The organism is Flavobacterium tructae (assembly GCF_002217475.1).
Lineage (GTDB): Bacteria > Bacteroidota > Bacteroidia > Flavobacteriales > Flavobacteriaceae > Flavobacterium > Flavobacterium tructae.
In genome coordinates this window covers 1-57,671 of record NZ_MUHH01000046.1, presented here as the reverse complement: position 1 = coordinate 57,671, position 57,671 = coordinate 1, and the positions used below count along the sequence as shown (strand labels likewise).

At 36.7% G+C, this 57,671-nt stretch carries 42 protein-coding genes and 1 tRNA gene (1 of these 43 running past the window's edge); 15 read left to right on the top strand and 28 right to left on the bottom strand.

The window, feature by feature from the left end; all coding sequences use genetic code 11:
- A protein-coding gene (locus B0A80_RS18475; RefSeq protein ID WP_089078259.1) for a winged helix-turn-helix domain-containing protein crosses the window boundary here: on the bottom strand, window positions 1-445 show its 5' end (the start). Its footprint begins 446 nt before the window's first position; only the first 445 of its 891 coding nucleotides appear in the window; the start codon lies at window positions 443-445; the stop codon falls past the left edge of the window.
- A gap of 137 nt (window positions 446-582) precedes the next feature.
- On the opposite strand from B0A80_RS18475, the gene B0A80_RS18470 reads away from it, so the two are divergent.
- On the top strand, window positions 583-1,131 hold the full coding sequence (locus B0A80_RS18470) for a hypothetical protein (RefSeq protein ID WP_089078258.1): 549 nt from the start codon (window positions 583-585) through the stop codon (window positions 1,129-1,131).
- Window positions 1,132-1,270: 139 nt separating this feature from the next.
- On the opposite strand, the gene B0A80_RS18465 is transcribed toward B0A80_RS18470, so the two are convergent.
- The 4 genes from B0A80_RS18465 to B0A80_RS18450 all read right to left on the bottom strand — a co-directional run bounded on the left by B0A80_RS18465 (window position 1,271) and on the right by B0A80_RS18450 (window position 4,182).
- Window positions 1,271-1,801: an endonuclease V gene (locus B0A80_RS18465; protein ID WP_089078257.1), complete on the bottom strand. Its 531-nt coding sequence runs from the start codon at window positions 1,799-1,801 to the stop codon at window positions 1,271-1,273.
- Between the two features lie 134 nt (window positions 1,802-1,935).
- Window positions 1,936-2,008 (bottom strand) — tRNA-Met (locus tag B0A80_RS18460).
- Between the two features lie 126 nt (window positions 2,009-2,134).
- A complete protein-coding gene (locus B0A80_RS18455; RefSeq protein WP_089078256.1) occupies window positions 2,135-2,659 on the bottom strand; it encodes a DUF4269 domain-containing protein in 525 nt (174 codons plus the stop codon).
- The gene (locus B0A80_RS18450; protein ID WP_089078255.1) at window positions 2,656-4,182 is read right to left on the bottom strand and encodes an ArnT family glycosyltransferase; all 1,527 of its coding nucleotides are present in this window, start codon (window positions 4,180-4,182) and stop codon (window positions 2,656-2,658) included. The genes B0A80_RS18455 and B0A80_RS18450 overlap by 4 nt, the downstream gene beginning before the upstream one ends.
- Window positions 4,183-4,388: 206 nt before the next feature.
- Here B0A80_RS18450 and B0A80_RS18445 point away from each other — a divergent pair, with 206 nt between their 5' ends.
- The 5 genes from B0A80_RS18445 (at window position 4,389) to gwsS (ending at window position 8,685) form a co-directional block, all read left to right on the top strand.
- Window positions 4,389-4,646 (top strand): hypothetical protein, encoded by a 258-nt coding sequence (locus tag B0A80_RS18445; RefSeq protein ID WP_083342621.1) that lies wholly within the window; start codon window positions 4,389-4,391, stop codon window positions 4,644-4,646.
- Window positions 4,647-4,755: 109 nt separating this feature from the next.
- Window positions 4,756-6,519 carry a hypothetical protein gene (locus tag B0A80_RS18440; RefSeq protein ID WP_233430779.1) on the top strand — a complete coding sequence of 588 codons (1,764 nt, stop codon included), beginning with the start codon at window positions 4,756-4,758 and terminating at the stop codon, window positions 6,517-6,519.
- A 7-nt stretch (window positions 6,520-6,526) separates the two neighbouring features.
- Window positions 6,527-7,453 carry an ATP-grasp domain-containing protein gene (locus B0A80_RS18435; protein ID WP_089078254.1) on the top strand — a complete coding sequence of 309 codons (927 nt, stop codon included), beginning with the start codon at window positions 6,527-6,529 and terminating at the stop codon, window positions 7,451-7,453.
- The gene (locus B0A80_RS20860) at window positions 7,443-7,610 is read left to right on the top strand and encodes a hypothetical protein (RefSeq protein WP_165769283.1); all 168 of its coding nucleotides are present in this window, start codon (window positions 7,443-7,445) and stop codon (window positions 7,608-7,610) included. Before B0A80_RS18435 ends, B0A80_RS20860 begins: the two co-directional genes overlap by 11 nt.
- A gap of 1 nt (window position 7,611) precedes the next feature.
- Entirely contained in the window at window positions 7,612-8,685 is a 1,074-nt protein-coding gene (gwsS, locus tag B0A80_RS18430) for a grasp-with-spasm system SPASM domain peptide maturase (RefSeq protein WP_089078253.1), read from the top strand.
- 88 nt (window positions 8,686-8,773) lie between these two features.
- Here gwsS and B0A80_RS18425 read toward each other — a convergent pair whose 3' ends face one another.
- Window positions 8,774-11,164 carry an outer membrane beta-barrel family protein gene (locus tag B0A80_RS18425; RefSeq protein ID WP_089078252.1) on the bottom strand — a complete coding sequence of 797 codons (2,391 nt, stop codon included), beginning with the start codon at window positions 11,162-11,164 and terminating at the stop codon, window positions 8,774-8,776.
- Between the two features lie 138 nt (window positions 11,165-11,302).
- On the opposite strand from B0A80_RS18425, the gene B0A80_RS18420 reads away from it, so the two are divergent.
- The 7 genes from B0A80_RS18420 (at window position 11,303) to B0A80_RS18395 (ending at window position 20,461) form a co-directional block, all read left to right on the top strand.
- A complete protein-coding gene (locus tag B0A80_RS18420) occupies window positions 11,303-12,325 on the top strand; it encodes a sensor histidine kinase (protein ID WP_089078264.1) in 1,023 nt (340 codons plus the stop codon).
- Window positions 12,322-13,011, top strand: coding sequence for a LytR/AlgR family response regulator transcription factor (locus B0A80_RS18415; RefSeq protein ID WP_017497840.1), 690 nt, complete (start codon window positions 12,322-12,324; stop codon window positions 13,009-13,011). Before B0A80_RS18420 ends, B0A80_RS18415 begins: the two co-directional genes overlap by 4 nt.
- A gap of 500 nt (window positions 13,012-13,511) precedes the next feature.
- Complete coding sequence (locus B0A80_RS18410) at window positions 13,512-16,601, top strand: SusC/RagA family TonB-linked outer membrane protein (RefSeq protein WP_233430778.1); 3,090 nt, start codon at window positions 13,512-13,514, stop codon at window positions 16,599-16,601.
- A 98-nt stretch (window positions 16,602-16,699) separates the two neighbouring features.
- Window positions 16,700-18,100 carry a RagB/SusD family nutrient uptake outer membrane protein gene (locus tag B0A80_RS18405; RefSeq protein WP_233430777.1) on the top strand — a complete coding sequence of 467 codons (1,401 nt, stop codon included), beginning with the start codon at window positions 16,700-16,702 and terminating at the stop codon, window positions 18,098-18,100.
- Window positions 18,101-18,131: 31 nt separating this feature from the next.
- Window positions 18,132-18,887, top strand: a complete 756-nt coding sequence (locus tag B0A80_RS21050) for an amidohydrolase family protein (RefSeq protein ID WP_233430776.1) — start codon at window positions 18,132-18,134, stop codon at window positions 18,885-18,887.
- On the top strand, window positions 18,871-19,374 hold the full coding sequence (locus tag B0A80_RS21045) for an amidohydrolase family protein (protein ID WP_233430775.1): 504 nt from the start codon (window positions 18,871-18,873) through the stop codon (window positions 19,372-19,374). Before B0A80_RS21050 ends, B0A80_RS21045 begins: the two co-directional genes overlap by 17 nt.
- 55 nt (window positions 19,375-19,429) lie before the next feature.
- Window positions 19,430-20,461, top strand: coding sequence for a redoxin domain-containing protein (locus B0A80_RS18395; RefSeq protein ID WP_089078249.1), 1,032 nt, complete (start codon window positions 19,430-19,432; stop codon window positions 20,459-20,461).
- A gap of 27 nt (window positions 20,462-20,488) precedes the next feature.
- Here the strand turns inward: B0A80_RS18395 and B0A80_RS18390 are convergent, their stop codons facing one another.
- The 22 genes from B0A80_RS18390 to B0A80_RS18290 all read right to left on the bottom strand — a co-directional run bounded on the left by B0A80_RS18390 (window position 20,489) and on the right by B0A80_RS18290 (window position 53,014).
- On the bottom strand, window positions 20,489-21,793 hold the full coding sequence (locus B0A80_RS18390) for an ATP-binding protein (protein WP_089078248.1): 1,305 nt from the start codon (window positions 21,791-21,793) through the stop codon (window positions 20,489-20,491).
- A 53-nt stretch (window positions 21,794-21,846) separates the two neighbouring features.
- The gene (locus B0A80_RS18385; RefSeq protein ID WP_089078247.1) at window positions 21,847-23,073 is read right to left on the bottom strand and encodes a hypothetical protein; all 1,227 of its coding nucleotides are present in this window, start codon (window positions 23,071-23,073) and stop codon (window positions 21,847-21,849) included.
- A 2-nt stretch (window positions 23,074-23,075) separates the two neighbouring features.
- Entirely contained in the window at window positions 23,076-27,296 is a 4,221-nt protein-coding gene (locus tag B0A80_RS21040) for an eCIS core domain-containing protein (protein ID WP_233430774.1), read from the bottom strand.
- 18 nt (window positions 27,297-27,314) lie between these two features.
- Window positions 27,315-28,481: a hypothetical protein gene (locus B0A80_RS18375; RefSeq protein WP_124020588.1), complete on the bottom strand. Its 1,167-nt coding sequence runs from the start codon at window positions 28,479-28,481 to the stop codon at window positions 27,315-27,317.
- Window positions 28,482-28,503: 22 nt separating this feature from the next.
- Window positions 28,504-30,750: an eCIS core domain-containing protein gene (locus tag B0A80_RS18370; RefSeq protein WP_089078245.1), complete on the bottom strand. Its 2,247-nt coding sequence runs from the start codon at window positions 30,748-30,750 to the stop codon at window positions 28,504-28,506.
- A 25-nt stretch (window positions 30,751-30,775) separates the two neighbouring features.
- The gene (locus B0A80_RS18365) at window positions 30,776-32,323 is read right to left on the bottom strand and encodes an eCIS core domain-containing protein (protein WP_089078244.1); all 1,548 of its coding nucleotides are present in this window, start codon (window positions 32,321-32,323) and stop codon (window positions 30,776-30,778) included.
- A 78-nt stretch (window positions 32,324-32,401) separates the two neighbouring features.
- Window positions 32,402-33,277: a DUF6734 family protein gene (locus B0A80_RS18360; protein WP_089078243.1), complete on the bottom strand. Its 876-nt coding sequence runs from the start codon at window positions 33,275-33,277 to the stop codon at window positions 32,402-32,404.
- Entirely contained in the window at window positions 33,259-33,846 is a 588-nt protein-coding gene (locus tag B0A80_RS18355) for a hypothetical protein (protein ID WP_017497857.1), read from the bottom strand. The genes B0A80_RS18360 and B0A80_RS18355 overlap by 19 nt, the downstream gene beginning before the upstream one ends.
- A gap of 13 nt (window positions 33,847-33,859) precedes the next feature.
- Complete coding sequence (locus tag B0A80_RS18350; protein ID WP_089078242.1) at window positions 33,860-35,677, bottom strand: contractile injection system tape measure protein; 1,818 nt, start codon at window positions 35,675-35,677, stop codon at window positions 33,860-33,862.
- Complete coding sequence (locus B0A80_RS18345; protein ID WP_089078241.1) at window positions 35,678-39,136, bottom strand: PKD domain-containing protein; 3,459 nt, start codon at window positions 39,134-39,136, stop codon at window positions 35,678-35,680. It abuts the gene before it with no gap.
- Between the two features lie 12 nt (window positions 39,137-39,148).
- On the bottom strand, window positions 39,149-41,851 hold the full coding sequence (locus B0A80_RS18340; RefSeq protein ID WP_089078240.1) for a hypothetical protein: 2,703 nt from the start codon (window positions 41,849-41,851) through the stop codon (window positions 39,149-39,151).
- Window positions 41,839-45,177: a baseplate J/gp47 family protein gene (locus B0A80_RS18335; RefSeq protein WP_089078239.1), complete on the bottom strand. Its 3,339-nt coding sequence runs from the start codon at window positions 45,175-45,177 to the stop codon at window positions 41,839-41,841. Before B0A80_RS18335 ends, B0A80_RS18340 begins: the two co-directional genes overlap by 13 nt.
- A 72-nt stretch (window positions 45,178-45,249) precedes the next feature.
- On the bottom strand, window positions 45,250-45,660 hold the full coding sequence (locus tag B0A80_RS18330) for a GPW/gp25 family protein (protein ID WP_070908779.1): 411 nt from the start codon (window positions 45,658-45,660) through the stop codon (window positions 45,250-45,252).
- 2 nt (window positions 45,661-45,662) lie between these two features.
- Window positions 45,663-45,953 carry a PAAR domain-containing protein gene (locus B0A80_RS18325; protein WP_017497863.1) on the bottom strand — a complete coding sequence of 97 codons (291 nt, stop codon included), beginning with the start codon at window positions 45,951-45,953 and terminating at the stop codon, window positions 45,663-45,665.
- 4 nt (window positions 45,954-45,957) lie between these two features.
- A complete protein-coding gene (vgrG, locus tag B0A80_RS18320; protein WP_017497864.1) occupies window positions 45,958-47,703 on the bottom strand; it encodes a type VI secretion system tip protein VgrG in 1,746 nt (581 codons plus the stop codon).
- Window positions 47,703-48,386 carry a CIS tube protein gene (locus B0A80_RS18315; protein ID WP_208861497.1) on the bottom strand — a complete coding sequence of 228 codons (684 nt, stop codon included), beginning with the start codon at window positions 48,384-48,386 and terminating at the stop codon, window positions 47,703-47,705. Before B0A80_RS18315 ends, vgrG begins: the two co-directional genes overlap by 1 nt.
- Before the next feature lie 2 nt (window positions 48,387-48,388).
- On the bottom strand, window positions 48,389-48,547 hold the full coding sequence (locus tag B0A80_RS20855; protein ID WP_165607941.1) for a DUF5908 family protein: 159 nt from the start codon (window positions 48,545-48,547) through the stop codon (window positions 48,389-48,391).
- A gap of 2 nt (window positions 48,548-48,549) precedes the next feature.
- Window positions 48,550-48,996: a phage tail protein gene (locus B0A80_RS18310; protein WP_017497867.1), complete on the bottom strand. Its 447-nt coding sequence runs from the start codon at window positions 48,994-48,996 to the stop codon at window positions 48,550-48,552.
- Window positions 48,997-48,998: 2 nt separating this feature from the next.
- The gene (locus B0A80_RS18305) at window positions 48,999-49,427 is read right to left on the bottom strand and encodes a phage tail protein (RefSeq protein WP_017497868.1); all 429 of its coding nucleotides are present in this window, start codon (window positions 49,425-49,427) and stop codon (window positions 48,999-49,001) included.
- Between the two features lie 29 nt (window positions 49,428-49,456).
- Window positions 49,457-51,553, bottom strand: a complete 2,097-nt coding sequence (locus B0A80_RS18300) for a phage tail sheath C-terminal domain-containing protein (protein WP_089078237.1) — start codon at window positions 51,551-51,553, stop codon at window positions 49,457-49,459.
- 19 nt (window positions 51,554-51,572) lie between these two features.
- Window positions 51,573-52,415 (bottom strand): hypothetical protein, encoded by an 843-nt coding sequence (locus B0A80_RS18295; RefSeq protein ID WP_089078236.1) that lies wholly within the window; start codon window positions 52,413-52,415, stop codon window positions 51,573-51,575.
- The gene (locus B0A80_RS18290) at window positions 52,412-53,014 is read right to left on the bottom strand and encodes a DUF4255 domain-containing protein (RefSeq protein WP_026110130.1); all 603 of its coding nucleotides are present in this window, start codon (window positions 53,012-53,014) and stop codon (window positions 52,412-52,414) included. Before B0A80_RS18290 ends, B0A80_RS18295 begins: the two co-directional genes overlap by 4 nt.
- 747 nt (window positions 53,015-53,761) lie before the next feature.
- On the opposite strand from B0A80_RS18290, the gene B0A80_RS18285 reads away from it, so the two are divergent.
- The gene (locus tag B0A80_RS18285; protein WP_089078235.1) at window positions 53,762-55,480 is read left to right on the top strand and encodes an alpha-keto acid decarboxylase family protein; all 1,719 of its coding nucleotides are present in this window, start codon (window positions 53,762-53,764) and stop codon (window positions 55,478-55,480) included.
- A 43-nt stretch (window positions 55,481-55,523) separates the two neighbouring features.
- The gene (locus B0A80_RS18280; protein WP_089078234.1) at window positions 55,524-57,518 is read left to right on the top strand and encodes a flavin monoamine oxidase family protein; all 1,995 of its coding nucleotides are present in this window, start codon (window positions 55,524-55,526) and stop codon (window positions 57,516-57,518) included.
- Window positions 57,519-57,671 lie beyond the last annotated feature (153 nt).

Genomic DNA, 57,671 nt, shown 5'->3' with positions numbered 1-57,671 from the left:
TGTAACATGTTTTGGGCTGTTTTCTCCCAATACAAGCTACAATATCATCTTTCTTGTTTTTTGAGATAGCGTATCCGTAAGTTACGCTACCATTGTCACAATTAAGAACATTAACAATATAATTACTTGCGCCGGGAGCTTTGTCCAAAAAACGGCTGGTAATATTTAGCAGAGAATCTGGCTGAAAAGTAAAGTCATTCTCAAAATTGATTTGATATTCATTTTCGGCAATCTTTTTTACAGGAAGTACCCTTGATGTACTGTCACCCGACTGTAAAAGTAGTTCGTGTCCGATCCTGCGGAGTAAAACTTCTCTTCTCGAAATATCAAAATCATTATCATCTCCCATATCCAAAGCCACACAGATTACAGAGATAGACAAGAATACTATTAGTGTAAACAGGTATCTGCGTTTTCCATAAAGAAGTTTTTGGCTATTAAGCATATTGTCAATGTTTTATTTACAAAGTTTACATTTTTATTTACAATTTAAATCTATTAAACCGAAAAATGTCAAAGTAATTTTGCCGTATAAACTTTAAAGAGAGATATAAGTATGTTATTAATTAAACCGAAAAGAACATGAAAAAAATCATTTATGCGCTGATCTTATCGCTGGTTGCGGTAAGCGGACTGGTATTTGCGAATCGTGAAATCAAAACTGAAACCCCTAAAAAATTAACTCAAAAACCAATCTCTATTGCTGAGAGGAAAATTGCATTGAATAAATGGAAGGCTACGCCAGATGGTATTGTATTCAAAAAATGGGAAGAGTCTTCGGCAGGTAAAAAAGTGTATGCCAGTGAAGCAAAAATAAGGAAGTCCATTTATGATTATACCAAAATGGATGGAATTATAACCTCACTTTCTCTTCCACCGGACTCAAAATTAGGTTTCGGGATAATGGTAAGGATTAAAGGGGATGATTATATACTTAGTTTTGGGCCAGAAAACTTTAATGACGATGGATTTTGGCAATTACATGGTCTAAAAGTTAACGACAGAATAATTATAAAAAGCCATAGCGTATCGCATTCTCCCAAGTATTCCTACTCAATACTATCGGGTGATTATGTAGAACGAGATGGTAAGGTAATTTATAAACGTGTAATTCCTAAAGACGGTTGCTAGTAAATTAATTAGGAAATATATTCAAAATTTACGCTTTGTTGTGAGTGTCAATTTGAAAAATAAAAGCTTCAGAGAAATCTGAAGCTTTTGTCTTAGTGCTTAGGAGCATTCAAATAATTAGCCTGCTTATAAGTGATTTTTATAGAGTTGTTTGTATTTCTTTTGTAAGTCTGTCTAGTTCTTTTAATAAGGTAGGGAATCTAAATTCTCCCGCCATACTTTCGACTTTTGTAAATGCATCGTCCAAATCAATACCGATTGAAGTAATAAAAAGAGGTTTTTTACTATCGCCTCTAAACAAGCTTTTTTTGTCTTTATTTAGTGAGGCAAAGTTAGTTTTGGCAACACCAATTATTGGAATTTTCTCGTTTAGTTTTTCATATAGATATCCTCCTAAACCATATTTTTTATCATCATCCAGATAAATATACCCATCGACAATAATAGCGTCAATATTTTTCAGATCCATCTTTTGTAAAAGACTTAAGATACAAGGTAATTCTCTTCGATAAAATTCTCCTGGGATATAGTCTTCGATGTTATCAATTATTTCTGAATGTACTTTATAATCTTTGTCTTGATTCCATTGATTAAATTCAATACAAACGGTTTTAGCTTTTCCGTCAAAATAATAAGTGTCAAATGCTAAAAGCACAAAATTTTCTATCATAATTCTATTGGTTTTATTATATCCTCCGCTGGTGCGAATGTTTCGCTCGTGAACACAACTAAATGTTCACAAAGAAGGCTTTAAGTGTAGTTAAAATAAAAAAAGCTTCAGATTTCTCTGAAGCTTTTTTTTAGTAGCGGGAACAGGACTCGAACCTGTGACCTTCGGGTTATGAGCCCGACGAGCTGCCTACTGCTCTATCCCGCGATGTTTCGGGTGCAAAGATACACAGTAAATACGGTTATGCAAGCAAAAAATGAAAATATTTTTAAATATCTTGTTATTTAGTGTAAATTATTGGTTTGTAATTGGTTATGTTTCGTTTGTAAAAGTTTAAATTTTATATTTCAGTAATTCAGCATATGGATCTCCATTTAGACCTAATAAAAAAGCAAAAGCAGGCTCGGTTTTGTAACCCTTTTGTTTCAGTTTGATGATCTCAGATCGGAAAGTTTCACCTTTCGATTGCAGAATTTCATGTTCTATGAGCATGTGCAGATAGGCATTCTGTTGTTGAGTTGGAATGTTCTGCCCGAAAATTTCAAATTCAAAAGGGCCTATTCTAAAATTTGCAATAATCGATTCTCTGTTATCAATTACTGTTTCCCGAATGGTATAATTGTCTTTGTCTCCGAAAGTGACATGGAGTTTCGTGATAAATTCAGTTTTGTTTTTCCAGTAACAAATAATGTCCAGATCACTATTTTCAATATCGATCGCAATGGGGATGGTGCCTGCTAAAATAGGTTCGAATTCGGCAATATCAGACAAAATATGATGCTGAGTCAGGATTTCATAAGCCTGAATTTGTCTGTTATTTCCATTTTTTAGATAATCAATAGTGGTAAAATCGATCATTTACTATAGTTCTTTTCTTCTTTAATTTCATCTTTGAGTCTTTTGTTGATGTCGATTTTGGCATTGATAAAAACAAAAATGGTAGCTCCGTATTCTCTTGCATATTTGTTGGTGATCTCACCTGCAATACGGGAAGATTGAAAGAAAGGACTGGTTTCCTCAAGTTCAGCAGTTCTTTCCCAAGAGTTTTTAACTCTGATGACATTTTTGTAGGGTACATCAAGAACAAACCAATTGAGATAATCGGCATTAAAGGACACCGCTTTGATTCCTTTTTTAGAGTAATAGTTTATGGCTCCGGCTTGTCCGTAATTATCACAGAGTACCAGAGTTGTTTTAGGATTTGGAATTAGGGCATAAACAGAATCTGTTTTTCGGGCGAGTTCTTTCCAGCCCAGCATATCGGCAAAATCCTGTGGCAGTTCGTGGTCTTTTCCATCTTCCCAACGCAGCATTCCCAGTTTTTTATAGGCCTCCGGATTTTTTACGATGTATTCCGGACTTTTATTAGGAAAGGCTAAGTTGTACATGGGAATAAAAAACAATAATGGAAGGATGATGAAAATAGGTTTTAGATAACGTTTCCACCCTGTTTGCAGTACCTGAGAAAGAAAAACAGCTCCAAAAGCAATATAGACAGGGTACAAACCGATGGCATAATAAGCTTTGGCTTTGAAATACAGAAACACTGCCAGTGTAAAAACCATCGAAGCAAAAAAGAATCTGTATTTTTCGAATGGTTTGTAAAACAACAATGCATATAAAGCGGAAAGAATAACAAAGAGCGAACCGATAAAAAATAACAATTGCTTTTTTAAAAATTCCATTCGATCTACATTAACGAGCTGCGTTTCGGCCAATTCTTTCATGTGATGTACAATTGGGAAATGATTGTTGTATTGCCATAAAATATTTGGTAAAATCAGAACTAGCCCTAAAAGGAGACCCCAATAGAGTTTTTTTTCTGTAAATATCTTCCTTTGACTGGATAGGAGAAGAGAAGGCAGGAGCCCAATGATTAGAAAAAGAATGTTGTATTTGTTCAGAAAACCAAAAGCAAAGACAACAGCGCCAATGTAAAACCATTTTTTATTTTCGGTGGTCATGTACTGAACAATCACATAATAAAAAGAAGTCCAGCATAAGATGTCCAACGAGTTGGGCTGGTACAAGATATTGATTCGTAACAAGGTCGAAAATAAGATGCAGGTTGCACCTAAAATTAGGGCGTATAAGTTTCCTTTTAAAGCTTCAATCGTTTTCCAAACCATCAAGAGCGTTAAGACTCCAAAAAGGGCTGGGAAAAACTTTACCCAGAAAACGGAATTTCCAAGTAAAAGTATAAGGTAAGAAATCCATGAAGTAACCGGAGGGACCGATAAATATCCCCATGCCAAATGATGCGCCTGATCCAGATGCAGGTATTCGTCGCGCTGTAAATCATATTCGGGGCTTATTAAAAGGTATTGCAGTATAAATTTTAAAGCGATAAAACCGAGTAGAATGGCAGTTTTTTTGGTCATGGTGGTTTTTGGTTTTGGAGCAGTCGTGTTCTGTAATAGTTTAAAATTAAAGCTAATATAAGCTTATTTTGGGTTTTGTGGTAAGATTTGTTCTATTAGAATTCTTCTAAAATAGAACATAATTAACCGATAATAGGTTAAGATTATGCTTACAAATTGATTAGCTTGCATCAATCAATTATTTATAAACTAAAATGCTATTAATTATGGAACTGGAAAGTTTGAAATTAGACAAGTTTAAAGACAGAGCTTTAAAAAGAGAACAATTGTTTGTATTAAATGGTGATGGCGTTAAAAGCCCTGCAGGAACTATTTGTGACTGGCATGGAGGTAAGCTACAAAAATTCGATTATGGTTATGATAGTGAGAGAGGGGGACGTCTTACGTTTCATGACAGATGTAATGTGCGTCCATGTGATCCTGTTCTTACAAAGACCGGAGAGGATTTTGATGTATTACCATGATTTTTTTTCAGCAAAATGAATTCTGTATCTGAATGAGCCTGAATCTTCAAAGTACAGTTCAGGCTCATTTTGACACGTGCAAAATGGTTTAATTTAGTAAAATATTATTTTGAGAAAAGTAGTTTTAACACCCTTAATTATTCTAATAAATATTGTTTTTATCAATGTGGCGTTGGGACAAAACCAGATAAAATATAAAACGTATAATCAAGGCAATTTTGAAAAAAATAAAGTATTTGAGGAAGTCTATAATTTATGTAATTATAAAGATTATAGATGTTTTTCAAGCGTAAAAGATACTTTGACTTATTTTGTAGATGACCGAAATTATAAAGGGATTATCAATTATGGAGTAACCTTTCGCAGCAAGAATTATAGAAATTTTAATTTTGTAGAACATTTATCCATGTGTTTTTTAAAGGTGGAGGTGACGAAGTGTGATTATAATCCAAAAGATAATGTATTAAGTATTGAAGGTTTTGTCAGTGGGAATGACGATTGGGGTTGGAATGTACTCCTAAAAGGTAAAAAAGAAAAAAAGTATGTCGATATATTTCTTGGAGAAAAAACAGATACGATAAATACTCGTTATTTGGGAAAACTGGTTAATAAGGACTCTATAGAAGTAAAACTGAATAACAAAGAAACAAATGAATTTACAGTTCTGGACAAGTTTCCTGCTTTTTATTTTAAAAAATATTCACATTATCGAACGATTCTCGGAAACAGATTTCCTTTTAAAATAAGTGGGAAAGTTACATCCAAGACACTGCTCGTTTTTGGTTCAGGTGAAACTTATTCTGAGATTTTTGACTTGGGAGCTATGATTTTTGATCTGAAAAAGAATGATCTGAAAAAGAATGATCGGAGAAAAATATTAAAAAAAGAAGAATTGGATTGCAGACCTTTAATTCATGCTAATAAATTGATAGCTGACATTGAGAGGGAAAAAGTCCAAAAGCAAGAAATTAACTATTATACTTATACGCAGAATGCGGAGAATTTTATTTTGGCTAGGCAGTATGGTAGAGCTAAAGAACAGTACAATTTGCTCGCTCAAAAATATCCCGTACTATTTGCGAGAGATATTCATAATGCTATTCGTTGTGCCATACTATCAAGAGATTATAAAAATGCCTTTTGGTGGGGTGAAAAACTGGCTTTGAAAGGTATTGAGTTTCCGTATTTTAATTCTAAAATTTTTGCTGTTATGAGGAAAAATCCGGAATGGAAAAGTTTTAGTGTCAAATACGATTCCGTTTCTAAAAATACACAGCATAAATGGAACTTAAATCTAAAAAAGGAATTAACAAATTTACTTAACGAGGATCAGGCGGAGTATGGCTTGGAGAACCGAAAAAGTGCAAGAATATTGCATGAAACCACTGAAAGGGTTACCGGTAAGTTGATCGATTTATTAAAAAAAGAGGGCTACCCTTCCGAAGAAAAGATTGGCAGTCTTGTAGTAAGGGATACTGTTTTAGTCCCTTTTCCTTCTTTTAATGTTTTGATTATACATGCTTTACAACAAAAACCGGATAATCTTTCCATCTTAAATGAACTCCTTGATAAAAGCAGTAATGCTCTTGAATATGATGTTAAGAGACGTGTTAAGAATATGCTTGGAGAGGGTTCTTGCCTTCGTATCTACAAAGGCAATCTTTATAATTCGAAATCATGTGGAGGTAATGAGTTGGAAATTAGGAAAATAAGTTTCATGTTTAGTAACCCAAAGGGTTTTATCATGGATTATGGAAATTTTGTAATTGAAGCACACGATTCCAAATATCCAGAGGAAGTAGATGATTATTACAAACAGAATTACAATTTAATCATGAAACTTACGGATGACTGGGAGTTCTACGAAAAATAGTTTTTTCATGATTTTAATATACAGTAAAGATGTAGATGACTTTGTAAACAATGTGGTGGACTGTTTAGATCAGGATTTTGTAAGAATAGGAGAATCTGATAAAGCTGTAATTGAGAGCATGAATTTTAGTAATGAAAAAAGTTCTTATACTTTAAAAACGTCTTATTTAGAAAATATAGAATTAGAAGAGGTTCAAAGTATCTGGTTTAATGGTGGGGGCATTAATTCAGGGGAGAGCAACTACGAAAATAAATGTTATGAAGTTCTCAATGATGCTTTTGTGTTACAAAAGCCGGTGAGAAAAATTGGAAAAAGAATAGCTGATTTTGAAACCAATCGCCTTGATATGATGCTCGAAGCAAAAGCACAAGGGCTCAAAATCCCGCATACGTTAATTAGCGGGAGCAAAGAAAAACTAAAAGATTTTTATGCTGTATTTGATACTAAAAATGGTATAATTTCAAAAAGAATCCTGGATATACTTTATTATCAGGACGAAGAGTTTTTGTATAATTTTAATGTAACTTTTCAAATAACAGCTGAAATTCTGGACAAAACGCCTGATGAATTTGCGATCTCATTTTTTCAGGAAAGGATTATAGCCGATTTCGAAATTCGAGTTATTTACATAGATGGTAACTTTTATTCTACCGCAATTCACAATTTTGACCATGCCATAGACATCAGAACTAAATTTGTAGAAATGCATAATATTAGAATGGTTCCATTTAAATTGCCTGCCGACACTGAAGAAAAACTTGCAAAGGTTTTTGAAAAATTTAATCTAAATTATGGTTCGGCAGATCTGATGTATTGTAAAGACGAATACTACTTTCTTGAAATAAACCCAACAGGCCAGATAAGTTTTATCAATAATGCCTGTAACTATTACTTAGAGAACAAACTAGCAGATATTTTGAAGAATGAAAAATAAAAAGCCTATCAATATTTTTAACGGTTTAAAAACGAAAGTGGAGAGAGAAACTCAACCTCAAACGGAGCCTAAAAACAATCTGATTACTATTCAGGCTTACCAAAACTCCAAAAATATCTCTAAACCTTTCGTCAAACCTATCTCTAAAATAATCTAATTTGAAACCCACTAATTTTGTTCTTTTTGCAGATTGTATTCCTGTTAAAGGAAGTAGCAGAAGCATTATTTGTGACACTAAGAATAACATTTTTTATTTTATTCCAAATGGTTTATATGATATTTTGGAAGTCTATAATGGTAAAACGATTGAAGAGATAAAAAACGATTTTAAACATCAATATGATGAAATAATTGACGACTATTTTGATTTTTTGATTGCTAACAAACTTATCTTTTTTAGCTCAAATCCGGACTTATTTCCTAAAATGAGTACCCATTGGGATTCTCCTTCTCTTATAACCAATATCATTATAGATTATGATGACATTATTCATGACTTTAATACTCTGGTTCCTCAATTTGAAACCTTAAAATGTTCTTATATTCAGCTGCGATTTTATAAACATGTGAGTCTTGCCTGTATAAAAAGTATCGTTGAAACCTTAAGGAAGGAAAAATCCCGAATTGTTTCAATTGACTTTATAGTACCCTATAGTGAAAGTTTTGATTTCGATGAAGTAAACAGAATACTTTTAGATAATAGAAGAATACATTCTATTATCATTTTTAATTCACCATATGACAAAAGTTACAATTCCCTGAATCAAAAAATGGGTTATTTAACGCTGGTAAAAAGAAATGTAATGAATGAAAAACATTGCGGAATAATAAATAACGAATATTTCTATTCAAACATTAAACTTTTTAGCGAATCACAGCACTATAACACCTGCTTAAACAAAAAACTCTCTATCGATAAAGAGGGTAATATAAAAAATTGTCCCTCAATGTCATTAAACTTTGGTAGTATAAAAGACACAACGTTAGAGAAAGCATTGCATCACAAAAACTTTAAAAAATACTGGAATATTACCAAAGACCAAATAGCGGTTTGCAAAGATTGTGAGTTTAGACATATTTGTACAGATTGTCGTGCCTATATCGAAGAGCCTGATGATATGTACTCAAAACCTTTAAAGTGCGGTTATGATCCTTACAACAATAAATGGTCGGAGTGGAGTACTAATCCTTTAAAACAAAAAGGTATTGAATTTTATGGTATGAAAGTATAGTCTGTTAAGCGGAATATTTTTTTAGTTTAAAAACTAACATACAAAGCTTCAGAGAAATCTGAAGCTTTGTATTCAATTAGAATGACGATTAGTTTGCTCTGCTTCTTTCTTCTTCATTACCAAAATCACGTTGTTTTGATTTGATACTTTGGTTTCCGAATTTATAACTCAATGAAATTCTGAAACCTCTTGTGTCTGAATAGCTTTTTACATTGGTTTTAATCTGGTTGGAATCGTAAGAAATCAATGGTTTTTGTGCGTTCAGTAAATCTTCGCCAATGATGGTAACCGAAAGATTTTTATTGAACGTTAACAGCTTAACAGAGATGTCAAGAATATTCAAAGTCGAGATATTAAAGATCTGATAACGGCCAGGCAGCTGTAAACCATAATTTAAGCCAAGAAATAAGGTTTTGTTGCTGTTGATGGTAAAATCATTATTGCTGTAAAGGTATCCGTTATAACCATCGATTGACTGAATAAAAGCGGTTTTTGATTTTACATTCTGATAGTTTAAATTGAATCCGGTAAAGCTGTTCCACCACGACCATTTGTTGAAATTATAAGAAGTCGAAAGTCCAATTTGGTAAGTATTAGCATAGTTTAAAGGCGTGTTTCTCGTAACATTTGTACTCGGATCGATGATCGATAATTCCTGTCCAAAATCGGAAACCTGAGAGAAATAAACGGAACTTACCCATTTTTGATTTCGGATAAACGAAAACTCAAAATTATCAATTAATGAAGGCTTTAAATATGGATTGCCTTCGGAGTAATAATACGGACTTGTTTTAATGACAAAAGGATTCAAATAATCAAAATCAGGTCTGCGGATTCTTCGGCTGTAGTTTAAGGAAAAAGAATTGTTTTCGTTTGGAACATAAGTCAGGTAAGCTGTTGGGAATAATTTGATGTAATTGTTAGTGTTCGTTTGATTCAAATTTTCAGAATACCCTTTGGTTTGAGTTGCTTCGATTCGTAAACCAATTTGAGTTTCCCATTTTGAATTTATTTTTTTACTTCCGGAGAAATACAAAGCCTGATTGTACTCTTTATAATTGAAAACATTGGACTGATTGGTGTTGAAAACGGGAGTTCCGGTTTCGTTATCGTACACGATCAGATTGTTGTTTGTATTCGTATGGAACGTTTTCGCTCCAAAACTAAGATTTGCCCAGTCGTACGGTAAAGAAATATCAATATTGGCCGAATAATTTTTGATGGCATTGACATTTGAATTTGTCGAAGAAAAGAAACCTCCGGGGATATTATTTTGATTGCGGTCCAATTCATTTCCTGAAAAGAAACGATAATCTTTTTTGTTGTAATCAAAATAATCCAAATCCATCGAAATGTTTTTTCCTAAACTGTCTAATGCAATCGAATTATGAAAGTTAACGGCATTCATTTTCGGGTTATTTTTAGCATTGGCATTCGAAGCGATATAGGAATCCGTCATTCCGTTTGCATTATCATAAATAGTGGTAAAAGGATTGTTTGCATTTACTTTATCCGTAAAACTGCCAAGGTATTTAAGTCCGGTGCTCCATTTTTCGGTTACTTTATAATCAAAACCAAGGCCTAAGCTTAAAACATCTGCTGTCGATTTGTTTTGAATTTCCTGTTTCCAGGTTTCGTCTTTGTAAAAAATAGTACTTTCAGAAGTTGTCAGTAATTTTTGTTTTCCTTTGCTTACCGAAGCCTGAGCAGAGAGTTTATCATGATTGTACGTAAACAACCCGTTTACGTTTCCGCCTGCGTATGTTTTTTGGGTGTAAGAAGTTCCAAGATTAGCATTCCATGAGTTTGCTTTTGCCGTTTTCAGTTTAATATTAATAAGACCGCTATTGCCTTCCGCATCATATTTTGCAGACGGAGTTGTAATTACTTCAATACTTTTAATATTATCAGACGGAATTGATTTCAGAAATGCCGCCAGATCTTCCTGAGGCATTCTTTGCAAACGATCGTCAACCATTACTAAAATTTCTCCTTTACCTACAATCGAAACAACCTCGTTTTGAACCCTTACGGTAGGTGTCGCTTTTAAAGCATCTAAAGCGGTTCCTCCGGTAGCTGTTACAGAATTTTCGACGTTAAAAACAAGTCGGTCCACTTTTTGTTCGATTAGTTTTTTTCTTGATTTCAGCGTTACACCTTCCAGCTGTACTGATTCTTTAATTTCAATGATACCCAGATCCGTATTGTGATCAATTGTAATTTCGCGGTTCATATATTCTGTGCCAAATTGTTCCAATATCAAACGGTAATTTCCCTTTGGAATTTTCAGAACAAAACTCCCCAAACTGTCGGTTGAAGCCTGAGCGGTTAAAGTTTTTTGAGGATTGAATAAACTGCCGATGATGAATTCAACAGCTGCTTTATTTTGATTGATCACTTTTCCCTTAAGTTCATATTGCTGAGCAAAAGAATACGTTTGAAATAAAAAGGCAAGTATTAAAAGACTACTATTTTTCATGGTTTTTAGATTAATTACGCTGCAAAACTGCGCTGAAAAAATGCCTAAAACTACTTTTATCGACAAACCCCCGCGATTAATCTACAAACCCTGTTTTGGACTTTTTTATGAATGCATATCTTTGAAAAAAACAAAAAGATGTATAAAGGAACATTGTCAAAAAAAGTAGAAGTATTCACTCACATCATATATTGGCTTTTGATGGGGTATTTCACCTTTGTTAAAAATCTAATCCAGGCCAAAAATTACACTCCGGATCTGTTCCTGTGTACGTATATGATTGTGTTTGTACTAACCTTTTATTTTCATTATTTCGTGGTGATGAGACTGGTTTTTAAATCCTTTCAATGGAAAAGATTTTTTGCCGGAGTATTGGTTTCGTACTTGTTTTTTACAGCCTTACGATGGCTGTTGGAGCAGGAGATAAGTCAAGTTTTATTTCATAGAATCAATTACATTAATCCAACTTTTTTTAATTATATGGAAGATAATCTGCATTACAGCAGCATGACTGTTATTCTTAGTTCATTGCTTTGGTTTGTAATTTATTTTATTCGTTTGCTGGAGTATAATCAGGTTATTCTGGAAGAAAGTAAAAACACCGAAATCAAATTTTTGAAAGCACAGATCAATCCGCATTTTATCTTTAATACCCTGAATAATATCTATTCGATGGTGTATTTTCAATCCGATAAATCGTTGATGGCAATTGAAAAATTAAGCCAGATCATGCGTTTTACCACCTATGAATCTCAAAAAGAAAAGATAAAACTGGCAGATGAAATAGATTATATAAAAGCCTACATCGAACTCGAACAATTAAGACATCAGGACAGTGCTTTTATTGATTTCAGAATTGAAACTCAAAATAGTTCCGAAGAAATTCCGCCTTATATCCTGTCGCCTTTAATTGAAAATGCTTTAAAACATGGCGTAACATCCAACGAAAAACCAATTTTAATCGAGTTACGCTTAGAAGATAGGAAGCTTAATTTTAAAGTAGTCAACGATATTGCTGTGCAAAAGAAAGACAAGTTAGGAGGTATTGGATTAAATAATTTGAGAAAGAGGCTGGAAATTCATTATCCGCAGAAACATCAAATAAAAGTAGTCAATCAAAACAACCAGTTTACAGCTGAACTTGAAATAGAATTAAAATGAAAAAAATAAATTGTATTATATTAGACGACGAACCTTTTGCAGTAAAACTAATGGCCGACTATGCTTCTAAGGTCCCGAGATTAAATGTTTTATATGCTGATTCAGATGTTTTTAAAGCCATTGAAATCTTAAATAATGAAGTTGTTGATCTGGTGTTTATCGACATTCAGATGCCACAATTAACCGGAATAGAATTGATGCAGATGTTCAATCAGAAGCACAATTTCATCATCACCTCTGCGTATCCGGATTATGCTTTAGATGTTTTTCAGTTTCATGTTATAGATTATTTACTCAAACCAATCGTTTTTAATCGTTTTTATCAGAGTGTTGAGAAATTTATCCGCTGGCAGGAAACCATGCAAAATCAGCAAACCGATGATTTTCTGTTTGTAAAAGCTGATAGAAAGCATCATAAAATAGCCACCGAAAATATTCTTTATATTGAAGGACTTAAAGACTACATCAGGATTCACACCAAAGGCGAAAAAATTATGGTTTTGGAAAACATGAAAGATATACTCGAAAAACTTCCCCTAAATCAATTTGTTCGTATTCATCGATCGTACATTATTCCAAAAAGTAAAATAAAAGTAATCGAAGGCAATCAGATACAATTGACCAGTGGGGAACAGCTTCCTATTGGGGAAACTTATCGGAAACTGGTGAGTGACTGGCTGAGTTAATGGTCTGAAAACTACAATTGAGGCACTTTATATAAACGAACAACAATTAATCTTAAAACCTGTGAACCAAATTCACAGGTTTTTTTATGCTTTTATTTGTAAGAATACACCGATTGTTTCTTGGGGGATACCAGTTGTTTCTTTTGAAATTAATCTCGGGATTTTATCCTATACATTTGGTACAATTACGAAGAGAAAAAGTCATAAAAACAAAATTTTTGTACGCCATCAATTTTTTTTCTTTGTGAAGAATAGTAATTGTTGCCACAACACCCTGAAAATACCACTTTAGCAGGAAACTATACCCCAATTTTTTGTTGATACATTAAGAAACCAAAATGCAATTTATTTACAGTATTTGTTCGAATTGTATAATGGCATTTGCTATTTAAATACCACAACTTTTGTTTTAAGATAATAAGAAGAAAGAACTTAAAAGATTCTTTTATTCTTATACGATCAATTTCCCTGACTAACCAAAACCATTAATTGTATATAGTATGAAGAAAATGACTATAATGAAAGCCCGAACGGCATCTCTATTTTATTTAAAACAAACTTTGAAGGTTAAACTAACCGCATTTTTAATTATTGCTTCAATATGCGATGCTCAATCCGGAAACTATGATCGGAATATTAAAATTTCAAAAAAGCTTCCCCTTTATGGCCTTATTGGAAAAAGTGCAGACCAGAAGAAGATTCAGGGTGTCGTAAAAGACAATAAAGGCATGCCTTTGACCGGAGTAACAGTTTCAGTAAACGGCAGTAAACAGGGAACAGTTACTAATTTTGATGGTAAATATGAAATTGCTGTAAATGAAGGTGATGTAGTAAGTTTTAGTTTTGTAGGTTTTGAAACTAAAACGATTAAGATTACCAATCAGGTTTTACTTAATGTTATTCTTGAACCCAGTACCAATAAACTGGATGAGCTTGTTCTGGTAGGTTATGGCAAGATGTCTCGCGACAAAATTACAGGAGCTGTAACAAAATTGGATACCAAAGTATTAAAGAATACGCAAAATGTATCTTTTGCAGATGCTCTTATTGGAGTCGTTCCGGGCTTGTTTGTTCAGGAGAGCTTTATGTCGCCGGATGCACCACCTTCGATTTTGCTAAGAGGTATTGGTTCGATAAGCGCCAGCACAGACCCTCTGATAGTTGTAGATGGTGTGCAGATGCCCAGATCAGGATTAGGTGCTTTTGCCTTAAATGCTGCAGGCATACAGGAGATTAGTGTTTTAAAAGATGCGGCATCAACCTCTATTTACGGATCTAAAGGAACCAATGGAGTGATAATGATAACTACAAAAAGAGGAAATAGAAACAGCAAATTACAGGTGACTTTTAACACAAGACTTGGTATTAAAACAGCTGATCAATCCTTTACGAACAGTTTAATGAATGGATCCCAAAAATTAGATTTTGAAGAGTCAATGGGTTATTACAAAGCAAATCCGGCATTACTTCAAAGCAGAAGAGCATTAGGTAATAACGTAAATTGGGCAGATTTGCTTTTAAAGAATGAAATAAATAGGGAAAATGATATCTCTTTTTCCGGAGGTTCAGATAAAGCCAATTATTATACTTCTGTAACGTATAATAATGTCAATAATATTTTTGGCGGTCATTATAAGAGATATACCGCATCAACTCGTGTTGACCTTGATTTGGGAAAGAAATTAAAAGTAGGATTTTCAGGAAACTTTAGTAATGTAAATGAGCAGGACGGACGCACCGTTGGATCTCCTTTTTCAAATTCATTCTTACTAAATCCTTGGTTAACTGTCCGTGATGATAAAGGAAATCCGTTAAGACTTCTGGATATTGCCAGTTCTTCCGGAGTTTCATACAATCCATTATTTATCAGAGAGAATACAAATACAAATGCCATTCGAAAAAATATTGGAGGAAGCGTAAATTTAACTTATACACCTTTCAAATGGCTGATTCTGAATGGGGTTTTAGGGGCTAACTATAACAACTCAAAGAACAGTAATTATGAAAATGTAATTGTAAAAGGGGGAACATTAAGTATTACTAATGGTGATAATAATAATTATACGGGAACAGTAACGGCTACTATAGCAAAGAAGTTTCTAAAACATAGTTTTGATTTGGTACTGGGCAATGAAGTTAATGAATACGAAACCAATAGTCTTAATATTTTGGCTAATACTTTTAACTCCGATGCCATACAAATAGTGAGTGCGGCAAAAAACGTCACTTCAGTTACACAACAAAAATCACAAGCGGGTTCGTTGTCCTATTTTTCACGACTAAATTATAACTTTGATAACACTTATAACCTGTCATTATCTTTTAGAAGAGATGGTTCTTCCCGTTTTGGAGCGAACAACAAATATGCAAATTTCTGGTCTTTAGGTACTTCATGGAATGCTCATAAAGATTTATTTCAAGATAATAAAACGATTAGTTCTTTAAAATTACGAGCCAGTATTGGTACTTCCGGAAATGACTTTATTGGAGATTTTGCTTCCCAATCCTTATATAGTTACTCTAGTCAAAACATTTATGCAGGTAGTACCGTGCCATATCTGTCACGGGGAGAAAATCCAAATTTAACTTGGGAAAAGAATTATAATAAGAACTTTGGTATCGATTACGGATTGTTTAATAATCGTATTTCCGGAACTGTTGATTATTATATTAGAGATACCAGAGATCTATTAAATAATAAGCCAATTCCGTTAACTTCAGGTTTTAAAGAGTTGATCTCTAATATCGGAAATTTTAGAAATGAAGGCGTTGAGATTAGTCTTCACACGGTAAATTTAAAAGGCAAAGATTTTAACTGGACTACTGATTTTAATATTGCATTGAACAAGGGAACCGTTTTGGCCTTGTCAGACAAAAAGGATATTCTTTCTAATTCGGGATCTACCGTATTCCAGGAAGGAAGTGCTATACGATCTTTTTATATTGCAGATTGGGCTGGTGTAAATCCGGTCACGGGTTTTAATCAGTACAGAACTCAGGATGGAACGCTAGTGGATTACAATACCAATAAAACAACAAGCAACCTAACAGCAATTACTACTATGAGACAAGTTAGCAACAAAACTGCTATGCCTAAATATTATGGAGGTTTAACCAATACGTTCAGATACAAACAACTTGACCTTTCAGTTTTGATCTCTTATGCAGGAGGTCATTATGTTTTGAATGAAGGAATCTATAACTTATATAACAATCCGGGGTATAATCAAAGTACAGCTGTGCTTAATGCGTGGAAAAATCCGGGAGATCAGTCAAATATAGCTGTAAGACAGGTGAATACAGCCAATCCTAATGCATTACTGGAATCAGATTACAGATATTCTACTCAGTTTTTAGAGAATGCCAGTTATATTAAATTGAAAAACGTTGCTCTGGGATATACACTTCAGAAAAGTGTTTTAGAGAAAACGGGGATTGAAAATCTTAGAATTTATGTTCAGGGACAAAATCTTTTTACCAAAACGGCTGTAACCTATATTGATCCGGAATATGCCACTGCGGCTGGAGGCATTGGACTTTCTTCATCCATTGTGAGAGCATATTCTCTGGGACTTAATGCTAGTTTCTAATAAAAACAACACACAAAATATATTGTTATAAAAGCTTATCCGCTAACAATAATGATAAAAGAATATTTATTCAACAGAAAAAAAATGAAGAACAACATATGAAGACAAATATAAAATTATTTTTTTCGGCAGTGATAGTTACTTTTTTTAGCAGCTGCTCTAATGATATTATCAACAAAGAACCTCTGGATCAATTGGCTCCGGAAACACTTTTTCAGACAGAAGGCGGTTTTAGAAGTGCCTTAGACGGCGTTTACGCCGTTATGAAACAAGATTTCTACGGGTATTATTTTGGAATTTATACTATTCCGGAAGCTATTAGTGACGATCTTTTAGGTTCTTCAAATTCAAAAGACTTCAGTTTTGATAACAGTTCAGGGAACATCTATCCACTGGCATACAATAGTACAACCGGTAATGTGGAGGGATTTTGGAGAATTTCCTATCAGGCCATTAATAGTGTGAATACGATTATAAAAATGGCAAGAGCCAGTTCGCTACCTAATAAAAATGCTTTCTTGGGAGAAGCGTTAGGTATTAGAGCCCTATTGTATTACAATTTATACCGCTTTTATTCTCCTGCTTATACTATTGATAAAAAGGCTTTGTCAGTACCTTATCGATTTGAAACAGATAAATTATTAGATGTAAAACCCAGAAACACTACAGCTGAAGTAATTCAGTTTATTCAGGCCGACTTGAATGAAGCGGCAGCTTTAACTACCAATACAGTTAACTCCTATAGAATTTCTAAGACGGCTATTTATGCATTAGCCGCCCGCGTATGTCATGAGACAGCTGATTACAAAAATGCAATTGTATACAGTAATCTGGCATTAACAGATGCCAGATATAAATTAGATAACACACTGGCTGCTTTGCAAAAGGAATGGGATAAGGATGATTCCGGTGAAATTATTTTCAGAATACGTTTTGAAAATACTGAAATGGGACAAAATGCGGCACTTTTTGCCATACCGGTTCTTTCAAGTTATCCTTATTTAGTATCGACCGATTTAATCAATCTTTACGATAAAACTAAAGATTTACGATTTACAGTATATTTTAAAAATCATCCTACTATCGCAAACAGTTATTATCCTAAAAAACAAGCAGGAACCCGAACAACAAATGCCTCGGCATCAGATCCCGGTAATATAGATTTAAAACTAATGAGAGTACCAGAACTATACTTAATATTGGCAGAATCGTACTTACGGGGTAGTGACAATGCATCAGCATTAATTAACCTCAATAAATTGAGAAATGCCAGAGGGTTAGGAGATTACTCTGGAGCTGATCTGGGTAAAGAAGTTTTAAACGAGAGAAGAAGAGAATTAGCCTTTGAAGGCTTTAGATTTACCGATCTTAAAAGACTTGGATTAGGCTTTAAAAGAGCAGATGGTACCGGTTTATCAGCGAATGCTAATCGATTTGCATTGCCTATCCCGCAGACTGAAATTGATCGTTCCGGCATTGCACAAAATCCGGGGTATTAATCTATTATCAATATTATAAAAACTCTCTTGTATGCAAAAAAAACTGGTTCTAATCTTTTTGTTTTCGGCATTTAACCTAATAATCGGGTACTCACAAAAGGAGGTAAACATAAAAGTAACAATACTGAAGAACGGATTTGTTTTTGACGATAAATTTGACTTAAAGACAGGCAGTATCATTATTAAAGGGAATCAAATTGCTGATATCTTGTATACTGATAATTTTAGCGAGTATCCCGGAGCAACAATAATTGATATCACCGGAAAATATGTTATGCCCGGATTAATAGATGCACACGTTCATCTGGCAACAGCTCCTAATCTCACTAGAGAAAAGAGTACTAAATACATGGAGGATCAGCTTTCTAAAATGATTTATGCCGGTATAACAACGGTTAGGGATATGACAGGAAATGCAATTATTCTTGCGGATTACAAACAAGTGAGTACCCTGAATCAACTGCCGGCGCCTTCCATTTTTTATGCAGCTCAGTTTGCAGGACCAGATTATTTTAATTCGATGAGAAAGTATACTACAGAAAAAGATACCCCATGGCAACGTACTATTACTGATACCACAAATATTAAAATGGTCGTGGCAGAAGCAAAAGGGGCAGGTGTAACCGGAATAAAGATATATAATGATTTAAGTGCCCGCATGATTAGAAAGATTGTAAAAAAAGCAAAAAAAACAGGGATTACAGAGTTGGAGCCATGCAGCAGTATTCCCTGCCACACCAACAGATGTTGCTGCTGCCAAAGTAAATTCGATGTCGCATGCCTTTGATATACCCTATGGATTTTCTTCAGGGAAAATGGATCACTCGAAAAAAATACCAGCCATCGATACTACAAAAATGGACAAGTTGTTACTCCTGATGAAAGCAAACAATGTGATACTGGATGCAACCAATTACATGGGAAACAACAATAAACTTTTTGATGGGATGAAAATAACTAAAAGAGCTCATGAACTTGGAGTTAAGGTTTCTACAGGAACAGATTGGCCTTATTTATTCGAAAAAGATAATATTGTTCCGTTATTCAAAGAGATAAAGATATTGACAGACAGCTGTGGTTTTACCAACAAAGATGTTCTGATAAGTGCTACTAAAATTGGAGCAGAGAGCATTGGGGTAGAAGACAGAGGTGTCATAGCTGTGGGTAAACGCGCAGATCTTTATATAACCAATTCTGATCCTGTACAAAATATTGAAAATCTAAAAGACGGTTTTATGACCGTGAAGTCCGGAATTATTTATAAGAAAGAATAATTTTCCGGAACTCCTTAAAAAAGAAATGTATAATAAAGTTTAAAAGAAAAATCTAATGAAGAAATGGTATTGTTTAAGAATTATAATTCTTATTCTTAGTTTAAATTGTTTTGCACAGAAAAGCACAAAAGACTATGTGACTTTGTCCGGAAAAATTACAGATAAAAATTCAGATTCTTTGCTTGTTTTTAAGAACAGAACTCCACTTAAAAAAATTAACGTTAAGAAAGACGGGACTTTTTCTGATACACTTAGCGTAAAAGAAGGTTACTATGGACTATTTGATGGTAAAGAGCAAGGTTTCTTTTATCTTAAAAATGGTTACAATTTGAAAATTACTTTTGACACCAAACAATGGGATGAAACAATGACGTGCAAAGGGGAGGGAGCTATACCTAACAACTATTTATTTAAGAAAGCCTTGTATACTGAAAAAGCGACTGCTGATAAATCTATTTTTAAATTAGAGAAAGATGAATTTATCACCAAAATAGATGAAATTGTGGCGGGTTATCAAAAACTTATTGCGGAGACCAAAGGACTGGATGCTTCTTTCATTGCGTTTGAAAAAAAGGATTCCGAAGAATTCAGAAAAAGTTGTGTCGCCAGATATAACAAAACTACCAACCTAAAAAAACACCAGGAGGAAATTCTTCCAAAAGGAAAAGTTTCGCCAAAATTCTTCAATTATGAGAATTTTGACGGCTCCAAAACTTCTCTGGACGATTTTAAAGGTAAGTTTGTTTATATTGATCTATGGGCCACCTGGTGTGGGCCGTGTAAAAAAGAAATTCCTTTTCTTAAAACTGTTGAAAAAGAATTTCATAATCAGAATATTGTATTTGTCAGTATTTCGACTGATCGCGTAAAAGATCATGATAAATGGAAAAAAATGGTGGGAGATCTTCAATTAACGGGTGTACAATTGTTTGCTAATGGTGATACTTCTTTTGAGGCTGCCTATGAAGTAAGTGGCATCCCAAGATTCATCCTGATAGATCCGCAAGGCAATATTGTAGATCCAAATGCCCCAAGACCATCAGATGAAGGATTAAAAAACTGGTTAAAAGAAGCTGGTGTTCGCTAGTTTATTTCGTAAGTAGAGAAGGTTAGCTTACATCATTTTGCCTTCTTTGACATATTCTTTTTTAATCCCTTGAAGAAGATGATGTAGATTAATATTTTCGTTTTGATCTTCTAATGTTCGCAGACAGGCATATTGAATAATGTTTACAATATTAGCACCGGTAATCTCGTATTTTTTTGAAATCTCACTAAGGTTTACATCTTCAGCAATTTTGATTCCTTTAGGCAGGTTGTTCTCCCAAAGTTGTAAACGTTCACGGGAAGAAGGTACCTCGAATTCGATTATGGATTGAAATCTTCGGGTAAAGGCTGTGTCAATATTGGTCTTAAAATTAGAAGCCAGAATAACTAAACCCGGATGATTCTCGATACGCTGCAGCAGGTACGACACTTCCTGATTGGCGTATTTATCATGAGCATCTCTTACATTAGTTCTTTTTCCGAAAACGGCATCGGCTTCGTCAAAAAAGAGAATCCAGTCTTTATCGGCTGCTTTGTCAAAAAGGGAGGACAGATTTTTTTCGGTTTCGCCAATGTATTTCGAAATCACCATAGACAAGTCAATTCGGTAGACATCTCTCTGTGTATATTTTCCAAGAAGTGAGGCCGTAAGAGTTTTCCCGGTTCCCGGTGCACCATAAAACATGACTCTGAAACCTGGTTTAATTGTGGCTTTCATGTTCCATTCGTGGAGCAGAATCTCATTAAATTTAAGCCAGGTTTCTATTTCTTTAATTTGATTTAAAGTCGAAGAATTGAGGACAAGATCACCCCAGTCTAATGCGGTTTCAATTAGCTGAGCAGGGAAAATGCTGCTAAGCTGAGGTTTTAGGATTTTTCCGGTGATGAATTTTTCGATGTATTCGTCTTCAAGAATCAGTAAACCACTCAGTTTAGGTTCTCCATTTGGAACAGATTCTATTTTAATAATTCTTTTTTGATAAAGAAAGGATTGATTGTGCAGGTAATTATAGAAAGAAATTCGGGCGTCAAGATCATTTCCCGCTATCAGAAACTGAGCGGTTTCGCCTGTTGGTAAAATACCACGGTGGTTTTTTGATTTTACACCTCCAAATTCGGGTAGTTCTCCTCCGTTGGGTAAATATTCCGCAATAATCGAACTTAAAAAGTCAGGTTTGATATGGTGTACAAGAGCTAATCCCAATAAGAGAGTATCTGTTTGGGTGAGGTTATTTTCAATGATAAATTCGTTGATAAACCCGTTGGAATCCAGTTGAATTAAAACAGGTTTTGCAGTTGGGTTTTCGGCTTGAAAAAGTGTATCAAGCTGAAATTGAAATTGGGTTTTAAGAAACTGAAGTATAAGTTCCATGATCTTTTTGTTTTGACTATTGTTATTGAATTTATAATCGGGACTTTATTTTTTTAATTTTTAAGAAAATCGATTAGATTAAGAGCAGGAAAACAGTGTTCAATTCCCTTTAAAATATCTTTATACAAGGGATTTTTTTCAGTGTATTCATCAATAAACAGGTTTTGCCATCCGCTAATTCCTCCACAACTATATAGTTTTTCTATGAATATCTCGAAAGAAAGGTTTATTTTTTGAGGTTCAAAAGAGGAAGAAATAATATAAAGACTAATTTTTTCATTTTCAATAGAAAAAACAGTATCTCCGGACTCTTCAATTATTAAAGGATAAAACTTACTCAGTTTTTTTTCAAAACTTTTATCCGCATTAATGAACTTAAAGTAGTTATTATCCCAAATTCTTTCTTGAGCATGAAGAACTCCTCCAAAAATGGTTTCAATTGGCAGCATTTGAAAATTAGCGAAGTAGGTTTCTGATTTCCAGTTGATTTCCAGTCCATTTCTTCGATAATGATACAAAACAAAATTGGTGTTTAGTTTGCCTTTTATTGCGATTTCGGCTCTTCTAATTTCAATGTTGGAGCACCCAAGGTTTTCTTTATGTACTGTAATTTTATGATTTTCCGGTATTTTAAATTTAGCACCTCCAATAGAAGGGAATGATTTTGTTTTGGTGTCTGAATCACTAAAGAACGACTCAAGTATTTCAGGTCTCAACTTTGTGTTGACTAAGTAGTAAAAGAAATCGTTATTGTATTTGGTGAAGTGATTGAAAACCTCCTCTGAGATATAATTCTGCCAATGGTAAAGTCCACCTGTCTTAATTCCTAAATTCAAGTAAGATTCTAAAGTACAGTTTAATGTAACTTCGTTAAAATCGGGGCTCATTCTTATGATTTCGTAATTTTCCTTTATTGGCTTTATGAAAGTTACAAATTTGTTAATGATGTCGACATCAAAAGGGATGTATCCTTTTTGTATGAAGGCTGAATATTCTTTAAGGTCTGTTTTCTCTACTTTTGTCAAATAATCTGACAATGTTTCTAATTTGGGAATATTAAGTTTACCAAAACACAAAATATCAACATCAGAAAACCATGATATAAAAAGTCCATTTGTAGTTTTATAAAATGATAATAAAGAGTCGTTTAAATTTAATTCAGCAGCTAGTTTTTTTAATTTACTGCCGGCCACAGGAGGACTTAGTTTTACAGTATGAGAGTGATCCTTCTTTAGCATTAAATCTGAAAGTTCTTTTATTTCAAGAAGTATATTTTCCATAGTTAGAATTTTAATACGTTAGCATTGACCATAATTGGGATGATGTTTTTTACTTCATTTAATCTGGTTATGGTTTCTGGTGTTCTGCGGCCTGACGGAGTTGATGGAGCACTTACTTCAGCTGTTATAGCATTTCTAAAATCAGTAACATTACTGTATGTTCTACTTCTTATGATATCCATTACGGTATCAGTTAGAATACTTTCAAATGATGAGCTAAGCTGTGAGTCAACCCTATATTTATCTCTTGGTTGAAGCGAGTTGTAGGCTCGTACAATTTCACTTCTGGTACCCACTCCAATTACAGGAGGATTAACCGAATTCCAGTCAGGCAAATCAATATCCAAACCGGCATCCACAAATTTATTTCCTAATTCCCAGCTTCTATTGACGTAATTGTACTCCCAGGCTTCAAATTTTATATGCTGAGCGTAGTTATCTCTTGTGACTCTGTTAGTAGGATCCTTGACGTCTAAAGGTCCTCCTAAGGGAGCACTAACATTAGCCGGGAAAGGTCCGCTGTAATAACTGTCTACTTCAGCAACAATTTTCACTACACCTTGTTTTGTTGGATCATTGGGGCGACTTCCAATTAAGTTTTTTACAGGATCATCAAACCTGTTATCATAAGAAGAATTGTTTGATGTTGTTCCCGGTGTTAGATTTTCAGGAACTCCAAATCCTCCAAAACCCTGATTGATAAGATGGAGTCTTTTCCAATGACCGGCACCCCTTGTCAGACCTCCCGTTTGAATGGCTTCCCAGCCTTGTACAAATGAACCTCCGGGCTCCGTACCACCCGATCTGTTTGCCGATAGTAAAGTTACCTCTGCCTTATGTGCTTTGTTGCCTTGTGGCTGATAATTATATACCGGATTTGCAGGTAAATATCGTCTGAGATTACCTCTGATATGACTCATCATCTCACTGAGTTCTCTCATTTTTGAGTTTAAATTAGGGATGACCCCGCTGGTATTTGCAGCATTATTAGCCATAGTTCTTATTTCTGTAGCCAACCTTATCGCATCTCTTACGGTACTATCGTTTTGGTCGACTTCATCGGAATGCAAATATTCAAAGATGTCTTTAGGATCACTATGAACCATAAGCTGAATCGCATTATGATTATCTCTAAAGCGTAAAGTATGTCTGTCTCCATCCGTCTCATCAAAAGGTCTTTCTATTTGTAGTATCTCACCTTTTACAGCATTAGTTTCTCCATTCACCTCTCCATTTTCTTCTTCGCCAACTCCTCTTACTCCTTTTACTAAAATTGGAGTGTTGTGATTGTTGATATTTGGCATTTCCGCATCAATATTCCAATTTTCACCGTTTCTTCTTGCTGTTAAATGAGTGAAATGATGTCTGGTTCTGATTGGGTTTAATTCGGCTGTAACTTGAGCTTGTGTTAAAGGGTGGTTTTCGGATGTTGTAGCCAAGGCTCGTAATGCTTGTAATCCATCACCCCAATGTGCCAGAACTTCGGGTGTTGGTGGGTTTGGCGGAGCATCTGCACCTGGTGGTGTTCCGGTTGTTCCGGCATTAGGATTTCCAGTTGAGTCTGTGACCTGAGGAGTCGCACTTCCTTCTCCTCCGGCTGCTCCTTCCTGAAATTCTGCCGGGTGCTCTGCATCTGTAGATTGGGCAGGAGGGACGTGGTCATTCATTAAATCGGTCATGAATTTATCTGAGTTAAAATCAACAGGTGCAAATTCAACTTCAGGTAATTCGTCAGAACCTAAAACGTAATCTACATCAGCGCCAATACCAAATTCTCCCGGCAAAGGATATTCTAATTCACCTAAAGGCCAGGTCCATTTATCATCTGGTGCAGGAGACCACCACGGACTGTCCAGTTCAACAAACAAATCACCACCTAATGCTAAGAAAGGCTGTGCAGCCATTTCGGCATGCCCGTGTATGTAAAACTCTCCTTGTCTTCCGGCTTCAGGAGATGCAGTTTCTCTGTAACCTATCGTTGGGGTGGCATCAACATATCCTCTAATTCCGGCTAATGCATTAACACCAACACCTACTTTTATATCATGACCCAGTAATTCAACCCCTAGTCCTCCTTCTGCTCGCAGTCGCAGTCCTGCAAACATTGACATATTGAAAGAGGCGGAAAGACTAAAATCATTAAATACTGCCGGATCTGTAGAATAAGTTCCCACTGCCCTGATGTTATAAATTTTCGCCGGACCTATTTTCGCCAGAGCTTCTAAGCCAATATTAGCAAATAAGAAAACGTTACCGACCAATGGAACTCCATACATGGTACGGACCTCAACAGTAAAAAATTCTCTTATATAATCTCGTTGAGCAAATAATTCTACTTCTGCAGGTGGCGTTATTTCTCCATGAATAGTGACATGGCCTTCATTATCAATAATAACCATCGCTCTGCCTGTCATCCATTCGGTAAAGCTAAAATCGACTTCACCCCAGCCTGCCATAGCTCTGGGGCCTGGCGTTGGTCCACTGTTTGCTTCAGGAATTCCATTTGTTTCCCTCGCACTTTCATCAATTTGAGTAGGATCGAGCTGGCTTAAAGCAGCATTTCTGGCTGTTGCAGCATCGGTCACCAACAAAGTTACCTGACCACTTATTTTTTCGGTTTGATAGCCTACAGTACCCCTGATATCAAAAGTTCCATTTAAAAAAGCAGCATGAATGCTACCGTTAAAATTAGCCATATTGACAGCCAAATCAATTTCGCCGGTTACGTTTCCTTCGGCATTACGCTCAATTGTAATTTGAGTAGGACTTAAGTTAGGAACTTCAATACTTCCACTGGCTCTGAATGTGATAGCCTCACCCTGAATTCCAAAGTCAAGAGTTGCATTTACAAATCCTCCCAATTGAACAGGAATTCCATTTGCTGTTAAGGTCAGATTTCCGCCTTCAATGCTGTTTTGCACGTTTGGAACACTTGTAACGTCAATTCCAATCCAACCGAAAGTTTCGCTATTGTCTTTAATGGCATTAATAAGTCCGGCCGGATTTCCAACTAACCGATCTCCTGTTTTTACTGTAATATAACCATTTATATTATTGTTTTCTATTTGAATGGCTAAAACCGGGGTAATATTTATACTTGTAAGCGGACTTAAATAACTAATATTAAGATTTATGCTTTGTCTATTGTCTTTTGTATTGTAGGTACCGTCTGTATTTTTTTTCATTTTGATTACACCTGATGCCCATTGACCAAAGGTTACATTAACCTCAGCGCCTCTGTTTCCCGCTGCCTCAATCTGAGTGGCAATTGCTTCCGGTGGCGTAAATGTTGGTGTCTGTAAAGAAATACGTTCACTACTGGCTGATGCTGTAGTAACAGGAGTTGCAGCAGTTGGCGTTTTCTGAATCATTTTAGGCTGGACGGCACTGGCGCCTTGCTGTAAGGTGTGTGTCAATTCGTGTGCTAAAAGATGCTTTCCGGCTGTTGAATTTGTATTGTATTTGCCTTCGTTAAAGTAAATGTCATTTCCGTTCGCAAATGCCTGTGATCCTAATTCTTTGTTCATTTGAACGGCATTTGAATCGTTGTGGACTTTTACCTTGCCGAAGTCAGCCCCGAAACCGGATTCCATCTCTGTTCTGGTGTTTCCAGAAAGTGGTGAACCACTGCCTTTACTACGATTTAAATTGTTTTCGAGATTAGAATCATCGGAAGGACTTGCATCGGTACCGGCGCTCATTTGAAGCTCTTTTTCGTCTTCTTTGGATTGAATTTCCTCTTCTTCTTTAGTTTGAACCTCTTCTTCGGCTTTCTTTTGCTGAACAATTGGTTTTGGAACAGAAATGGTTTCGGTAGTTTTAGCCGTTTCGTTTTGAGGAACTTCGGTTTTATGCTGAGGGGTTTCTTCGACAGTTGCTTTTTCAGGAACAACGGTTTCCTTTTCTTCTTTTTCTGATTTTAACTGAACAACGGGAGAGAGGTTTTCGGCTATTGATTTTTGAGGAGTGGTTTCCTCCTTTTTCTGTACCTCATCTGATTTATTTTGAACTATGGGTGATGGGCTGAAAAACGGTTCAGGATTATTTTTAGTCGTTTTAGAGACTATCTGATCTGCTACTTTATCGGCTTCCGCTTCATATTTATCATTTGATTTGCCGATGCTGAGTTTTGCCTGTACACCAAAAAATGCATCATTACCTTTCTCATTTACTGAAGCAGCATGATTCTGGGAATGAGCAGATTTTTTAGTAAAAGCAGTCATAATTATTGAGATGTTTAACTATTTCAAAACAGCATTGTCAATTTCAATCAGAACAATTTCTTTGGGACCCGTTAAGGATACCCGCAATGTATTGTAATCAGGAATGTTAAAATAACGGCTCTGCCCAATTTTCCATCGATAAGGCAATATGGTTTTTTCATAGACCTTTTCATCAATATGGTTTGTTTCTTGTGCCTTTTTATCTTTTTTACTGAATTCACCACAGCTGTTCAAATGATAACCGAAGTAGGAATCTCCTTTTTCGAAAACAATGGGAAGAATGTAACTTTTAGAATCTTCGGGAACCTCCCATTCTTTAGATATGGTATTGGTTTTTAAGTAGGTTTTTTTGTTTTCGGTATAAGAAATAAATACTTCACCATTATTTAAAATACCGGCAGACTGAAGGGCTATTTTTCTTTTCAGAACAGCTTCTTCATACCATCTGAAAGTAGTACCTTCAAGGGTAATATATTTATTGTCCCAGAAGCCGGCGAGCTTTTCAAAGGGCCCGAAGTTTTGTACTGTTTTCTCATTGGTAACCATACCTTTTGTATCTAAAGAAACAATTGTGCTTTTAGAATTATCGATGCAATAGAGCGCATTTTGATAAGAAACGGTATGAATACCGCCGAACCATTCAAGGACTTTGACTTTTGTATAATCACCTTCAATCAGCCACACATTACTGATCCCAATTACCCAAATGTCTTTGTTTTCTGAGAGGATGATTTTCATTCCTTTTAAAGGATGCTGAATTTTGACATTATCTTTTTTTACGATATACAGGAAGTCAGAAGTTAACTTTAGAAAATCTCCATTTGCAGTAATAGCTACATCAATAACATCAGAATCGGAATGGTAGTTAAAAGAATCATTGAGGACAGAGAAAAAATGATTGTCCCGTGTACCATTCTCAGAAACATATCGACCAATTAATGCCTCTGAAGTTCCATACAATTCCATATATTTTCTGGGAAATGAAAGTTCAGGGTTTGGGATGTCTATGCGAGAATATTCGTGTCCGTTTTTACCGATTGTAGGATATTTTGATAAAGCGGGTACGGAATCTATCGATTGTTTATAGACAATTTTAAAAGTAAGGTCATGTTTGTTTTCCGGATTCATTTTAGAAACGTTTTGACAATTGGTAAATACTAAAATTAATAATAAAGATAAAGCCATTTTCATAATTTGATTAAACAATTTACCAAGGTGGATTAGAAATTTGAATTACTCCTGAAAATACGGTAATGTCGACCCGTTGTATAAAATAATTATTATGAGGCTCTGACCATAAACTGATGACGTGGGTTCCGTCGATTGCCATTGCCACGTGTCCCGGGTAAGGGTCGCCGGATGTAGTATAAAAAATTAATTGCCCGACAGTTGGCGTCGTACCCGGATAGGTAGGCAGACCGCTGTTCCAACCTAATTGACTCCATATCAAAACATTTGGATCTCCGCCGGAACTAAATGCATTATTATAGAAGGTCTGAATCCAGGAAGCATTAATTCGGTTAGACAGATAAGCAGCATACATGATGCTTTCCCAACAGTTCATAGTGGCAGCAGCCGGAAGTGTTCCTGAACCGCCATTAGTCACAAAATAGGCAAAGAAATCATTATTAGGAGGGTTTCTCCAATACATTGAACCCAATAACAGATGAGAGAAAACGGCAACAGAAACCGGAGCTGTCAGTCTTGAATTGATTAAGCTTCTGATGCTGGCATCTGCCAATGCAGCCTGTCTGTCGCCGGGAGAGGCATTTAATATTTCATTTCTAATGACATCATAATCGGTACTGTGATTAAGAAGCCAGGTAAGTTTCGGAATGAAATCGGAACCTTCGAAGTTAATCCAGTCTAATTGTGTTACAATGTCAAAATTGAGATCGGTTACAGCTTCAACCATTGTGGTATTATCACAAACGGCGCTAAAAAAATCTTTCCAAAGAGGTGTTTTTAAAGCGTCTTTTTGTGCCTGGTCTGTACTGGAATGTATGATCCATGGTTTTATAGTAGTATAATTGAGTTCGAATCTCGTTATGAACATTTCGGCGTTCAGCCAGGTCAGTTTGGTAACCAGGTCATATTGCAAATCGTTTAAGGCTTCAATCATAGTGACATTGTCGCAAACGTCTACAAAGAAATTCATACCCACATCGGTATGTGTTTTTAAGGCATCTCTTTCGGTTTGGTTAGTCGTGGTACTGGTGACCCAAGGTTTTATGTTTGAATAGTCGATGGACCAACTGGCTGAAAAGACCTCCGCTTTAAGCCATACTAATTTTGTTATTAAATCAAATTGTAAGTCATCGAGAGCTTCTATCATATTGGCATTAGTACAAACGCCAACAAAAAAGCTTTTCCAGACATCGGTTTTTAAAACATCTCTTTGCGGTTGATCGGCAGCGGTTACCATTCCTTTGATTTCACTGTAGTCCATAAAAAATGTTCCAAAGGTAGCGGCGGCATTTACCCATTCCAGTTTTGTATTCAGAGGAGCTCCTAAATTATTAACTGCTCTGATCATTTGGGCTACATCAAGTGCTGCAGCCATTCTGGTTTTGTAACTACTATTGCCTAATACAGTTGCTTTTTCGGTATCGTTAAGTTGAGAACACATTGTAATAACGTCATCTTCAGGAACATTGAAGCTGTCCAGCATTTCGTTTAGACTGTCTAAATTGCTTGGAGGATTCTGTTTTTGAATGTTGGGTTTATTGCCTTGCTGTATCGTGTGCGTAAGCTCGTGTGCTAACAGGTGCTTCCCTTCCTGAGAATCGGGGTTGTATTTTCCTTCGTTAAAATAAACATCGTTTCCGTTGGCAAAAGCCTGCGAACCTAATTCCTTGTTCATTTGAACAGCATTTGAATCGTTGTGGATTCTCACCTTGCTGAAATTGGCTCCAAAGCCGGATTCCATTTGGTTTTGAGTGGTATTGGCCATGGGAGAACCACCGCCTTTACTACTCTGAAGTTTGCTTTCCAGCGATGCCGTATTTGTTGGACTTGTTTCAGTTTCTGCACTTTTCTGAATTTCCTGTTCCTCTTCTTTGGTCTGAACTTCCTCTTCTGTTTTTTTCTGCTGAATCAGTGGTTTTGAAATCGGATTTTTTTCGACTTCCTTAGGAGCTTCAATGGCAGCCGTTTCCGTTTTATTTTGAAGTGTTTCTTCCTGTTCCGTTTTTAATTGCGTAACAGGTGTACATTGTTCTGCTAAGGATTTTTTTTGAACTAGAGGAGATGAACTAAAAAAGGTTTCCGGCTTCGTATTTTGTTTTTTGGAGACAATTTGATCGGCAGCTTTGTCGGCTTCAACTTCATATTTGTCATTCGATTTTCCGATACTGAGCTTGGTCTGTACACCAAAAAAATCCTCACCCTGCCTTGAATTAAAGGCGGATGGTCCGGAAGGACTGGATTTTGATTTTTGGTTAAAAGCTCCCATGTGTCGTTAACGGTACTTGATTTTATTAATGTCTGTGTTTTGATCCCACACCTTTAAAAGCATTCTCTCCACAGGAAGCAGGAGTTCCAATGATCATGCTGAACTTGCCTGCTGTTGGGGCGGTGAAATTAATCGGAACTGTACCGCCAATTTTGAATGAGGTTGGTTTCATTAAACTTTTCCCTGTGGAATCAATAATTTCGACGCTGTAACTTGAACAGGGGTTCTCACTTTTATTTCTTGTCGTTGTTAATGAGATAGAAAATGATTTACAATCACCATCTGTTTGTAATGTTTCAATATGAACCGGATCTGAGGAGAAGTGAAATATATTCGTTATATCGCAGGTCTTTTTGTCTTTTTTCTTTGGTGGTTTTTTCTTTTTGTCTTTGCCCGGGCCTGAGCCTTTTCCAACATAAATATCATCTAAACGGCCAATGGTTTGTACGCCAACAACTCCATCGTAGCTCAGTCCATTATCGGATTGAAATTGGAATACAGCTGCTCGTGTTTCACTGCCAAAATCACCATCAGCACCGAATTTAGGAAGCTGATAACCTAAATCCATTAAACCCGATTGTACTTTTTGTACAGGTTCTCCCTTACATCCGGTAGCGAGATAATCTAAATCATCGTGTGTTTGCTCTAACTTGTAATCTCCTTTAAAACGAGGAGATTCTAAATCTTCAGCTGCAGTTGCAGAAGGTTCGACGGATTTTTGTACAGCTCCGGTTTGCTGAATGGTATGGGTTAATTCATGTGCCAGCAAATGTTTTCCCTCCCGGGAATCGGGGTTGTATTTTCCTTTGTTAAAATAGACATCGTTACCATTGGTGAAAGCTTGTGCTCCCAATTCCTGACTCATTTGGACAGCATTAGTATCAGTGTGAATTTTTACATCGCTGAAATCTGCACCAAAACCCGATTCCATTTCTTTTTTGGTTTTTTTGTCTAAGCCATTTCCACCGCCTTTTGAGTGGTCCAGTTTTCCTTCAAGTTCGTTATTCTCGATTTCGGCATCGGGATTTTGCTCTTTCTTTTGTACAGCCTTGTCTTCTTCTTTTTGCTCTTTAGACTGTACTTTTTCTTCGTTTTCACAATCGGCACATTTTTTTTGTACCGGTTTTTCTTCTTCCTTCTTGTCGGATTTCTTCTGTACCGGCTTTTCCTCTTCTTTTTTATCTGATTTTTTTTGTACCGGTTTTTCTTCTTCTTTTTTGTCGGATTTTTTCTGTACAGGTTTCTCTTCCTCTTTCTTATCCGATTTCTTTTGTACTGGTTTTTCTTCTTCTTTCTTATCGGATTTTTTCTGTACAGGTTCCTCTTGTTTGATTTCCTTACTCTGAACAGAAGAGATGGTCTCTGCAATTGGTTTTTGCTGTACGTTTTCTTTCGACTGCAGAAGACTTCCTCCGGACGAATTATTATTCACTACTTTATCGGCAACCCGGTCTGCCTCAACCTCAAACTGGTCACCGACTGTTCCGGTTTTCAGTTTTTTCTGGATTTTAGGCCCAAAAAAAGCAGAAGAGGAGGATTGAGCAATTGGCTTTTTATTTTCTAGCGTTCTCATCACTTCATTGTTTTGTTATTTGAAATAAAAAAATATTTCTTTACCCTTTGCGGGATCAATTTTCCGGAATAAAGGGTGCTACGATGCGAGCATCGTTGGAGAGCTGATTTCTTCTTTTGGTATGATCTGATGTTTTTCCAGTTCGATCTTTATTTGTGCGTACCAGTATGGAAATATTTTAAACAATCGATATTCAATTTCTTCTGTAATGTCTTTTTTGTACTTTTTAATACCAAAGAGGTGACTGTAGCTTATTTCACTGGCATATTTACTCTGTTCGGTTATATTTCTTCCTTTAAGAAGCAGGGTAGGCGTAATATTGTTATAGTCTAATACAGAAGCCAGATTGTATTGTTCTATAACAATACAAGGCTCAAAACCTTGTTGCTTTAATGGTTCAAATTCCTTACGGTTTGCGGTATAGATTTTTTCCAGATCATAATAGGCATTTATAAATTTATCGCGCAGTGTAAGGTCATTAAATCCCAGTATGCCACAGCTGTAGGAAAGTCCTAAATCAGGATGCCAGTAAGGTAAATTTTGTGTGTATTGGTTAAAAAAATCGATTTGCTTTTTATAGTGCGCTTCATAACCGCATTCTCTGCGTTCGAGAATAATGGAGTCGAAATTGAAATTGATTTTCTTTTTTATAAATACATCCGTATCGAGGTGAACAAACGGTTTGGTTTGCTTTTCGATGGCATGAATTTTTGATTTCATCCACAATTCTTTATTGTGTTCCTTATCCATTTTTGTGATTCTGCAGGGCAACATATACAAAAAATTATAGGCAGTTTCGTCTGCATAAAGCTCAATGTCCTTGTACCAAAGATGACTGTACAAAATACTCAGAGCAGTCATGTAAACGGTTTCCTTAAGTTTATTGCCCATTTGCCAACGATTATTGATCAGAGGAAAAGCGTTCAGGCTGTATATTATTCTTGGTTCTTCCATAAAATATCGCTTAAGGTTTGCAGCTGTTGTTTTTCATCCAGATAGCAGACGTTGTTGTATAACGAAGCTTTTTTACTATGTTTATAGAGTCTTTTCCATTCGTATTTTTCACCCGTTGCTTCTGAGGTCAATTTCGGAATCTGGTCATTATGAAATGTTTTCATTTCATCAAAGGTGGCATGCCATACCATTTCGCCTAATAAATAGGACTGTGTCAAGCCTATTTTAGAGAAATCTCTTTTGTAATAATCCGTATGGACATTTTTATCGTTGATCTGGTATTCTGAAACCAAAACTTCTCCCTGCAGATCATAAAAGCGGTTGAAAAAACGGGTGATCACTTCACTTTCTTTAATGAGTGATAAATCGTCTTCATTTTCATAAATAATATCAATATCATTTATGGGCATATCATAATAAGCACGGAGGTTAATGTAATCCGCAATTCCGCCTACAAAGGCAATCTTTGTAATATCGAGATTTTTGAAAATATTTTTGAGAGCTTGTTTTTGCTCGTAGAAAATATTTTGTTCATCCTCTTTTAGAAATGTGTTTTTTTCGGTTTCCATGTTTTATATCGTATTACCAGTCCACAAAAATGATCTTATCTTTCCATGCGAGTTTTACAATTCCCAGATTCCAGTTAATTTTATCTAACAAAATGTCCTGTGTTTTTCTTTCGACAATGACTTTGGGGTTGTCTTCGCTAAGAATTATTTTGCCGGGTCTTTGTAAATACTCATTTTGTAATAGGGCTATAGAAGAATTTTTCATAATCTGCCAGTTGTCTAAAACGGCTTGCAGCATTTCTTTGCCTTGATCTTTTAACTCTTCCGATAGTATAATGTTTCGGTTTATAGGTCGGTTTATGGGGATGTTGCACAACACTTTTTCGAACAGCATTTGAGATTCATAATCCTGCTCCCGGTCTGTCGCAATATAGTGTAGCAGATGGGCGGCAGTTTCGGGATCGTTTATCGTATTGTCTTTACGGAGTAAACCGCAATTTCCGAAAAGATGTTTCAAAAAAGGATGCACCAGTATTAGTCCCGCATTGTTTACATAGTGTGAAGAAGGAACATCCGAAGTTGCTCCGTCAGCAGGGAATAATGCCGAATGCCAGTCTTCCAGATCTTTGGTTTTTTCATTTTTATCTTCGATTTCCTTGTTACGATTCAAAAGAGCATTGATCTCTGCCGTTTCTTTAGCATCGGTTTCCGGGGATTTTGAAGAAGGATTTCGATTTTCTTCGGTTTTCTTCTTTTTATCAGGATCACCAACTTTATGAATTTTTTCCTTTTCCTTATTTCCAGATTCTAAATCTCGAGCTTCCCTATTTTGAGCTTCCATTTTAGTATCAGGTTGAGGTTCGTTAGCAACTTCAGGAGATCTGTCAGTTTCTGAAAATTTTAATTTTAAGAATTCTTCTTTAGCGCTTTCCGGAAGAATTTCGGAAGCGATTTGTTCAGAAAGAGTTTTTATAGCGGCTATTTCGGGAGCAAGATTGCTTAGTACGGAGAGTACTGATTTATCGGATACATTTTGCCTGATTTGTTCCAATATGATTTTCAGGTTTTCCTGAGTTATAGAAACAAAAGAAGCAATTAGCTGCACTAATTTTTCTTTTGTCAGAGCCTCATCATGCTGTAATAATTCCGAAAATACTATTTCCCAAATTAAATTGCGCTGATTTAAGCCCTGTTTCGATTTCGAAACAAGTTTGCGCATATTGCGATGGATCTTCTCAATTATTTTGGTAGCTGTTTCTTTATCATCGGCGGCTAAAAGAAGTGTTTTTTTAAGGATATCATAAATCTGTGCGTCTGATAATTGTTTGATGAAACGGGTTCTGATTTGGGAGTTTTTCAATGCATTTCGCAATTTTGAACCGAAAGTTTTGTCTCCAATATTTTTTTGTAATTGAGGGTCCTCTTCCGGACCAAGGGGAGTATTACCCTTAACATTGCTCTTGCCATTGCCGCTACCATAGTTATTGTCACTGGTAATCACCCACCAGGGACTGGTTCCCGTTTCGAGAAAAATGAAGAATTCATCACTATTTTTTTCTTCGCGGTTCATTAATTTGTAACGCTCTGTATCGGGAAAACCTTTTTGAATCTGATCGTCAATTTGTTTTTGAATCTGATTTAAAATTTCCAGTTTTAGGGCATTAAAATTAAGTTCAGTAGCGACAGAAAGGTTCAGGTCTAATTTTTCGATCTGAATACTGTACAGCGGTATTTGGGTATGGAGCGTATCAAAATAGGCTTCTAAAAGAGGAAGGAGTTCTTCTTTTAGAAACGTATCCAGATGATCTTTGAGGTAATACGCCTTCTCTTTAGATTGGGTATTGACCTCCAGAAACAGCTTGTTGATGATATGGCTTCCAAGGTGCTGCACTTAGTTTAAACTTTTTAGTTGTGATTCGATGGCTTCCAGAATAAATTTGATGTCCTTAAACGGAATCTTCTGATCGGTTAAGAAAGCTTTTAAAGTTCCTTTAGGATCGGTCTTATACTGATTTTTTACAAAACCTTGTAACAAGCTGTCTATACGTGCCGTAATGGTTGTAAATGGTTTTTCGAATTTGTTTATGAGTTCTGCGGGCTGACATTTTATGATGGTATAGAAAAGCGAGATATGACTTTCGGTAAGGAAACTCAGTACCGTTTTTTCCTCTTCCATTCTTGCATTTCTTGCGGCCAGTAATAAATTGTGATATACAAGCTCATTATACATCTCAGGTAATGTAGTATTAAAATCTCCATTGATATAAGCACTGGTTTCTTTTTCAACACTTGCAAATTGTTTCTGAATTTCAGTAATCAGCGAAAGAGTCTCTTTACTGAATTTTTGTAATTCAGGCTGTTGGTTGATTTTTTCAAAAGTCAGGTTCGTTTTTTTGACGAATTCTACTGCATTAGTCAGACAGGGGTTTTCAGTCGGTTTTTCACGAATTCGGATATCTCTTGGACCGTCTATTGATTCGCCGCATCTTTTGTTAAGTGCAGAAAGCGACACTTTGATCACGTCGTTTTTGTATAGCGAAGTTGGTCGTATGATGGCTTCTGTAGCATCGGTTTCGATTACCTCTTCTTCGATGTTCCAGATGTATTTTAGAGCATCCGTAGATTTATTGCTAAAGGCAATCTGATTATTTCTGATTGCATAGCTAAACAAAGCTACAGGCGGATTCTGCATTATAATGGTAAGGTTCGAAGGTTTACCGTTTATTAGTATAACCACCTGATCTACACCTTTAGGAACATTATTGCCGATAAAAATGTATTGACCGGCATCATTCTGGGAAACTCCGGGACCAGATAAGACCGTTTTTTTGCTATTTGGTTCAATAGTTAAAACATGTGGTTTAAGATCATTTCTGCAGATGTTTCTGGTGTCGATACCTACAACTACAGGCACTTCAAAAGTCACCGGATGCTGTGCCTGAGCATTACAGTTTCCGTTTTCACCTGTAACTTTTACCTGAAAACTATAGCTTTCTTTAGCGGGTACTTCATAGGCATAAATATGTTGAATTTTTGTTTCTGTAGTGGCAACAGGCTCACTGCCATCGCCAAAATCCCAAACATATTTCATGTCTTTCTGATTCTCACCGCTAATACTAAAATCAACCACAACTCCATCCTTATTAAGCGATTTCGGGAAGACAAAAGTGAAATCAAATTTTGGTTTTCTGAAAATGGTTATTTGGCAGTTGGTTTCAAAATTATTCACCGTAAAAGTTATCGGTTTTCCGATGAGTTCTTCACTGACCAATTTTGGATCAAAAACAAATTCTCCATACTGATTTTTGGTCACTCCGCCATTCAAATCTTCGTCTACATCGGCTTTTACAAAACCTCCGGTCGGCGTTACGTGAAAGGGAAAGTAAGGTGTGGTTTCATCAAAGCAGATATGGTTCATAGGTAAGGACAGCGTAATGAAATTATCATCGCAGCATAAATATGGCAAGGTAAAATCGGCTATTACCGGATTTAACACGATAGATTCTCCGGGTTCTTTTTTATCGCCTTCTTTTTCAAAATCACCTGCGAGAGAATTTCCACGCGGATATTCGTACGGATAACCATAGCCGTAATAATAAGGATATTGACTGTACTCTCCTTCAATATAAATCATGACAAATGTGCCGCCGGGTGCTACACCTGATTTGTGCTCGTATCCGTGATTTTTGTTGAGATAGTAAGAGGTATAATTTTCAACTATTTTTTTGGCTTCAGAGGCTTTTACTCCAAGTACAACAACATTGAATCCTAAACCATACTGACGTCTGATGGCCTGAATCGTTTTTAGTGCTTTTTTGTAGTCTGTACCCTGATGGCCTTCAATTCTGTAGAAGTTGTGATCTGAGACCATTTCGTTAGGCCATTTTGTATTCAATAAGTTATCGTGATAACTTCTGTTATTGCGTTGTTGTCCGATAGTGGTTTTTTCGTAATCCCAAAGTTCAATAAGATGATCACCCACGTTATTGTAAAATGGAATTGCTTTTTTACCAAGCGAACCCAATTCAAAACTAGGAGTGATTTTTATATAAGTATAGTTTACATTGTAATTCGCTAATAATTGTACGCAGCGTTTTATCAGACTGTACAATTGCTGTAAATCTGTATTTTTTCCATAACAGATTGTAATTTCTTTACCTTCTAAATCGACAATAAATTCGTTAATGGTGTCTTTCTTGCCAGGTTCGTTAAGCGTGTCAAAAGGCAGACAATCGTTACAGGTACTAAGGTTCTGTCCCGTGAGCAGCGGTGATTTGTAAAAAGAATGTCGGTATTCAAAACAAGGGCCGCTTTTTTGCACTTCTCCCAGCATTAAGTGTTTGGGGAATGATTTGATGTCGGGAAAGCAAAAATCATAGTCCATATTGGACAATAAAAGTCTGATCTCATTGTAAGTATCAATTAAATCGTTGAGCAGATCGTATCGATACTGAAAATCAGGTGGGACATTTTTTTCATCAAAACTGTACAGAGAAGCCAGATTCTTTTTTATAGAATCCAATATAGTTGGCATTTTTAATGGTGTCAAAAGGATCTCAAAACCGTCTAGTAATCTGGCCACTACATTGTTTCGGAACAGACCATTGGTGAATTTTCTTTTGATTTCATAATAACTGCTAAAATCTTCGGGTTGTAATACAATGCGGTTAGAGACCAGTTCCGGAAGTTTGTAATACAGGTTAGAGAATTTGATTTTGCTAATGATCTTATCATGAGTGTTTATCTGCGCCGCAACGGTTTTGTTTACCAATAAGGCTTTGTGATTGCCTATAATTTCCAGTCCCTGATTGTCGCAGGAGAGACTGACACAGAGATCAGAATCTTTTTCATATGATTCGATATACAAAAGAACGACAGCATCCGTTACCTCTAATCCGGTATTTTTTTTAAGATAATGTATCGGATAAGTATTGGCACTTTCGGTAAGCTGCTGTTCGGCAGTTAAAAGTTCGAAGATCTCAAGCTGTTTTGAACCGTCGTAAAAATAAGGTTTGTAAGCCGCTTTTTTGTTGTCGTATACTTTATAATGCGTGTATTGTTTACTTTCAAAATCAATAATTTTTCCGCCGTTTGGAGTAGACTTGTACAACTGTATAAGATCGCCGTCGGTTGTGATACCGCTGCCTTGTGTTATGGTAATGTCTTTTGAAACGGGGCTGTACGAAACCTTAAATCCGCAAATGATGCCGACACCACTAAGACCAATTCTGGAAATACGATCCTGATCATCAAAATAATCTACAATCTCGTTAAGATGTCCTTCTGTTAGTACCTGATTTTTAGTGAATCTTCGGTACAGCGTTGTTATGGTTGAAAGTTTTACTAACATTTTGAATGGTATTTATAGTGATCCTAAATTTGTTTTTCCCAGTATTATTTTCTCGAATTGATTTTCGTTTTCGTCGTTGCAGTCAAATAATCTTCCTGTAGGATATAAATTGCTGAGGTTCGATAGAGACGTGATAAGCTTTATGAGTTCTGTCTCCGGCTGATCCTGGTTCAATAGGGTTTTGGCAAATAAATAATCCTTGTAAGAGTTCTCAAACCGCAAAAGTTCGTTTTCTGCCGGATTTTGAATTTCATTTTTCCGATGTCCGATCCAGCAGATTTTTGCCAGAACATGCGCCGGTAATTCTTCCTTAATTACTTTTTCGATATAATTTCTGAAATCGATGTTGGCAAAACGCAAAGTATATCCGGGCAGAATAATACTTACGCGATAGGAGTAAGGGTCCAGAGGCTCACAGCTCTTGCACTCATCAGTACAGATCGGTAAAAATGTTGCCGAATCCACAATAGTCTGGTTCACATCGGGACGAAGCATCATGTGTTCTACAATAAACAACCCTTCCTCTGTAAACACTTCTTTCATAAAATGAATCAAATCGAGAATAGACTGCTTTACTTTAGCCAAAGAACTGTAGTAAGTGTACCTTTTGGCAATGATACGGTCCTTATTGTTCACATCCGTAATTAACGGATTAATGATGTCATACGAATACTTTCCGGAAGGAGACTGATGTATCTGGATGTTATCGATGACCTGTGGATCTGTGATGCCTTTTTTAAAGGCTTCTTCGACATTGTATTCTCGGGTTTGAATGATTTGTAAAATAGCAAAGTACATTTCCCGATTGGCAATAGAGGTGTCATAATACTCTGTTGTGGCAGAGAGCACGATTTTGTTTTTATCATCCCTGATTCTCCATCGGTATACCAGTTGATTGTCTGAATCAATAAAATGATAGAGATCAACAAAGGAATCCGAAAGATGTCTTCTGTTGTAGTTTTTAATCCCCAAAAGCCTTGCAATTCTCTTTTTTACCCCCGAGACATTATCCGTATCCCACAGATTGCTGTTGGGCTGTCGGTAATAGTTAAAAGAACTGCCGCGGTTTTTGCTTACGATCTTATAATCTTTCAAAAAGTCTTCTTTATTTTTCAGCACCACTTCATCCGTAGCACTGCCATAGATACTTTTGTTAATGAAAACATACTCAGAGAAACGTTCTGCAAAGCGCCCTAAAAGATGGTCCAGAATAGAATTTCGTCTTTCAATATTGTTGTCCAGCTCTTTAAAAAGAATTTCGGTCAGATAATCATCATTGTTTTCAGGATAGTCCTTTACCAGTTCGCTAAAGCCTTTAATGTCTTTTACCGCTTGGGTAAAAAATGTTTTAGTGAGATTGCCGCTTACCGAAAGTATCTCGTTGACTTTTCCCAAATGTTTAAAATAACTGGCCAGAATTTGGTCGAAGAATAAAAGATAGGCTTTAAGCTGTTTGGCCTGCGATTGTCGGGCGACTGTGGCTCCTGACGGTAAACCAACTTCTCCGATACCATACGTATCCGGAAAATCGTTTTGTATGGTGGTATAACTGTTTGGGTTTAAATAAGTGCCTTTTGGTATTTTCAGTTCTTTGTGTTTGCTGGAATAATCGGTAGCTTTATCTTTTACGTCATTAATTTCTTTTAAATAAAGATCCACCTGAGTTTTATTGATGTTCAGAGGTAGTACGCCTTTATTGTAGTTGAAAACACTTTTATTACAGATTACCGGTTTTTGGTATTCTTTAAGGCAAAGCAGCCACTGATTGGCCACCGCTTCATCATCGCCGCAATTTCCAAGAGAAATATCTTTGATGGTCAGCACTCCGGGCACATTCATGATCAGTTTGATAATATCCGATAATCGCACCTCACTGGTCAGTTCGGCTTCGATTAATTCTTTAGTATCAATAAAACCATGTTCCAAAACTGGCCCGTCAAAAATTTCTAAGGAGGTGTATCCCTTATCGAGCATTTGCTTAACCGAATAAAAATTAACGGTGGTCGATAAATAACCATCCAATGCGGTTAACACCAGGGCATGAACCATTTCTTCGTCGGCCTGAGTATCAATCTCAATACTGGCGCATATTTTTATAGGATATTCATCGACTTTTATAATGTTAATCAGGTCTTCGCACAGATTTCTGTTGGCATGGAATTTTTTTCTGATGAGGTCTTTGACGTTATTAATGTCAGAAAGTTTATTGCTCTCAAAATCGACATAAAGATCGTATAAACCTTTGAGCTGAAATTGCTTTTTAAGGCGGCTTGGGAGTTCGTTAAAATCCTGATAATTATAAGATAATTGCTCGTCTTTACAATTCACGTAAACGGTTTTGTAGTGTTTGGCCGGCCAGCAGTTTTTAACGCCGTCAATATCGATAAACAGTTTTCTGTAATCCAGTGCAGTTACGGGACTTGTAGTCAATACTTCCGAAGCCTTAAAAAACTGGTTGGGAATATCTTTTTCTTTTACGTCAGAAGCAAGGAGGTTTTCGATCGGCAAATCGGTTCTCATGCCAAGATCGGTTATAGCATAACAAAGCATCTCCAGCATCGTGATACCGGGATCATGCGAATTAAAATCAGTCCATAATTTGCCACCCAGCTGTTCGATATACTCAATGCCTTTTTTTCTGAGATAGAAAAAATCCAGGTCATCTTCGGTCGCAACCTTTTTAGGAATTGTATTATGTGGATTTAGTATTGACATGACTCTTCGGATTGGAAATTAGGTTCTTTACAACTGTTGATTTTTGTAGAAATGATATGATTTTTTACCGACACCAGTATGCGTTTTGGATTAGACGGTGACAGTACCGGCAAGAAATCCAGTGTTGCCTGATAAGTAATATCGCTCGGATTTTCTGATTCGGTATTGTCTTTGAGTTTCGCCATTTCTAACTCTGCTAAATAATCGACATAGTATAATTTTTCGATATAGTCAATGATGGTGCTTCTGTGTAATTCAATCCCAAAAAGGATGTCCTGAGTGGTGTCAAATGCCCACGGCGACAAGAATTTGGTGATATCTTCATTGAGCTGTTTTTTATAAAAGTTCTCATCGTACTGGGCATAAAACCGCACATTGAGTTTGATGATCACTTTCTCGTATTCCGGATTAATTACAGCGACTTCGACATGCATACTGTTGAGATTGCTGATGTAATTTCGAATTTTATTTAAGGTAGCCGTATTTACTCTCGGCTCATAAAGATCAAATACATTTTTGTTTATAATATCCGGGACCACTATAAGAGTAATATCTCCGGGTGAAAGAAAGGATTCCTTTTCATTATTGGTATGGTTCAGGCATTTTACTCTGAAAACTTCCGGAAATTCCTGAAGGATAAGATGCTCGTAATCCCATAGCGTTATCGCTCTGTTTTTGTGACGAAGACGTTCACTTACCCGTTTGTAATAGGTCTCGTCTGATTCCTGTGCTTTTCCGTTAAAAGAATTAAAAGGCTGCGCGACACTTTTAACCTGCGTGATGCGGGTAATGAGCTTAGAAATCGTTTCAGCAGGCAATCCTTTTTCTAAATGAGACAATTCGTTATTGTGGTTGTAAAATTCGGCTGTAACGACTTGTGTTTTAATATCGATTACTTTGCAGACGGCATCATAAGCTTTATGCATTTTTCCTCTTACCCAGATCAGGTTGTCCGGAAATAAAGTATTTGTCTTGGTAGCCTGTTTTGGAATCGCAAATTTCAGAATCCCCGATTTTAAAAAATTATCGGTAGAATTGGCTAAAATTTCATTCTCGATATTTTTCCATTGATTATCACAAAGAATAAACCATTCTATTTTTTGTCTACCGACAAAAGAGTCCACCTGTGGATTTTCGCTTCCTTCGAGTATCTGAACCAATAAAGCAACCTGCTGTAAAGTTTCAGCTTCCTCAAGACCGATGTAAAATTCGCCTCCTTTGCAATAATCAGGAACGAGACGGCTTGTAAGCGTGCTATTAGCATCCAAAACCCCTTTTTGTCTGGCAACATTTTTCAAATAAGAATGTTCTTCACTCTGTCCAAATGGAGCTTCATGAAATAATCGGATTCGTTCTGCCTGGTATTCGACTTCGGTTTGATGGGTAAAATTGACCGTTTCCTCCGCCGTATAATCTAAACTAATGGTTTCGACAAATGGCGTATAAGCTTCATTCGGAATCAGGGTATCCGCAATTTTACTCATAATGGCGAGCGTATATATTTTTGGGTACAAAGAGTGCAGCAACGATTGGTTTAGCGTCAATCGGATCGGGCCGCTCTTGTCAATGTCGTAACCGTCTCCTGTTAAAGGAAATTCAGTTACATAAACCCCGTCTTTTAGCGTAAACAAAGTAGTGTCTGTAATTTTGGTTTCCCAGTTTTCTTTATTTAAGAGGGACACATTTCCTTTAAAATAAGCATCGGAGTCTACAATAAGATCGGTGTCGACTGTGTTAAGAATTAATTTGCTTTTTTCCGGAATATTTATGGCAACAGCATCTGTTTTAGGCTGAGGGTCTTCGGGCTGATTTACGGCTTTGTCCTTTATAATTTCTTTCAGAAACATTCCATTAAAGAAAAGAGTCTGGCTTATCGTCGTATCCTGATATTTCTTTTTGTAGGCCTGATAATGCGTTTTAAAAGATTTGGGGGTGTTTTTCCATTTTATAGAGACGTTGATATTCTTCCATTTTTTTGAAAACATTTCCGGATAATCAATAAGAAATGACGAACCGCTGGTAGGCTGCGTGGTAAAAGGATAGAAAGGTTTTTCGGCATTTAGTAAACCGGTATCGCTTTCCAGTACTAGTGACTTTACATCTTTTACGTCTACTTTAACACCGATGCTGCTGATGGTTTTGGTCACCAGATTTCTAAATAAATAATGTCCTTTTTTGTCTTCTGTACGAATTAAGAATCGGATAACAGGTTCTGTTGTAGAGAAATGTTCTCCTAATTTCTTTTGATTATAGTTTACAATAGAGGGGGTATCTTTTGAAATTTGAAACACCAATCGCAATTGCTTTTCCACAATACCGGAAGTGGCAGCTGTTCCTATAAGTTTAAAAGGACCAAGCCATTCTTTTTCGCCACTGCAGAAAATGCTGATATTATCAACAAGATCATTGACGGTAATGGGTTCCTTAAATGGTTCGGTATCAAAAGTAAAAGCTTCATTGAAAGTAATAGTAATATCAATATTTCTTTCGCCTTCTTTTAATTGCAATAGGGGCGAAGCAATGGTAAAGCCAAGTCGGGCAGCTTCCAGTTCAGTATATTTTTCTTCATTAGAAGTATATCCAAATGGCAACCAGTACTTTGATCCTTCCTTAAGACTTTCTCCCTTTCCATCAAGAGAGTTGGCCACCTGACTGCATTTTATCTCCCCTAGGGTAGTATCATTATAAACACTCTTAAGCGCCGTAATTTGAGCTTTGTTGGCAACTAATTCTTCGGTTGTTTTATAGATAAGTTTGTTGCCTAAAGCATCTTTTCCTGCATCCAATTGTGTTTGCGCTTCGATTCGTTCTTCGGTACTTTTTTTAGCCAGCTCGAAAATAACATGTACCTGATCCGGTTTTGCAGCGAGTTTTTCGATTTGTAAAATATCCTTATAAAAGAAATCGAGATGTTTTTTGGTAATTTTATTAAAGCGCTCTTTAGACAGTTCCAATAATTTCAGGAAACAGATAAAAAGGGTCATGTGAGGCGTTAACGTGCCTTCGAATTCAATATCCCGAAGTGTTTCCGAAATACTTTGTTTCAGAAGCGTATAATCTTTGTCTTTTCTGTTTGGAATGTCTTTTTTCGAATAGCCAAAATGATCAAAAATTTCCTGCCAGTTTCCGGAAGCTTTTTTGCTGTTGGTGGTGTCAAAAAAGTTAACCTGTTTGGCAAAATTATAGGTAAAAAGAAACCAGTCTTCCTTATCAAAGTCATGGAGTTCCAAATTGTGGGGATCGAGAATACTATTCACGCGGTCGCCCTGATCGGTGCCATTTCTTTTAAATAAGGTATCGTTGGTATGGTCGCTGTTGTTACACATAATGCTTTTTATATCAATTTTACTTATCTTTTAGTCCAATGCAATTGGACTATATTGAATATACAATCGGTATTAAATATTAGTTCCTTCTTGTTTGTAGAAAGGATATACCATATTAGTTCTGGAATTGGTAGCTCTTATTCTGTAATCTAAAGCCACTAACAATTCCCCATTTAAATCATCTCCCTGACTGATGTCGATTTTCTCCACATCAATTCGTGGTTCATGGTATAAAATGGCGGTTCTGATGAGTTCAGACACATACGTTTTTAAGGTTGTGGTTAACGGTTCAAAAAGAAGTTCGTCTACATTACAGCCGTATTTAGGGACCATAATACGTTCTCCTATTTTGGTTGACAATAGAATCTCCAGACTGCTTTTAATGTCTTCTTCATCAGAAATCATTACAGTAGCTCTGGTTGTTTTCTTAAATTCGGGAGGAAAACTCCATCCGGTTCCTAAAAAAGCTTGATCTGTTTCCATAATTAACCAATTAAAACGGTTGCTAATCCGGCTACTATTGTGCCTCCATGTGCGGTGGAATCCCCCATACGTGCTGCGGGTTTTCCTCCAATTAAAACGGTTGCCGAACCTGCGGCGATGGTATCAGGAGGTCCTGTGCAGGTAGCCATATCTCCAACACATGCGGCTGGAACTCCGCCAATTAATACGGTTGGCGAACCGGCAGGTAAAATTGGCCCTCCCACATGCGGAACGGTTCCGGTAACCATTGGACAAACATGCATATCTGTAATTCTGGCGGCTGGTGCTCCCATAATTTTAATTTATTTGTACGATACTTCCTTTTACAATAGCCACTGCGCTTGAGGACATTTCTGCTCCCGCACTTCCTTCGGCTTTAAACTGTGCTTTGGCTTTTAAGGAAACGTTAGTTCCTTCAATTTTAACGTCACCTGATGCGACTATCTCAATGTTTCCGGCACTTTCCATTTTTATACCATTACTGTCTATGGTAATGACATTCGAATTTTCATCTTCAATAACAATTACCCCCTGGTCTTCGTCGAGTGTTATTTTTTTGCCCGCCGGAGTTTCAATTCCTATCGATTTTTTCTCGTCATCAAACATGACCTTCATTTCACTTCGGGTTACAATCCCTTTTTGGTGATTATCGTCTGAAGCTGTAATCGGAGAAGGCTTTCCACTGCTGTGAAGCATGCCCAAAACGATGGCGTTGTTTGGATCTTCGTTGACAAAACCAATAATCACTTCATCTTCTATTTCAGGTCTGAAAAAAATACCTCTGTTTTCTCCTGCATCGGGCGAAGCGACACGGCACCAAATACCCTGTTCTTCATTGTTGATGATGGGAATTTTGACCAGAATTCGGTCTTCACCATTGGGGTCGCCTTCCAGTTGTGTTACGATTCCGGCATGAAGTCCTTTTATGGCCGGCATGATTCCGGAACCTGTTGGTGTGTGAATGTCATAGGTTTCAGAGAACCACTCAGGATTTAATCCAAATTGAGCATCGATGGTCCAGTTTCCTTCTGTTAGTTCGTGAAAAACTCCCGTGATGTAAGCACTTCCGTTGAATCGGTCGCCAACGCCTTCCAGTGTAATGATGGTGTTGGGCTTTACGGCAGGAATTCCTTGAAATTTCACTCTTCCGCGAACTTTGGATAATTGCTGAAACAGTAATTTGGCGTCGGCCCAATCCTGCAATTCTGTTTCGGTAATGGCACCACCGTGACGCAGTTCCAAATTTTCCAGTTCGATAGTTTCGGACAAATCAGAAGCCGATAAATTTCCATTGAGACTTACTCCGGGATCACTGGCTTCAATTTCTACTAATTCCTGATTGGTATAATCCCAGCTGTACGAAGACACTTTGGCAAATTGATTTCGGGCATCAATTTCGGCATCAAAATCGAGTAAAGTTGCTCCGAAAGTAATGGTTTCGACAGCTGCTGAACTCAGATCAGGTTTGCTGATGGTGATTTTTCCGTTCTCTACAAAACAAAGTTTTCCGTTAGCCTGTGCTCTTGAAACGATAAAATCCCAGTCGGAAGTATTGTACTGAACCAGTTCTTTATGACTAAAATTAGTAGCTTCAACGTCTTTTTCCAGTCCGTATGTGCCTATAATTTCTTCAAAAGCATCACTGTCTTTTACATCATAAAAATACTTGCTCTTTCTGCCGATCGTTAGTTTTACTGCTTCGTCTTTACATTCAATAATCAGCAAAGAAGCACCGCTTTTTATTTTAATTGAATGCTTGATGATGATTCCTTTGTAAATGGCCTCCTCATCATTGTGATAACCGGCATTGATTTCAAGTTTTTTTCCCGGAATCAATAAATCCTCATTACTCAGTTTAAAATCTCTTTCAGAAGCTTCTCCGTCTGTGAGAACAATTTGAGCCATAGGAATTCGGTTCACCTCATTTTGCACTACAATACTTTTTACCTGATAGGTTTTAGACAATTCTTCCCCTTCAATTAAAATTTTGTACGTTACTAAATCGGCACTTTGACTGGTTTGTATGACTCCGCTGTTGTTCATCAGGATTGTTTTTGTAAGGGTGGGAAAAATAGTTTTTGCCCTGTTTTTAATTTTCTGAAATTGATAATGTTATTGACTTTTGCAACTTCGAGATAATACTTAGAATCACCGTAAATATGATAGGTCATCAAGGGTAAAGTATCGCCTTCTTTTACAATTCTGTAATGCGTTAGATCCGGCGATTTATTATTTTCTCTAGCTGCTCTGAGGTTGTCTTCCACAAAACCCTGAAATTTCGCTTTTGCGATAGCTCTTATAGGAGTTCCGTCCGGATTAAAGAGTTTGAATTCTATTTCCATTTCGGTTAGAGCCCCTTTAAAAAGCAAGGTTCCCCATGAAATCATGAGATAGTTGGGTTTGTGTTCGTCACCGTTGTAATCCAGAATGACCTTTTTAAATTTCTCAATGTCGTCTATAATGCCATTTCTCGAACTTTTATAGCCGCTAATCACTCCCGATCGGTCGAAAACAAAATCAAGTTCCAGATTCTCCGGTAGTTTTTTGTTGAACTTAGGAGATACCGTACTCGTTCCGGAGGCCTGAGTGTCATCAGTCTCAATTTTATAGTGATAGGTATATTTCTCCGGATTCATAAGCGTAGAAAACTTACCGTCGGCAATTTTGTTATTAAACTGCGGGTCACTATAAGCTACGATTTTTAGTTTTTCTAATTCTCCAGCCATGATTAACGTTCTTTTTTACGTTCGATAATTTTCATTACCTGATCTACACATTCGGCAACGGGCTCTTCTCCTTTACTTTTCGGAGAATTTGGAGAAGCAGCCGGTTTCGATCCTTCACTTACATTTATTTTAATGTGAAGCTCTTTTATTTCTATTGGCATAACTAACTTTTCATTAAGGTGAAATAATTATAAGTAAGCTCAATGTTTTCGACGACGAGCTTGCTTTCTTCGGCATTAAAGTCTTCAACCGACCATTTTACAGGGTAGGCGTGAACCACATTCCAGGAAACCAAAGGCTGATGCTCCTGGTTGAGTAGTTTGACAGTCAGGTTTACGGGTTCAAAAGAAAAATTTTCAATAGCTTTTCTGCACCAGTCAATAACATCAGAATCAATCAATATTCCTCTCTTTAAAGTCAGGTTTGGATATTTTGTCTTTACCGGGAGTTTGTGTTTGAATCTGTTTTCTCCACCCTCGGCAATTTCTTCTGTCTCGATATCAACAGACAAGCCGGAAACCGATTGGAACTGATGGTCTTTTTCTTTCGTACCAAGACCTTGAAATTCTACTAAAAAGTGAAAACCGACAGGTGGATAATAATTAGCCATGATTAGTCATTTTGAATCGATAAACCTTCGTGAACCAATTCCATAGATTCGATAGCGACTTCGTTTCCGTCGGCTTTTAAATCAGTAGATTGAATTTTGGTAGGCCATGCATTTTTTACTTTCCAGATGGCCACAGGATTGTGCTCTTCGTCCAGTAACTTGATGGTAATATCTCTTCTTTCTATGGTGTTTAGTTTTACCGTATTCCACCAGGCATAATACTCATTATCACTTTTAAAGGTTCCTCTTTTCAGTGTGATGTTAGAGAATTTTTGCATGCCCGGCATTTTGATCTTGCTGTATTCAGGACTTGCTCCGTGACGGTATTCAATAACCTCAGTTTCGACATCTAATCCCGAAACTTCTGTAAATCCTATTTTTGTTCCACCCCAGTCAACTGAGAAATGAAACTTTGATAGCGGATAGCTCATGATCTGTATTTTTTAATGTTAGTGTTTAGTTAAGATTCCTGCATTTTGTGAGAGAAGCGAAGTATGATAAATTCCGCCGGACGAACTACCGCCATTCCAATTTCGACAATTAAGCGGCCTTCGAGAATGTCTATAGCCGACATGGTTTGCCCCAATCCGATTCTGACATAAAAAGCCTGTTCCGGTTTAGCTCCGGCCAATGCTCCGGCTCTCCATTGCAGAATCAGGAAATTTTCTATCATGGCTCGCACGCGTATCCAGGTGTTGGCATCGTTAGGTTCAAATACAAATTGTTCGGTTGCTTTTTTGATGGATTCTTCGGCCATATTAAAGAAACGTCTCACTGGTACATAACGCCATTCGTTATCGTTTCCGGCTAATGTTCGGGACCCCCAAACCAAAGTTCCTTTGCCGGTGAAACTTCTGATGGCATTGATTGATTTACCGGCAACAGTATCAACATTTAAACCGTCCTGAATGTTGTTGGTAATTTTTACGGTAGGTTTTATGACATAGTTCAGACTTACATTGGCCGGAGCTTTCCAAACCCCTCTGTCTTTGTCAACTCTGGCGTAGATTCCTGCAATAGCCGAGCTTGGCGGAAGTGTTATAGGAAGGTTGTAAATTTCGGTAAGGATCTTATTGTAAGTAGCGTTGTCAATTGCTTCCAGAGCACTTAATTTTCTTCCGTTTAATTCTCCATTATTTAAATCTTTTCCGTTTACTGATTTAATAGCGGTTATAAGCGCGGTAAGGGCAGCGGCAATACCTGAGAAATTATTCACCAATCCGGTAATTCCCGTTTGAGCATTCAGTGGAGTATAGGTTACCAGTTTTTTTAATTCTGTGTCAAAATTTAAAGTATCGGTTAGTAGAATTTTTTTCAGTTTAGGATCTGTGTTTTCATCCTGTATTTTTTTCTTTAACGCTTTTAAATTTTTATAGACAGCATCGATTTTACTCGGAGCCGTAAAAATTAAATTGAAAGTATTCAGGGTTGAGGTGATGGTATTTGCAATTCCCGGATCTTCGTCTGAGATGGTACTGATGGCAGCATTGGCTTCATCATTTAAGGAACTCTTTAATATGGACAAAGTTTCCAAAGTAGTCAGTAAAGCGTTCAGTTTATTTAAGAAAGCCGTTTTTTTGGCAGGGCTGCTCGCAAAAGTTCCGCCTAAATCAAAACCGGTGGGATTGGCACTGTACATCTGTAGCAACAGATCACTAATTTGTCCGGCAATATCGCCAGCTACTGGTTCACTTACTAATTTGGTTACCGTAGCCGTAATTCCGGTAGCAGGATCTTCAATTGGTACTAATCCCGCAGCTATTTGATCATAGGCTTTTGCCGTATAAGAATAGTGTTTTAAGACAATTTTACTTGCATCAAAAGCATAATCAAGTATGGTTTCTAAATGTGGATAATAGGCTGCTCCGTATTTAATCGTATCTTTTTCAGAACTTACTTTATTTCTTAAATCGTCTATATTTGTATCTGTAGGGCTCGATTCATCATAATTCAGCGTATCGATCAGCGTAAATCTGTCCTGAAGATTTTGGCATTGGGTCAGCGCATCGTTATACAATCCATAGTAATCCGTAATCGTGATTCCTGATACTTTTGTGGCGTCCGGAAACAATAACAAAGTTGGTTCATCTACTTTTTCGATTTCTGCTAATCCGCTTTTTAGTGCATTACTGTTGTTGATTGCAGTAACAGCAGAATCTGCATCGTCTAAATCATTGCCATAACGGCCTACTGAAACAATGTAGCAAGGACCTCCGCCATTTGCAAAAAACAATTGCAGCGAATAATACATCAAAAAGGGCTGCTTTGAAGTAGGCTGATCTACAATAATAGATCTAACATCACCATTATCAGTAGAAACATCATTGATGGTAACACTAATGGTTGTTTCCGGTTTTGCAAAGCCGAAAAAACGTTCGTACTCTAAGAGAGAGGTTATTCGGGTTGGCTTTAATTTCAAATCTCCATTAATCTTGTTTGTAGCTTTTTCAGTATAGCCAATAAAAGCGGGAATTGCTGTTTCTACCTGGGCAACAGAAGGAGGGAATTTTACGATTTCCTCCACATATACCCCGGGTGTTTTGTAAGTTGTTGCCATGATTAATTGTTTTTAATTATTAAATAAATATTTCAGAATAGTAATCACCATTGTCTTTTGTTATTGATTTTACAGATGGATTAGGATAGCTGCTGCTCACCGGCTGCGGTACGTCAAAATCGGTTAGCGGGTCAATCTCAACAAAGCCGGAACGTGTTAAGGGTTTTGTTGTATTGGTTTCAATTTCGGTATCAGCTTTCCGGTTGATGTATTTCCAAAGCGTTTTTCGATTATCAAAATGAATTTTGAAGTTTGGACTGTTTATTTTACCATCATCGTCTATACTGTTTTCAGAACTATTATCGCCTTGCATCGTCAGTGAAATAATCCCAAACAGGTCTTGTGTTTCTGAGGAATGCAGTATTGAAATTAGATCAGTTGTAGTTTCTTCAGATACTAAATACGCACTTGATATTAACTTGTTGTCATTAATTTTTGGCAGGTATTTGAAGGTAACCGGCTCTTTAGGAGGTTTCACATTACTGAACAGAAGGACCCGGTTAGGAGTAAATTCTAAATTGGTATAATTTTCAAATTGATAGTCATGGATAGTGATTAGAAAGTTTAGGTTCAAATCGGCAGGAACTTTGATAAACGGATCTGTTTCGTCAGCTTCTTTAACTTTAATGTAAATCTTGAAACCTGTTTTACTTTCTTTGAACACCATTTTATAGTTTTGGAGTATTGTGCGGGTCTCCAGAGTTGGTGTGATCGTGGTGAAAACAGCAGTATTGAACTTTTGCAGCATCTTTTCTTTATCGTCATTCGACATACTTGCAAAGGTTTCTTCCCCATTATTCAGGAAATAATTATGCAAAATGGTTACTTCCAATAACAATCCGTATGTGATACTATAACTCATGATTGTTTTCTTGTTTTCGTTATACCCTTAATTCTGCTGATAAGTGGTCCTTCGCTTTGAGCAATATTGCGTTCAATTTGTATCATGCTCACCTTGTACAAAGCCGATGGAAGCTGTTTGCCGCCCAGAGTTCCCCAGATATAGTTCAATTCTTCAAAAGTGGGCGTGTAAAGCTCAATGGTAAATCTGAAGTTGTCGATATTGGCCATGGCTACATTATTTCGGTTGTAAATAGTATCAGATTGCGTAAAAAGTTTTTTCCCCTGAAAAAAAGTAATGATTTTCGAAATATCATTTAAAGAGTTGATGTATATGGTTCTGTTGGCGCTAAAGAGCAGGTACAGATTCAAGTTGATGACACTGTTTTTATAGATCGTTTTATTGCCCTGAACAATGTGATTGGGAAAGTTTTTCAAAGTCGCCTCTTCATCCAGATTGATAAGAGTAAGTGCCACCTTATCCTCCAGATTTCCGGATACCGTTTCATTCTGCGACTCCAGAAAAGCAATGTTTTCAGGCACAACCGTTTTTTCTAACCCAATTTCATCGAGGTAGTTGTTGACTTGTTCTGTAATTATCTGAATAACTTCAAAAATCATCTGGTGAAAAGTTTTAATATTCTGATATTCTTTAAGAAAAGGCAATTCAAATCTCTGCCTTTTTTAAAGCAGTGGGTGTATTTTAGGCTTGTTTTTTGTGATATTCCGCTTGTAGCAATACGATGTAAATAGGCTAAAAAGAAGTAGCTCTAAGGCGCAGATTCAAAAATAAAAAGAAGTATTTCCAGGCTTAAATTTGGATTTGTAATAAAAACTGGGGCTTATAGAATATCTAAATTAGAAAAACTTAGGGATATCAGGACAGCGTAAAAATACCCTTTTTTAAATAATCTTTTAGTTTGTAAATTATTAATTTTCAGTTACTTAAGTGTTAATTGGTGTTTTTGCTTTATATTTTTAGAAAAAAATAACGTCAGAATTTCCGCATAACATCAAAATTCTAATACGGAAAAGCGTAAAATGGTTGTTTTTTTAGGTCTATTTAATTGTTATACAGGTAAGTATGTTTTTGTTCGTCAATTATGGAGTCATTTTTAACCTTAAAAAAAGAAAAGGACGATAATAAAGAGACCAACCTTTGTTCTAAATGTGAAAACTGACCTCATGCTGTTATTTGGGTTTCTTATGGATAAAAATTCGGCACTCATGCCTTTTTTTTAATTTGTGTTTTGGCAGACTGGTAATTTTATAATGAAATACAAATCAGGAGATCACTTTAAAAGAATACTGCTGAAGAGATCTGCTGCCCAAAAACAAACAATACTCCTAATTTAGAACCGCCAAACAATGAAACCTACAAAAGAATTTACAGTTGCAGATTATCTGCTCACCCGACTCAAACAATTAAATGTTACCGAAGTCTTTCAGATCCCGGGCGATTATGTAAAACATTTTACACAAGCTCTCGAAGACTTTAACGGCATTAAAACCATTGGAACATCAAATGAATTGGATGCTTCGTATGCAGCAGACGCCTATGCCCGTACCCGAGGTTTAGGAGCGGTATCTTTGCAATATGGGGTAAGTACTTACAGTGCATTGAATGCCATTGCCGGTGCTTATGTAGAACGCAGTCCTGTGGTTGTAATTAGTGCTACACCGGGAGCAGACGCAAGGCAAATTGGAAATATGTACAATGTACTTTATCACCATTCTACAGGCAATCTCAATGCAGATCAGGAAATTTTTGAAAGAGTAACCGTTGCGGCCGAAACGCTGAGCAGTTCTGTCGATGCCCCTGAAAAAATCGATAACTTAATTATTGCGGCACTTACACATCAGCGTCCGGTTTATATAGCCTGTTACAAAGAGGTATGGGGCGAACCTTGTCCTAAACCTTCCAATAAAAAATTAGAACCTCAGATCATAAAAAGCGAAGCAGCGGAATTGGAGAATGCAGTTTCGCAAGCCTGGACACAAATCAGTCAGTCAAAAAAACCGTTGATTTTCGCAGGGGTAGAGCTTTTACGACACAATTTATCAAAGCAGTTAGAAGAGCTTATTAAAGTAAGTGGAATGCTGTACACTACAACGTCACTCGGTAAAACCGTTCTGGATGAGAAAGGAGATAAGTTTATAGGAACTTATTCTGATCAGGCTTCGATACCCGAAGTGATTAAAATAGTGGAAGCTTCAGACTGCATTTTGTCTTTAGGAACGATTATTACCGATGATTATTTATGGCTGGTAGAGAATAAATTTTCAGCTATGATTCAGGCAACCACGCAGGAAATGCGGGTAGGTTATTTTACTTATGAAAATGTAACCTTAAAAGATTTCATCGAAGCCTTAACCGAACGTTTCAAAAAAGCTTCAGGATATCCTTTAAAAACAGTAGCTCCGGCTCAGCCAAAATTTCCCGAACCATGGCGATCCAATTCCGATCCGAAATATGATAAACTTCCCGAAATAATAACCTTTAACCGCTTTTTTGAGAGAGCCACTTATTTTCTGGAAAAACAAAAAATGCTGGACGATATTGTGTTCACTTTTGGTGTGAGTTCGTCTATGTACGTAGCCACCAATATGTATGGATTAGCTAAGAATGCCTTTATTTCTTCCGCTGCCTGGCAGTGTATCGGTTTTGAAACCGGTGCTGCTTCCGGAGCTCAGTTAGGAAGTGGTAAACAAGCCTGGACTATCGCAGGTGACGGTGGTTTTATGATGGTAGCACAAGCGCTTTCGACCCTGGTAAAATACAACATCAACTCTGTAATTTTCGTGATGAGCAATGGGGTATATGCCATCGAACAGGTATATGTAGACATGGACTCCTTTAAAGCAGGTCCGTCTCATAAGTTTGATGAATTTGATATTCTGCCAAAATGGGACTATCAGGCACTTGCGAAAGCATTTGGAGCAAAGAGCTACCGTGCTGAAACCGTCAAAGAATTAGACGAAGTACTTCTCAAACTAAAAGGAAAAACAGATCTGCCCACTCTGGTAGAAATTATAATCCCTCAAAAAGACCTGGCACAGCAGATGGAAAGACTGGGGAATGAATAAAACAACTACTAAAAAGCAATAAAAAAATTAAAATCATAAAATCATGAGCAAGAAAACATACTCTATTTTTGGAGCCGGTGCGGCCGGACTCTATACAGCGTGGAGATTATTGGATGGAAAATCCAAACGCGACAAAAATGAAAAAATGCTGGTTAAAGGCGATGTATTAGAACTCTACGACTGGGGGAAATATGATTTTTCTAAAAAAAATCCGGGAACCAGAGAAGCGGGAGCACGCGTTTGTACGTGGCATTATAAAGACAACAAAGACAATTCGTATCTGGAATTGGGCGGTATGCGATATTCATATTGGGACGGCACTCCACAAGGAGCAGGACATCGTGTAGTCACAAAAACGATAGAGAAACTGGATTTAAAGAAAGATTCAGTTGAATTTAACGAATCAGCGGATCCTTTAATGTCTTTGCGTACCAAAAACATGTATGTCTCCGATGTTAATTCGAATCAGCCGGCTCCTTATTTTACTAATAATTATGGTGAAGATGCTCCGCCGGATGATGGATTCACCACCATACAATCTGTAGCAATCACAGCAACATCAGGCCCTGTTACCCGTAGAGAATGGTGTAAGTTTTATGAAGAAGGAAAAATCAATATTGATATGCCGGAAAGTTCGATCTTTCAAAAAGGAGATTTACTAAAAGATATTGGATATTGGAATCTTGCCTATGACAGACTTGGACAAGAAGGATTTGGTTATCTGGCAGATGGTAATGGCTATAGTTCCAATGTAGTAAACAGTCATAGTGCTCAGTCGTTTAATGTTAATGATGAGTTTACGCCGGGAACAGAATATAAAACACTGGTAAAAGGATATTCCAGCTTATTTGTTGCCTTATTCGATGAAGTTGAAAAACTAGCCAAACAAAAAGGAATTACGCTGAATTATTTTCCGAATACCCGATTGCGTTCGATTCTGTATACTAAGGCAGGGATTCGTTTTACTACCGCAAAACGCGCAACTCCGGATAAACTTGACGAAAATAAAATATGTGATGCTGCATTTTTGGCCATGCCTCGCGCATCCATTGAACTGGTAGCTCAGGCAACACGTTATACAGATGATGAAGGTCAGGACATATTAAACCACGAAGAAGTACAGCTCTATCTGGAATCTGTAATTATGGAACCTTCTTATAAAATTGGGATGTTTTTTACTACACCATGGTGGAGAACAACCGAAGCCGGAAGCCCAACTTATCCTGCCAAACTAACCAGTTATTTTTTAACGCAGGAAGGAATTGCTAAACTGAAAAAAGAAAAATTTCCTTCTAATTATCTGAAAGCAATAGAATCAGCAAAAAATCCGGTTATTATCGCAACATCGTTTAACGATAAGGCCAGTTTTATAGCTGCGGTAGAAAATGCGATTCAGGAACGTCTGACTTTTAAAGAAGAAAAGCAAATCTCAGCTATAGCCGAATTAGATACCATTGGTCCAAGTATTACCGATATGCCAATCCGACAAGTGGTTTATTTTGGGGATAACGCTCTCAATCAAAAAGGAGAAAAAGTGTATGGTATTTTGGCCAGTTATGACGATATTCAATACACCACATTTTGGAAAGCTTTAGAACTTGGTCCTCATGGAACACGTGAAATTCCGGAGTCCAGAGATTGCCAGACGCTCGAAGGACCACGTGTAGCCACTCCGGTAATGGTCAAAATGCTTCGCTCGCAACTGGCTGCATTACATTTTGGACCACAAACTGATTATTCGGCCGTACCTGAACCTTTAGAAACGAGATATATGGACTGGTCATTGCCTCCTTTTAATGCAGGATATCATGCCTATAAATCACACTATAATCTGGGTGATGTACAACGAAAAATTAGAAAACCTTCACAACTCGTTCCAAAAGCAGACTGCGATATTTTTATCGTTGGAGAAACCTATTCAAACGATCAGGCCTGGGTAGAAGGTGCCTTCTGTACAGCCGAATCGGTTCTGAATGATTTCTTCGGAATTGAACCTATTATAGACGAAAAGTATTATCCGTTTATCAGTCCGGAATAGTAAATTTTGGACTGTTTTTTAACCGCAAAGATCGCAAAGGTTTACGCAAAGTAGGCAGGAATCGTAACCGGAAGGCTGCATAAAAATCTGCTCAATCAATGTGTTAAAGAGGGTACAATTAAGATAAACAACAAAACAGGCGATTGTATTGGA

Coding starts and splice junctions, on each gene's coding strand:
- B0A80_RS18470 (WP_089078258.1), top strand. CDS start 583: ATGAAAAAAATCATTTATGCGCTGATCTTATCGCTGGTTGCGGTAAGC.
- B0A80_RS18465 (WP_089078257.1), bottom strand. CDS start 1,801: ATGATAGAAAATTTTGTGCTTTTAGCATTTGACACTTATTATTTTGAC.
- B0A80_RS18455 (WP_089078256.1), bottom strand. CDS start 2,659: ATGATCGATTTTACCACTATTGATTATCTAAAAAATGGAAATAACAGA.
- B0A80_RS18450 (WP_089078255.1), bottom strand. CDS start 4,182: ATGACCAAAAAAACTGCCATTCTACTCGGTTTTATCGCTTTAAAATTT.
- B0A80_RS18445 (WP_083342621.1), top strand. CDS start 4,389: ATGGAACTGGAAAGTTTGAAATTAGACAAGTTTAAAGACAGAGCTTTA.
- B0A80_RS18435 (WP_089078254.1), top strand. CDS start 6,527: ATGATTTTAATATACAGTAAAGATGTAGATGACTTTGTAAACAATGTG.
- B0A80_RS20860 (WP_165769283.1), top strand. CDS start 7,443: ATGAAAAATAAAAAGCCTATCAATATTTTTAACGGTTTAAAAACGAAA.
- B0A80_RS18425 (WP_089078252.1), bottom strand. CDS start 11,164: ATGAAAAATAGTAGTCTTTTAATACTTGCCTTTTTATTTCAAACGTAT.
- B0A80_RS18420 (WP_089078264.1), top strand. CDS start 11,303: ATGTATAAAGGAACATTGTCAAAAAAAGTAGAAGTATTCACTCACATC.
- B0A80_RS18415 (WP_017497840.1), top strand. CDS start 12,322: ATGAAAAAAATAAATTGTATTATATTAGACGACGAACCTTTTGCAGTA.
- B0A80_RS18410 (WP_233430778.1), top strand. CDS start 13,512: ATGAAGAAAATGACTATAATGAAAGCCCGAACGGCATCTCTATTTTAT.
- B0A80_RS18405 (WP_233430777.1), top strand. CDS start 16,700: ATGAAGACAAATATAAAATTATTTTTTTCGGCAGTGATAGTTACTTTT.
- B0A80_RS21050 (WP_233430776.1), top strand. CDS start 18,132: ATGCAAAAAAAACTGGTTCTAATCTTTTTGTTTTCGGCATTTAACCTA.
- B0A80_RS21045 (WP_233430775.1), top strand. CDS start 18,871: ATGTCGCATGCCTTTGATATACCCTATGGATTTTCTTCAGGGAAAATG.
- B0A80_RS18395 (WP_089078249.1), top strand. CDS start 19,430: ATGAAGAAATGGTATTGTTTAAGAATTATAATTCTTATTCTTAGTTTA.
- B0A80_RS18390 (WP_089078248.1), bottom strand. CDS start 21,793: ATGGAACTTATACTTCAGTTTCTTAAAACCCAATTTCAATTTCAGCTT.
- B0A80_RS18385 (WP_089078247.1), bottom strand. CDS start 23,073: ATGGAAAATATACTTCTTGAAATAAAAGAACTTTCAGATTTAATGCTA.
- B0A80_RS21040 (WP_233430774.1), bottom strand. CDS start 27,296: ATGACTGCTTTTACTAAAAAATCTGCTCATTCCCAGAATCATGCTGCT.
- B0A80_RS18375 (WP_124020588.1), bottom strand. CDS start 28,481: ATGGCTTTATCTTTATTATTAATTTTAGTATTTACCAATTGTCAAAAC.
- B0A80_RS18370 (WP_089078245.1), bottom strand. CDS start 30,750: ATGGGAGCTTTTAACCAAAAATCAAAATCCAGTCCTTCCGGACCATCC.
- B0A80_RS18365 (WP_089078244.1), bottom strand. CDS start 32,323: ATGAGAACGCTAGAAAATAAAAAGCCAATTGCTCAATCCTCCTCTTCT.
- B0A80_RS18360 (WP_089078243.1), bottom strand. CDS start 33,277: ATGGAAGAACCAAGAATAATATACAGCCTGAACGCTTTTCCTCTGATC.
- B0A80_RS18355 (WP_017497857.1), bottom strand. CDS start 33,846: ATGGAAACCGAAAAAAACACATTTCTAAAAGAGGATGAACAAAATATT.
- B0A80_RS18345 (WP_089078241.1), bottom strand. CDS start 39,136: ATGTTAGTAAAACTTTCAACCATAACAACGCTGTACCGAAGATTCACT.
- B0A80_RS18340 (WP_089078240.1), bottom strand. CDS start 41,851: ATGTCAATACTAAATCCACATAATACAATTCCTAAAAAGGTTGCGACC.
- B0A80_RS18335 (WP_089078239.1), bottom strand. CDS start 45,177: ATGTGTAACAACAGCGACCATACCAACGATACCTTATTTAAAAGAAAT.
- B0A80_RS18330 (WP_070908779.1), bottom strand. CDS start 45,660: ATGGAAACAGATCAAGCTTTTTTAGGAACCGGATGGAGTTTTCCTCCC.
- B0A80_RS18325 (WP_017497863.1), bottom strand. CDS start 45,953: ATGGGAGCACCAGCCGCCAGAATTACAGATATGCATGTTTGTCCAATG.
- vgrG (WP_017497864.1), bottom strand. CDS start 47,703: ATGAACAACAGCGGAGTCATACAAACCAGTCAAAGTGCCGATTTAGTA.
- B0A80_RS18315 (WP_208861497.1), bottom strand. CDS start 48,386: ATGGCTGGAGAATTAGAAAAACTAAAAATCGTAGCTTATAGTGACCCG.
- B0A80_RS20855 (WP_165607941.1), bottom strand. CDS start 48,547: ATGCCAATAGAAATAAAAGAGCTTCACATTAAAATAAATGTAAGTGAA.
- B0A80_RS18310 (WP_017497867.1), bottom strand. CDS start 48,996: ATGGCTAATTATTATCCACCTGTCGGTTTTCACTTTTTAGTAGAATTT.
- B0A80_RS18305 (WP_017497868.1), bottom strand. CDS start 49,427: ATGAGCTATCCGCTATCAAAGTTTCATTTCTCAGTTGACTGGGGTGGA.
- B0A80_RS18300 (WP_089078237.1), bottom strand. CDS start 51,553: ATGGCAACAACTTACAAAACACCCGGGGTATATGTGGAGGAAATCGTA.
- B0A80_RS18295 (WP_089078236.1), bottom strand. CDS start 52,415: ATGAGTTATAGTATCACATACGGATTGTTATTGGAAGTAACCATTTTG.
- B0A80_RS18290 (WP_026110130.1), bottom strand. CDS start 53,014: ATGATTTTTGAAGTTATTCAGATAATTACAGAACAAGTCAACAACTAC.
- B0A80_RS18285 (WP_089078235.1), top strand. CDS start 53,762: ATGAAACCTACAAAAGAATTTACAGTTGCAGATTATCTGCTCACCCGA.
- B0A80_RS18280 (WP_089078234.1), top strand. CDS start 55,524: ATGAGCAAGAAAACATACTCTATTTTTGGAGCCGGTGCGGCCGGACTC.